This is a genomic window from Cyanobium sp. Aljojuca 7D2 (assembly GCF_024346415.1).
In the GTDB taxonomy this organism is placed as follows: Bacteria; Cyanobacteriota; Cyanobacteriia; order PCC-6307; family Cyanobiaceae; genus Cyanobium_A.
The window spans coordinates 331,506-381,546 of the sequence record NZ_JAGQCX010000002.1; the positions used below are offsets into that span (position 1 = coordinate 331,506).

Annotated in this window: 53 protein-coding genes (1 of these 53 running past the window's edge); 29 read left to right on the forward strand and 24 right to left on the reverse strand. The window is 62.5% G+C overall.

From position 1 onward, the window contains the following. Positions 1 to 396, reverse strand: partial view of a trigger factor gene (gene tig, locus KBY57_RS03955; RefSeq protein WP_254994562.1) — the 5' end (the start) only. The gene continues 1,023 nt to the left of window position 1, outside the view; only the first 396 of its 1,419 coding nucleotides appear in the window; its start codon is at positions 394 to 396; its stop codon lies off the left edge, out of view. Between the two features lie 216 nt (positions 397 to 612). On the opposite strand from tig, the gene KBY57_RS03960 reads away from it, so the two are divergent. The 3 genes from KBY57_RS03960 (at position 613) to KBY57_RS03970 (ending at position 4,663) form a co-directional block, all read left to right on the forward strand. Next, positions 613 to 1,692, forward strand: coding sequence for an aspartate-semialdehyde dehydrogenase (locus tag KBY57_RS03960; RefSeq protein ID WP_254994563.1), 1,080 nt, complete (start codon positions 613 to 615; stop codon positions 1,690 to 1,692). Next, on the forward strand, positions 1,689 to 2,594 hold the full coding sequence (dapA, locus tag KBY57_RS03965; protein ID WP_254994564.1) for a 4-hydroxy-tetrahydrodipicolinate synthase: 906 nt from the start codon (positions 1,689 to 1,691) through the stop codon (positions 2,592 to 2,594). The genes KBY57_RS03960 and dapA overlap by 4 nt, the downstream gene beginning before the upstream one ends. 62 nt (positions 2,595 to 2,656) lie before the next feature. Continuing rightward, the gene (locus KBY57_RS03970) at positions 2,657 to 4,663 is read left to right on the forward strand and encodes a ribonuclease J (protein ID WP_254994565.1); all 2,007 of its coding nucleotides are present in this window, start codon (positions 2,657 to 2,659) and stop codon (positions 4,661 to 4,663) included. A 19-nt stretch (positions 4,664 to 4,682) separates the two neighbouring features. On the opposite strand, the gene KBY57_RS03975 is transcribed toward KBY57_RS03970, so the two are convergent. Further along, positions 4,683 to 5,303, reverse strand: a complete 621-nt coding sequence (locus tag KBY57_RS03975) for a hypothetical protein (protein WP_254994566.1) — start codon at positions 5,301 to 5,303, stop codon at positions 4,683 to 4,685. Further along, positions 5,300 to 6,352 carry a tRNA lysidine(34) synthetase TilS gene (gene tilS / locus KBY57_RS03980; protein WP_254994567.1) on the reverse strand — a complete coding sequence of 351 codons (1,053 nt, stop codon included), beginning with the start codon at positions 6,350 to 6,352 and terminating at the stop codon, positions 5,300 to 5,302. Before tilS ends, KBY57_RS03975 begins: the two co-directional genes overlap by 4 nt. Positions 6,353 to 6,377: 25 nt before the next feature. Between tilS and KBY57_RS03985 the strand changes: the two genes are divergently transcribed. The 3 genes from KBY57_RS03985 (at position 6,378) to uvrB (ending at position 9,701) form a co-directional block, all read left to right on the forward strand. Beyond that, positions 6,378 to 7,181, forward strand: a complete 804-nt coding sequence (locus KBY57_RS03985) for a DUF561 domain-containing protein (protein WP_254994568.1) — start codon at positions 6,378 to 6,380, stop codon at positions 7,179 to 7,181. Between the two features lie 68 nt (positions 7,182 to 7,249). After that, positions 7,250 to 7,678 (forward strand): phage holin family protein, encoded by a 429-nt coding sequence (locus tag KBY57_RS03990; protein ID WP_254994569.1) that lies wholly within the window; start codon positions 7,250 to 7,252, stop codon positions 7,676 to 7,678. A gap of 16 nt (positions 7,679 to 7,694) precedes the next feature. Next, positions 7,695 to 9,701: an excinuclease ABC subunit UvrB gene (uvrB, locus tag KBY57_RS03995; RefSeq protein WP_254994570.1), complete on the forward strand. Its 2,007-nt coding sequence runs from the start codon at positions 7,695 to 7,697 to the stop codon at positions 9,699 to 9,701. A gap of 21 nt (positions 9,702 to 9,722) precedes the next feature. Here the strand turns inward: uvrB and KBY57_RS04000 are convergent, their stop codons facing one another. The 3 genes from KBY57_RS04000 to KBY57_RS04010 form a co-directional block, all read right to left on the reverse strand. Further along, positions 9,723 to 11,552: an aspartate kinase gene (locus tag KBY57_RS04000; RefSeq protein ID WP_254994571.1), complete on the reverse strand. Its 1,830-nt coding sequence runs from the start codon at positions 11,550 to 11,552 to the stop codon at positions 9,723 to 9,725. A 74-nt stretch (positions 11,553 to 11,626) separates the two neighbouring features. Beyond that, positions 11,627 to 12,607 (reverse strand): DNA polymerase III subunit delta, encoded by a 981-nt coding sequence (holA, locus tag KBY57_RS04005; RefSeq protein WP_254994572.1) that lies wholly within the window; start codon positions 12,605 to 12,607, stop codon positions 11,627 to 11,629. An 11-nt stretch (positions 12,608 to 12,618) separates the two neighbouring features. Next, the gene (locus tag KBY57_RS04010; protein ID WP_254994573.1) at positions 12,619 to 13,380 is read right to left on the reverse strand and encodes a PIN domain-containing protein; all 762 of its coding nucleotides are present in this window, start codon (positions 13,378 to 13,380) and stop codon (positions 12,619 to 12,621) included. A 115-nt stretch (positions 13,381 to 13,495) separates the two neighbouring features. On the opposite strand from KBY57_RS04010, the gene KBY57_RS04015 reads away from it, so the two are divergent. Beyond that, complete coding sequence (locus tag KBY57_RS04015) at positions 13,496 to 14,173, forward strand: precorrin-8X methylmutase (RefSeq protein WP_254994574.1); 678 nt, start codon at positions 13,496 to 13,498, stop codon at positions 14,171 to 14,173. Here KBY57_RS04015 and mutS read toward each other — a convergent pair. Next, a complete protein-coding gene (gene mutS / locus KBY57_RS04020; protein ID WP_254994575.1) occupies positions 14,131 to 16,905 on the reverse strand; it encodes a DNA mismatch repair protein MutS in 2,775 nt (924 codons plus the stop codon). The genes KBY57_RS04015 and mutS overlap by 43 nt on opposite strands. A gap of 169 nt (positions 16,906 to 17,074) precedes the next feature. On the opposite strand from mutS, the gene psbZ reads away from it, so the two are divergent. Beyond that, on the forward strand, positions 17,075 to 17,263 hold the full coding sequence (gene psbZ, locus KBY57_RS04025) for a photosystem II reaction center protein PsbZ (RefSeq protein WP_254994576.1): 189 nt from the start codon (positions 17,075 to 17,077) through the stop codon (positions 17,261 to 17,263). Positions 17,264 to 17,312: 49 nt separating this feature from the next. Continuing rightward, positions 17,313 to 17,792 carry a 6,7-dimethyl-8-ribityllumazine synthase gene (ribH, locus tag KBY57_RS04030; protein ID WP_254994577.1) on the forward strand — a complete coding sequence of 160 codons (480 nt, stop codon included), beginning with the start codon at positions 17,313 to 17,315 and terminating at the stop codon, positions 17,790 to 17,792. 126 nt (positions 17,793 to 17,918) lie between these two features. Here ribH and KBY57_RS04035 read toward each other — a convergent pair whose 3' ends face one another. The 3 genes from KBY57_RS04035 to KBY57_RS04045 are packed head-to-tail and all read right to left on the reverse strand — an operon-like array spanning position 17,919 to position 19,089. Further along, positions 17,919 to 18,410 (reverse strand): GNAT family N-acetyltransferase, encoded by a 492-nt coding sequence (locus tag KBY57_RS04035; protein WP_254994578.1) that lies wholly within the window; start codon positions 18,408 to 18,410, stop codon positions 17,919 to 17,921. 17 nt (positions 18,411 to 18,427) lie between these two features. Continuing rightward, positions 18,428 to 18,820 carry a type II toxin-antitoxin system VapC family toxin gene (locus KBY57_RS04040; RefSeq protein WP_094559016.1) on the reverse strand — a complete coding sequence of 131 codons (393 nt, stop codon included), beginning with the start codon at positions 18,818 to 18,820 and terminating at the stop codon, positions 18,428 to 18,430. Continuing rightward, entirely contained in the window at positions 18,820 to 19,089 is a 270-nt protein-coding gene (locus KBY57_RS04045; protein ID WP_094559017.1) for a type II toxin-antitoxin system VapB family antitoxin, read from the reverse strand. Before KBY57_RS04045 ends, KBY57_RS04040 begins: the two co-directional genes overlap by 1 nt. A gap of 87 nt (positions 19,090 to 19,176) precedes the next feature. Here KBY57_RS04045 and rfbA point away from each other — a divergent pair, with 87 nt between their 5' ends. Continuing rightward, positions 19,177 to 20,061, forward strand: a complete 885-nt coding sequence (gene rfbA / locus KBY57_RS04050) for a glucose-1-phosphate thymidylyltransferase RfbA (RefSeq protein ID WP_254994579.1) — start codon at positions 19,177 to 19,179, stop codon at positions 20,059 to 20,061. Beyond that, positions 20,051 to 20,650 (forward strand): dTDP-4-dehydrorhamnose 3,5-epimerase, encoded by a 600-nt coding sequence (gene rfbC / locus KBY57_RS04055; protein WP_254994580.1) that lies wholly within the window; start codon positions 20,051 to 20,053, stop codon positions 20,648 to 20,650. Before rfbA ends, rfbC begins: the two co-directional genes overlap by 11 nt. 2 nt (positions 20,651 to 20,652) lie before the next feature. Here rfbC and KBY57_RS04060 read toward each other — a convergent pair whose 3' ends face one another. Further along, positions 20,653 to 21,093 carry a TA system VapC family ribonuclease toxin gene (locus KBY57_RS04060; RefSeq protein ID WP_254994581.1) on the reverse strand — a complete coding sequence of 147 codons (441 nt, stop codon included), beginning with the start codon at positions 21,091 to 21,093 and terminating at the stop codon, positions 20,653 to 20,655. Next, a complete protein-coding gene (locus KBY57_RS04065; protein ID WP_254994582.1) occupies positions 21,090 to 21,329 on the reverse strand; it encodes a hypothetical protein in 240 nt (79 codons plus the stop codon). The genes KBY57_RS04060 and KBY57_RS04065 overlap by 4 nt, the downstream gene beginning before the upstream one ends. Before the next feature lie 130 nt (positions 21,330 to 21,459). Between KBY57_RS04065 and KBY57_RS04070 the strand changes: the two genes are divergently transcribed. After that, positions 21,460 to 22,653: a Fic family protein gene (locus KBY57_RS04070; RefSeq protein ID WP_254994583.1), complete on the forward strand. Its 1,194-nt coding sequence runs from the start codon at positions 21,460 to 21,462 to the stop codon at positions 22,651 to 22,653. A gap of 173 nt (positions 22,654 to 22,826) precedes the next feature. Here the strand turns inward: KBY57_RS04070 and KBY57_RS04075 are convergent, their stop codons facing one another. Together KBY57_RS04075 and KBY57_RS04080 are read right to left on the reverse strand one after the other, a co-directional pair. Then, a complete protein-coding gene (locus KBY57_RS04075) occupies positions 22,827 to 23,216 on the reverse strand; it encodes a PIN domain-containing protein (RefSeq protein ID WP_254994584.1) in 390 nt (129 codons plus the stop codon). Continuing rightward, positions 23,216 to 23,449, reverse strand: a complete 234-nt coding sequence (locus KBY57_RS04080; protein ID WP_254994585.1) for an AbrB/MazE/SpoVT family DNA-binding domain-containing protein — start codon at positions 23,447 to 23,449, stop codon at positions 23,216 to 23,218. The genes KBY57_RS04075 and KBY57_RS04080 overlap by 1 nt, the downstream gene beginning before the upstream one ends. A 104-nt stretch (positions 23,450 to 23,553) precedes the next feature. Here KBY57_RS04080 and rfbD point away from each other — a divergent pair, with 104 nt between their 5' ends. The 6 genes from rfbD (at position 23,554) to KBY57_RS04110 (ending at position 31,435) form a co-directional block, all read left to right on the forward strand. Continuing rightward, positions 23,554 to 24,483: a dTDP-4-dehydrorhamnose reductase gene (rfbD, locus tag KBY57_RS04085; protein WP_254994586.1), complete on the forward strand. Its 930-nt coding sequence runs from the start codon at positions 23,554 to 23,556 to the stop codon at positions 24,481 to 24,483. 37 nt (positions 24,484 to 24,520) lie between these two features. Further along, entirely contained in the window at positions 24,521 to 25,840 is a 1,320-nt protein-coding gene (locus KBY57_RS04090; RefSeq protein WP_254994587.1) for a sugar transferase, read from the forward strand. Between the two features lie 62 nt (positions 25,841 to 25,902). Beyond that, positions 25,903 to 27,033, forward strand: a complete 1,131-nt coding sequence (gene rfbB / locus KBY57_RS04095; RefSeq protein ID WP_254994588.1) for a dTDP-glucose 4,6-dehydratase — start codon at positions 25,903 to 25,905, stop codon at positions 27,031 to 27,033. Next, positions 27,033 to 28,286, forward strand: a complete 1,254-nt coding sequence (locus tag KBY57_RS04100) for a glycosyltransferase family 2 protein (protein WP_254994589.1) — start codon at positions 27,033 to 27,035, stop codon at positions 28,284 to 28,286. The genes rfbB and KBY57_RS04100 overlap by 1 nt, the downstream gene beginning before the upstream one ends. 17 nt (positions 28,287 to 28,303) lie before the next feature. Next, the gene (locus KBY57_RS04105) at positions 28,304 to 29,251 is read left to right on the forward strand and encodes a glycosyltransferase family 2 protein (protein ID WP_254994590.1); all 948 of its coding nucleotides are present in this window, start codon (positions 28,304 to 28,306) and stop codon (positions 29,249 to 29,251) included. 96 nt (positions 29,252 to 29,347) lie between these two features. Continuing rightward, on the forward strand, positions 29,348 to 31,435 hold the full coding sequence (locus KBY57_RS04110; protein ID WP_254994591.1) for a glycoside hydrolase family 99-like domain-containing protein: 2,088 nt from the start codon (positions 29,348 to 29,350) through the stop codon (positions 31,433 to 31,435). Here KBY57_RS04110 and KBY57_RS04115 read toward each other — a convergent pair. After that, positions 31,390 to 34,341 (reverse strand): glycosyltransferase, encoded by a 2,952-nt coding sequence (locus tag KBY57_RS04115; RefSeq protein WP_254994592.1) that lies wholly within the window; start codon positions 34,339 to 34,341, stop codon positions 31,390 to 31,392. The two genes, KBY57_RS04110 and KBY57_RS04115, sit on opposite strands and share 46 nt — an antisense overlap. A 117-nt stretch (positions 34,342 to 34,458) precedes the next feature. Between KBY57_RS04115 and KBY57_RS04120 the strand changes: the two genes are divergently transcribed. Further along, positions 34,459 to 35,460 (forward strand): SIS domain-containing protein, encoded by a 1,002-nt coding sequence (locus tag KBY57_RS04120; protein ID WP_254994593.1) that lies wholly within the window; start codon positions 34,459 to 34,461, stop codon positions 35,458 to 35,460. A 31-nt stretch (positions 35,461 to 35,491) separates the two neighbouring features. Here the strand turns inward: KBY57_RS04120 and KBY57_RS04125 are convergent, their stop codons facing one another. The 3 genes from KBY57_RS04125 to KBY57_RS04135 are packed head-to-tail and all read right to left on the reverse strand — an operon-like array spanning position 35,492 to position 37,868. Then, entirely contained in the window at positions 35,492 to 36,391 is a 900-nt protein-coding gene (locus KBY57_RS04125) for a hypothetical protein (protein WP_254994594.1), read from the reverse strand. Continuing rightward, positions 36,388 to 37,170, reverse strand: coding sequence for a 3-deoxy-manno-octulosonate cytidylyltransferase (gene kdsB / locus KBY57_RS04130; protein WP_254994595.1), 783 nt, complete (start codon positions 37,168 to 37,170; stop codon positions 36,388 to 36,390). The genes KBY57_RS04125 and kdsB overlap by 4 nt, the downstream gene beginning before the upstream one ends. Next, positions 37,170 to 37,868: a hypothetical protein gene (locus tag KBY57_RS04135; protein WP_254994596.1), complete on the reverse strand. Its 699-nt coding sequence runs from the start codon at positions 37,866 to 37,868 to the stop codon at positions 37,170 to 37,172. The genes kdsB and KBY57_RS04135 overlap by 1 nt, the downstream gene beginning before the upstream one ends. Positions 37,869 to 38,006: 138 nt before the next feature. Between KBY57_RS04135 and KBY57_RS04140 the strand changes: the two genes are divergently transcribed. Together KBY57_RS04140 and KBY57_RS04145 are read left to right on the forward strand one after the other, a co-directional pair. Further along, the gene (locus tag KBY57_RS04140; RefSeq protein ID WP_254994597.1) at positions 38,007 to 38,300 is read left to right on the forward strand and encodes a hypothetical protein; all 294 of its coding nucleotides are present in this window, start codon (positions 38,007 to 38,009) and stop codon (positions 38,298 to 38,300) included. After that, the gene (locus tag KBY57_RS04145; protein WP_254994598.1) at positions 38,301 to 38,720 is read left to right on the forward strand and encodes a type II toxin-antitoxin system VapC family toxin; all 420 of its coding nucleotides are present in this window, start codon (positions 38,301 to 38,303) and stop codon (positions 38,718 to 38,720) included. Between the two features lie 27 nt (positions 38,721 to 38,747). Here KBY57_RS04145 and KBY57_RS04150 read toward each other — a convergent pair whose 3' ends face one another. Both KBY57_RS04150 and KBY57_RS04155 read right to left on the reverse strand, forming a co-directional pair. Beyond that, positions 38,748 to 39,173: a putative toxin-antitoxin system toxin component, PIN family gene (locus tag KBY57_RS04150; RefSeq protein WP_254994599.1), complete on the reverse strand. Its 426-nt coding sequence runs from the start codon at positions 39,171 to 39,173 to the stop codon at positions 38,748 to 38,750. Further along, positions 39,170 to 39,451 carry an AbrB/MazE/SpoVT family DNA-binding domain-containing protein gene (locus KBY57_RS04155; protein ID WP_254994600.1) on the reverse strand — a complete coding sequence of 94 codons (282 nt, stop codon included), beginning with the start codon at positions 39,449 to 39,451 and terminating at the stop codon, positions 39,170 to 39,172. Before KBY57_RS04155 ends, KBY57_RS04150 begins: the two co-directional genes overlap by 4 nt. 49 nt (positions 39,452 to 39,500) lie before the next feature. Between KBY57_RS04155 and kdsA the strand changes: the two genes are divergently transcribed. Continuing rightward, positions 39,501 to 40,322, forward strand: coding sequence for a 3-deoxy-8-phosphooctulonate synthase (gene kdsA, locus KBY57_RS04160; RefSeq protein WP_254994601.1), 822 nt, complete (start codon positions 39,501 to 39,503; stop codon positions 40,320 to 40,322). Between the two features lie 14 nt (positions 40,323 to 40,336). Here the strand turns inward: kdsA and KBY57_RS04165 are convergent, their stop codons facing one another. Next, positions 40,337 to 40,732, reverse strand: a complete 396-nt coding sequence (locus KBY57_RS04165; protein WP_254994602.1) for a DUF3368 domain-containing protein — start codon at positions 40,730 to 40,732, stop codon at positions 40,337 to 40,339. A gap of 59 nt (positions 40,733 to 40,791) precedes the next feature. Then, entirely contained in the window at positions 40,792 to 41,154 is a 363-nt protein-coding gene (locus KBY57_RS04170; RefSeq protein WP_254994603.1) for a UPF0175 family protein, read from the reverse strand. Positions 41,155 to 41,257: 103 nt separating this feature from the next. Here KBY57_RS04170 and KBY57_RS04175 point away from each other — a divergent pair, with 103 nt between their 5' ends. Next, positions 41,258 to 42,478 carry an HlyD family efflux transporter periplasmic adaptor subunit gene (locus tag KBY57_RS04175; protein WP_254994604.1) on the forward strand — a complete coding sequence of 407 codons (1,221 nt, stop codon included), beginning with the start codon at positions 41,258 to 41,260 and terminating at the stop codon, positions 42,476 to 42,478. Positions 42,479 to 42,498: 20 nt separating this feature from the next. Here KBY57_RS04175 and KBY57_RS04180 read toward each other — a convergent pair whose 3' ends face one another. Continuing rightward, positions 42,499 to 43,203, reverse strand: a complete 705-nt coding sequence (locus KBY57_RS04180) for a class I SAM-dependent methyltransferase (protein WP_254994605.1) — start codon at positions 43,201 to 43,203, stop codon at positions 42,499 to 42,501. A gap of 211 nt (positions 43,204 to 43,414) precedes the next feature. Between KBY57_RS04180 and KBY57_RS04185 the strand changes: the two genes are divergently transcribed. Genes KBY57_RS04185 through rffA form a run of 6 tightly spaced genes read left to right on the forward strand, consistent with a single transcriptional unit; the run spans position 43,415 to position 48,990 of the window. Continuing rightward, positions 43,415 to 44,869, forward strand: coding sequence for a hypothetical protein (locus tag KBY57_RS04185; protein WP_254994606.1), 1,455 nt, complete (start codon positions 43,415 to 43,417; stop codon positions 44,867 to 44,869). Then, complete coding sequence (locus KBY57_RS04190; protein WP_254994607.1) at positions 44,866 to 45,552, forward strand: WbqC family protein; 687 nt, start codon at positions 44,866 to 44,868, stop codon at positions 45,550 to 45,552. The genes KBY57_RS04185 and KBY57_RS04190 overlap by 4 nt, the downstream gene beginning before the upstream one ends. Next, positions 45,539 to 46,387: a class I SAM-dependent methyltransferase gene (locus KBY57_RS04195; RefSeq protein ID WP_254994608.1), complete on the forward strand. Its 849-nt coding sequence runs from the start codon at positions 45,539 to 45,541 to the stop codon at positions 46,385 to 46,387. The genes KBY57_RS04190 and KBY57_RS04195 overlap by 14 nt, the downstream gene beginning before the upstream one ends. Continuing rightward, positions 46,388 to 47,158, forward strand: coding sequence for a phytanoyl-CoA dioxygenase family protein (locus KBY57_RS14355; protein ID WP_409996397.1), 771 nt, complete (start codon positions 46,388 to 46,390; stop codon positions 47,156 to 47,158). It begins immediately after the preceding gene. A 15-nt stretch (positions 47,159 to 47,173) separates the two neighbouring features. Next, complete coding sequence (locus tag KBY57_RS04200; protein WP_254994609.1) at positions 47,174 to 47,851, forward strand: hypothetical protein; 678 nt, start codon at positions 47,174 to 47,176, stop codon at positions 47,849 to 47,851. An 11-nt stretch (positions 47,852 to 47,862) separates the two neighbouring features. Further along, entirely contained in the window at positions 47,863 to 48,990 is a 1,128-nt protein-coding gene (gene rffA, locus KBY57_RS04205; protein WP_254994610.1) for a dTDP-4-amino-4,6-dideoxygalactose transaminase, read from the forward strand. 13 nt (positions 48,991 to 49,003) lie between these two features. Here the strand turns inward: rffA and KBY57_RS04210 are convergent, their stop codons facing one another. Continuing rightward, positions 49,004 to 49,897, reverse strand: coding sequence for a class I SAM-dependent methyltransferase (locus KBY57_RS04210; RefSeq protein WP_254994611.1), 894 nt, complete (start codon positions 49,895 to 49,897; stop codon positions 49,004 to 49,006). Between the last annotated feature and the right edge of the window lie 144 nt (positions 49,898 to 50,041).

Consider the following 50,041-nt stretch of genomic DNA (forward strand, 5'->3'; position numbering starts at 1 on the left):
GCTGGGGGTGGGCTCGACGTCGAGCTCCAGGGTGATCGTGAGCGCGCTGCCGGGTTCGAAGCGCTCCAGCACGGCCTCAAAGCCCTCGCTCAGCTCCGGCCGGCCGATGGCCGCCACCGGCTCCTGCTCTAGGGCGTCGCGGAAGGCGGCATCCACCAGGTCTTCCAGGGCGGTGGCCCGGATGCGCAGGGGGCCGATCTGCTGCAGCAACACCGGGCGGGGCACCTTGCCCTTGCGGAAGCCGGGCAGCTTGATGCTGCGGCTCAGCTTCTCCACGGCCGCGTCGTAGCTGGCCTGGCTGCGGCCGGCGGGGATGGCCACCTCCAGGGCCACGCGGCTGCCCGGGCGGGGGGTGGCCTTGACGGTCAGCGTGGCGGTGGCGGCGGCAGAGCTCATGGAAAACAGTTGCAGCCATTCATCTTAGAAACTGACCGTTCCGAGCTCTGAACGCGTATTGTTCACTCGGCGCACGACGAAGGCGATAGCTTCCCAATCAGCAAAGCTGCGGTCTGGATGCAGACCCGTTCTTTGCGGCAGCTTCTTGCACCCGGCACGGGTCCGTTTCAGCCCGTTCCGCTTCCGCCACCAGCTTTTGATTCCATTCCCGCTCCCTTGACCGCCGCCCAGACCGCCCCTTCCCCCACCCCCATTTCCCTTCCCAACCGACCCCTGCGGGTGGCGGTATTAGGCGCCACTGGCGCGGTGGGCCAGGAGTTGTTGGAGTTGCTCGACGAGCGGCAGTTCCCCGTGGCGGAGCTGATCCCCTTGGCGTCGCCCCGCTCCGCGGGCCAGAGCCTGCACTGGCGCGACCAGGCGCTCACGATTCAGCCCGTGGAGGCCTCGGCCTTTGACGGGGTGGATGTGGTGCTGGCCTCCGCCGGTGGCTCGGTGTCCAAGCAGTGGGCCCCGGTGGCGGCGAGCGCCGGCGCCGTGGTGATCGACAACTCCAGTGCCTTCCGCATGGACCCTGAGGTGCCGCTAGTGGTGCCCGAGGTGAATCCGGAGGCTGCCTTCGGCCATCGCGGCATCATCGCCAACCCCAACTGCACCACGATCCTGCTCACCCTGGCCCTGGCTCCCCTGGCGGCCAAGCGGGCGATCCGTCGCGTGGTGGTGAGCACTTACCAGAGCGCCAGCGGGGCCGGGGCCCGCGCCATGGAGGAGCTGCGCAACCTCAGCCGCACGGTGCTCGACGGGGGCGAACCGGTGAGTGAGGTGCTGCCCCACTCGCTGGCCTTCAACCTGTTTCTGCACAACTCGCCGCTGCAGCCCAACGGCTACTGCGAGGAGGAGCTCAAGATGGTCAACGAGACCCGCAAGATCATGGGCACGCCCGAGCTGCGGCTCTCGGCCACCTGTGTGCGGGTGCCGGTGCTGCGGGCCCACTCGGAAGCCGTCAACATCGAGTTTCACGAGCCCTTCACGGTGGACGAGGCCCGCGCCCTGCTGGCGGTGGCGCCCGGCGTGGAGCTGCTGGAAAACTTCGAAGCCAACCGCTTCCCCATGCCCACCGACGTGACCGGCCGGGATCCTGTGGCCGTGGGTCGCATCCGCCAGGACCTCAGCGAGCCCAACGCCCTGGAGTTGTGGCTCTGCGGCGATCAGATCCGCAAGGGTGCGGCCCTCAACGCCATCCAGATCGCCGAACTGCTGATCCAGGGCCCGACAGAAGTGCCAGGAGGTGCCGCTTGAGCCTCGCCCAGGGGTCGTCCGCGCCATTTGGGCGCGTGCTGACGGCGATGGTGACGCCGTTTGCCGCCGATGGTTCGGTGGATCTGGCGCTCACGGCCCGGTTGGCCGAGCACCTGGTGAGCCAGGGGTCCGATGGCTTGGTGGTGTGCGGCACCACCGGCGAGTCGCCCACCCTCAGCTGGGCTGAGCAGCATGCCTTGTTTGCGGCGGTGAAGGGTGCCGTGGGCGGCCGCGCCAAGCTGATTGCCGGTAGTGGCAGCAACTGCACCGCCGAGGCGGTGGAAGCCACCCGGGAGGCGGCGGCCCTCGGTGCCGACGGCGCCCTGGTGGTGGTTCCTTACTACAACAAGCCCCCCCAGGACGGCCTGGAAGCCCATTTCCGCGCCGTGGCTGCGGCGGCTCCTGAGCTGCCGCTGATGCTTTACAACATCCCGGGCCGCACCGGCACAAGCCTGGAGCCGGCCACCGTGGCCCGGCTGCTCGACTGCCCCAACGTGGTGAGCTTCAAGGCCGCCAGCGGCACCACCGAAGAGGTGAGTGCCCTGCGGGCCCTCTGCGGCGACCGCCTTGCCATCTACAGCGGCGACGACGCCCTCACCCTGCCGATGCTGGCGGTGGGGGCGGCGGGCGTGGTGAGTGTGGCCAGCCATCTGGCTGGGCCCGAGATCAGCGCCATGATCCGCGCCTTCCTTGCCGGCGATTTCGCCGAGGCCCTAGCCCTGCATGAGCAGCTGTTGCCCCTCTGCAAGGCGCTGTTCTGCACCACCAATCCCATCCCCGTCAAAGCCGCCCTGGAGCTCTGCGGCTGGCCGGTGGGTGCCCCCCGTCTTCCATTGCTTTCTGCCACCGCCGACGTGCGACAACGCCTCTCTGAAACCCTGGCCGCCCTGCGTCCTACCTGACGCCAAGGCTTGAGACCAGTTCCGTTCCGATTGTTTCCATTCCCTAAATCGTTTTTGTTTGTATGACCCATTCCAACGGTGCCAAGCCATCCACTATCAAGAAGCCAGCCCTGCGGGTGATCCCCCTCGGCGGTTTGCATGAGATCGGCAAGAACACCTGCGTGTTCGAGTACGGCGACGACATCATGCTGGTGGATGCCGGCCTGGCCTTCCCCAGCGATGGCATGCACGGCGTCAACGTGGTGATGCCGGACACCAGCTATCTGAAGGAAAACCAGAAGCGCATCCGCGGCATGATCGTGACCCACGGTCACGAAGATCACATCGGTGGCATTGCCCACCACCTCAAGAACTTCAACATCCCCGTGATTCATGGCCCGCGTCTGGCGCTGGCCATGCTCACCGGCAAGATGGAGGAGGCCGGTGTGATGGATCGCACCATCCTGCAAACCGTCGCCCCCCGCGATGTGGTGAAGGTGGGCCAGCACTTCTCGGTGGAGTTCATCCGCAACACCCACTCGATGGCTGACAGCTTCTCGCTGGCGATCACAAGCCCGGTGGGCACGGTGATTTTCACCGGCGACTTCAAGTTTGACCACACCCCGGTGGATGGCGAAACCTTCGACATGGCCCGCCTAGCCCACTACGGCGACCAGGGCGTGCTGTGCCTGTTCAGCGACTCCACCAACGCGGAGGTGCCGGGCTTCTGCCCCCCCGAGCGCTCGGTGTTCCCCTGCCTGGATCGCCACATCTCCCAGGCGGAAGGCCGGGTGATCATCACCACCTTCGCCAGCTCGATTCACCGGGTGTCGATGATCCTGGAGCTGGCCCTCAAGAACGGCCGCAAGGTGGGTCTGCTGGGCCGCTCCATGCTCAACGTGATCGCCAAGGCGCGCGAGTTGGGCTACATGCGCGCCCCCGACGATCTGTTCGTGCCGATCAAGCAGATCCGTGATCTGCCCGACCGCGAAACCCTGTTGCTGATGACCGGCAGCCAGGGTGAGCCCCTCGCCGCCCTGAGCCGCATTTCCCGCGGTGAGCATCCCCAGGTGCAGGTGAAGAGCTCCGACACGATCATCTTCTCGGCCAGCCCGATTCCGGGCAACACCATCTCGGTGGTGAACACCATCGACCGGCTGATGATGCTCGGCGCCAAGGTGGTTTACGGCAAGGGCGAGGGCATCCACGTGTCTGGCCACGGCTTCCAGGAAGACCAGAAGCTGATGCTGGCCCTCACCAAGCCCAAATACTTCGTGCCGGTGCACGGGGAGCACCGCATGTTGGTGGCCCACAGCAAAACCGCCCAATCGATGGGCGTGCCGGCCGACAACATCCTGATCATCGACAACGGTGACGTGGTGCAGCTCAGCCCCGATTCGATCAGCAAGGGCGATCCGGTGAAGGCCGGCATCGAGCTGCTCGACGCCTCCCGCAACGGCATCGTCGATGCGCGGGTGCTCAAGGAGCGCCAGCAGTTGGCGGAAGACGGCGTGATCACTCTGCTGGCTGTGATCAGCACCGACGGTGTGATGGCCGCGCCGCCGCGGGTGAATATCCGTGGTGTGGTGACCACGGCCGATGCCCGCAAGCTCTCGATGTGGGCCGAGCGGGAAATCGGCTGGGTGCTGGAGAACCGCTGGAACCAGCTCTGCCGCAACACCGGGGGCAAGGCTCCCGACGTGGATTGGGTGGGCGTGCAGCGCGAGGTGGAGGTAGGCCTGCAGCGCCGCCTGCGCCGCGAGCTGCAGGTGGAGCCCCTGATCATCTGCCTGGTGCAGCCTGCCCCTGCCGGCACGCCGGCTTACAAAGGCCGCGCCGATGCCGAGCCCGATAGCCGCCCGGCTCCCCGGGGTCGGGGTGGTCGCGATGGTGGCCGTGATGGAGGCGGCCGTGGCCGCGACGGGGCAGCTCCGGCACCCCAGCGTCAGCTTGCTGCCGTTGGCGCTCCCGCTGCAGCTGCCCCCGCGGCGGCCACGGCTGTGGCTGTGAAAACATCGGCGCCAGCCGAGCTTGAGCCCGAACCCGCCGGCCGCACCCGCCGTCGCCGCTCCGCCGCAGCCGTGGGCTGAGGCCCCGGTTCAGGCGGTCTCAGCGGATCACCACCCGCAACAGCCCCTTGGAGAGCTCGGCCATCTCCTCGGGGCTGAGCCCCTTGATGGGCTCAGCGGTAGGGGCAGGGCTCTCGGCGCGAATGGCGACGTCCAGCTCCTCTGCACTCGCAGGATTGGCTTGCGCCACCGCGATCAGTTCGGGTTCTTCGATCACCTCCACCGCCACCTCCGGCACCGTTGCTTGGGCTGCAGGATCGATCCCACCCAGTTGCTCCATCCAGGGCATGGCGGGCATGGCGACGGACGTTGCCTCTGCTGGGGCCGGTTCGGGTGTCGGCGGGGTGGCCGTTTGGCTGGTGCACTGCTGCAGGCCCAGGGCGGCAATGTCCAGCAGCACCGGCTCCTGGGTGGCGGCGTGCACCCGGCTGTAGAAGCCGGATGCCGTGGCGGCGTCCTGGTAGCCATACAGATACGTGTGACCGAGCAGCAGCTGCAGGCGCTGGCGCAGGGGATGGCCGGCGTCGTCGGGTAGCTCCAGCAGCAGTTCTTCGCTCCGCCGGGCCACGTCGTCCCACCGCCGTTCGCTGTACACCCGCTCAATCGCCTCGTAACGCTGTTGCAGAGGGTCTGGTGTGGCGGCCATGGAGGCGGCGGTCATGGCGGCGGCGGTGGGGCAGGAGGGTCGAGCCACAGTGTGGAGCGATCCCAGCGCAGCTGCCAACCCGCGCCCAGATGGGCGCTGCCGGGAGCCTGGCCGGATTGCAGCCGCTGCCGCACGTCTTCCAGGGGGCGGGCCGCCAGCACCTGCTTGGTGTGGCGCTCGAGCCAGCGGTGCAGCAGCTGGCGCTGGTTGGCGGGCGCCAGGCCCACCAGCAACTGGCGTTGCAGGGCTGGCGTGGCTTGCGAGGCGCTGGTGCTGCCGAGGGCTTGCAGGGCCAGGTCCACCAGTTCGCCACCCCAGTTCACCTCGTCCACCAGCCGCTCGGCCTGGGTGCTGATGCGCACTGCGGCGCCGGGATGCAGGGCTTCCAGCACGGGCAGCACCTCGGCTCGGACGCGGTTGCGGCTGTAGCGGCGGTCGTTGTTGCACGGGTCGTGCAACAAGGGCAGATCCAGTTGCGCACAGAGGCGGCCCGTGTCGGCGCGGGAGAAGGTCAGCAGGGGCCGCGCCAGCAGCAGCGGGCTCGAGCCGGCGGCGAGGGGGCGCAGGCTGCGCAGGCTGGCCAGACCGCGGCGGTGGCTGCCGCGGGCCAGGTGCAGCAGCAGGGTTTCGGCCCGGTCGCTGGCGGTGTGGGCCGTCACCACGTGGCTGGCCCCCAGCTCCCGGGCTCGGGCCTCCAGCTGGCCGTAGCGCCAGGCGCGGGCGCCGGCTTCACTGTGCTGATCAGTGGTGTTGGGCGCTGCGGGCGGTTGCTCCCAGCGATCGATGTGGAGTGTCAGCCCCTGGGCGGCGGTCCAGGCGGCCAGCTCGGCAGCCTGGCGGCCGGATTCGGGGCGCCAGCGGTGATCGCCGTGCCAGAGCTGTAAGTGCCACTGGTGCAGCCGCTGCAGGTCGAGCAGGAGGGCCAGCATCGCCATGGAATCCTGGCCGCCGGATACCGCCAGCAGCAGGGTGGCCCCTTCCGGCAGCAGCTCCGGGTGGCGCCTCAGGTGGCGGTGCAGGCGCAGGTGGTCGGGGCTCCAGCGTGGCCCGGATGGGAGAATCACCCCACTATCCAAACGGTTGCATCCCATGGTTGCGAAGTCGCGTCTCGATCAGCTGCCCAGCGCGCTGCAGGCCGCGGTGGCCGAGCGTCGCCTGCTCAAGGTGATCGCCGGCCTCACCAACTTCGATGCTGCCGCCGTGGAGCGCATCAGCCAGGCGGCCGGCCAGGGCGGCGCCGACCTGATTGATGTGGCCTGTGATCCGGCGCTGGTGCGGCGCGCGGCCGAAGCCAGCCACCTGCCGATCTGCGTCAGCGCCGTGGAGCCTGAGCTGTTCCCCGCCGCCGTGGCCGCCGGCGCCGCCATGGTGGAGATCGGCAACTACGACGCCTTTTATCCCCAGGGCCGGATCTTCGACGCCGCCGAGGTGCTCGAGCTCACCCGCCGCACCCGCGCCCTGCTGCCCCAGGTGGTGCTGAGCGTCACCGTGCCCCACGTGCTGCCCCTCGACCAGCAGGAGCAGCTGGCGGTGGATCTGGTGGCTGCCGGCGCCGACATCATCCAGACCGAGGGCGGTACCAGCGCCAAGCCCTTCAGCGCCGGCACCCTCGGCTTGATCGAGAAGGCGGCCCCCACCCTGGCGGCGGCCCATGCGATCAGCCGTGCCCTTCTCGCGGCCGGTTGTGAGGCTCCCGTGCTGTGCGCCTCTGGCTTGTCGGCCGTCACCCTGCCGCTGGCGATTGCCGCCGGCGCCGCCGGGGTGGGCGTGGGCTCGGCCGTCAACCGGTTGGCGGACCCGCTGGCGATGGTGGCGGTGGTGCGCGGCCTGCGGGAGGCGCTGGGCAGCGGTCTGGCCGTGGGTGTGGCGGCTGGCGCAACAGTTGCCGGTTGACGCCAGGCTCTGTGGTGCCCTGCTGAACCCATGACTACCTTGCGGGAGTTGATCCCTGCCTGGTTGTCATGGGTTCGTTGATGTGGCTGTTGCAGTGGCCGATCCGCGCGATCGTGCTGTTGATCGTGGCCTGGCTGCCCCTCGGCGTGGAGGTGAGCAGCTTCCCGATCGCCCTGCTCGCCGCCGTGGTGATCGGCCTGCTCGGCACCCTGTTGATCTGGCCGTTGAAGCTGGTGTTTGGTCCGATCTGGGCGGTTACCAGCCTGGGCGGGCTGATCAGCCCGGTGAGCCTGCTGTTCAACTGGATCATCACCGTGATCCTGTTCGGCCTGGCGGCCTGGCTGATCAAGGGGTTCCGCCTCAAGAACGGTCTGGTGAGCGCGATCCTCGGCGGCGTGGTGTATGCTGTGCTGTCGGCGATCATCCTGCGCCTGCTGGGCCTCGACGTGGACTTCACCCGGGCGGCGGCGCTGATCACCGCAGCTCCAGTGGCCTGACCCCGACAATGGGGGGATGGTTCCGTTCCAACTCCACGCCCCCTACCAGCCCAAGGGTGACCAGCCCACCGCCATCGCTGGGCTCGTGCAGGGCGTCGATGGCGGCGAGCGCTACCAGACCCTGCTAGGGGCCACCGGCACCGGCAAGACGTTCACGATCGCCAATGTGATCGCCCAAACCGGGCGTCCCGCCCTGGTGTTGGCCCACAACAAGACCTTGGCGGCCCAGCTCTGCAATGAGCTGCGGGAGTTCTTCCCGAACAACGCCGTTGAGTACTTCATCAGCTACTACGACTACTACCAGCCGGAGGCGTATGTGCCCGTCTCCGACACCTACATCGCCAAAACAGCGTCGATCAACGAAGAGATCGACATGCTGCGCCACTCGGCGACGCGCTCGTTGTTTGAGCGCAAGGATGTGATCGTGGTGGCCTCGATCAGCTGCATCTACGGCCTGGGGATTCCCAGTGAATACCTCAAGGCGGCCGTGAAATTCCAGGTGGGCGAAACGCTCAATCTGCGCGGATCGCTGCGGGAGCTGGTGAACAACCAGTATTCCCGCAACGACCTGGAGATCTCGCGCGGCCGTTTCCGGGTGCGGGGCGATGTGCTGGAGATCGGCCCGGCCTACGAAGACCGCCTGGTGAGGGTTGAGCTGTTTGGCGATGAGGTGGAGGCGATCCGCTACGTGGATCCCACCACCGGCGAGATCCTGCAGAGCCTGGAGAGCATCAACATCTACCCGGCCAAGCACTTCGTGACCCCCAAGGAGCGGCTGGCCGAGGCGATCCAGGCGATTCGCACCGAAATGCGGGAGCGGCTGGACGTGCTCAACGGCCAGGGCCGGCTGCTGGAGGCCCAGCGGTTGGAGCAGCGCACCACCTACGACCTGGAGATGCTCGAGCAGGTGGGCTACTGCAATGGCGTCGAGAACTACGCCCGCCACCTGGCTCGGCGGGAAGCGGGCACGCCGCCGGAGTGCCTGATCGACTACTTCCCCGACGACTGGTTGCTGGTGGTCGATGAGAGCCACGTCACCTGCTCCCAGCTGCAGGCCATGTACAACGGCGACCAAGCGCGCAAGCAGGTGCTGATCGAGCACGGCTTCCGCCTCCCCAGCGCCGCCGACAACCGGCCGCTCAAGGGCTCTGAGTTTTGGGAGAAGGCGAAGCAGACCATCTTTGTGAGCGCCACCCCCGGCAATTGGGAGTTGGAGCAGAGCCATGGCCAGGTGGTGGAGCAGGTGATCCGCCCCACCGGTGTGCTCGATCCGATCGTGGAGGTGCGCCCCACCGAGGGGCAAGTGGACGACCTGCTGGGCGAGATCCGGGTGCGGGCCGACAAGCGGGAGCGGGTGCTGGTGACCACCCTCACCAAGCGCATGGCCGAAGACCTCACCGACTACCTGGCCGAAAACGGCGTGCGGGTGCGCTATCTGCACTCGGAGATCCACTCGCTCGAGCGGATCGAGATCATTCAGGACCTGCGCAATGGCGAATACGACGTGCTGGTGGGGGTGAACCTGCTGCGCGAAGGCCTGGATCTGCCGGAGGTGTCGCTGGTGGCGATCCTCGATGCTGATAAGGAAGGCTTCCTGCGGGCCGAGCGCTCCCTGATCCAGACCATCGGCCGCGCCGCGCGCCACATCGAGGGGGTGGCCTTGCTCTATGCCGACAACCTCACCGATTCGATGGCCAAGGCCATCTCGGAAACGGAGCGCCGCCGTGCCATCCAGCACGCCTACAACGAGAAGCACGGCATTACGCCCACCCCCGCCGGCAAGCGGGCCGGCAATTCGATCCTGGCCTTCCTGGAGGTGTCGCGCCGGCTCAACGACGACCAACTGGAGCAGGCCACCGAGCAGGCCGAGCACAACGAGGTGCCCCTCGATGCCCTGCCGGAGCTGATTCAGCAGCTCGAAGACAAGATGAAGGCGGCGGCCAAGGCCCTCGACTTCGAAGAAGCCGCCAACCTGCGCGACAAGATCAAGACCCTGCGCCAGAAGCTGGTGGGCCAGCGCTGAGGCTTCCTCCAGGCTTGTGTTTCAGACGGGGGCTTCTGTGCCTTCGGCGCGGTGGCTGATGGCCCCACCCAGGTTAAAGGCGGCGTGGACAGCCTGCAGCGCCCGCACGCCGTCGGCTTCGGCCACCACGCAGCTGGTGCGGATTTCACTGGTGGCGATCAGCTCGATGTTGATGCCGGCATCGGCCAGGCAGCGGAACATGCGGGCGGCGGTGCCGGGCGTGCAGGGCATGCCGGCGCCGACGGCGCTGATGCGAGCGATGGCGGGCCCTTGCTCGAAGTGGGCGCCGGGCCACTGGCGCAGCAGGGGGGCCAGGGTCTGCTCGGCCCGGGCCAGATCGTCGCGCTTGAGCACGAAACTCATGTCGCGGCTCAGGCCAGCTGTGCTGTCGCCATGGGTGCGCTCCGATTGCACGATCGCGTCGAGGCTGATGCCGGCATCGGCCAGGGTGCGGCAGACGGCCGCGGCGGTGCCGGGGCGGTCGGGCAGGCGCTGCACGGCCACCTGGGCCTGGTCGCGGTCGAGGGCGACGCCGCGCACGGCTGGATCGCCCAGATGGCAGGGCCCTGGATCGCGGCGCAGGTGCTGATCGGGCAGCTCGAAGGCCTCGGCGGCAGCCCGCAGGGCCTTGGCGGCCTGGTGCCCGGCCACCAGAACGCTCACCTTCACCTCGCTGGTGGCGATCAGGCGCAGGTTGATGCCGGCACGGGCCAGGGTGTCGAACAGGCGAGCGGCGACGCCCGGCCGGCCCATGATGCCGGCGCCGGAAATGCTCAGCTTGGCCAGGCCCGCTTCGGCGCTGAGCTGGGCGCCGCCATCCCCCAGCGCTGCCCCCATCCCGGCCAGCACCTCACGGCACACCAGCTGGGCCCGGTCGCTTTCGGCGGCCGCCAGGGTGAAGGCGATGTCGTTGGAAGCCCCTTCGTGGGTGGCCTGCACGATCAGGTCGACGTTGAGGCCGGCCGCGCCCAGGGCTTCGAACAGCTGGGCAGCCACCCCGGGCCGGTCGGGCACGTGGGAGAGGGCCAGCACGGCTTGGTCGGTATTGAGCTCGGCGCCATCGACTGGCTTGCCCAGCTCCAGCCCCTCGTGGCCAATCGGCCGGGCCACACCGCTGGTGAGCAGGGTGCCCGGCTCCTCGCTCCAGCTGGAGCGCACCACCAGGGGCACGCCGTAGTTGCGGGCGATCTCTACCGCCCGCGGATGCAGCACGGCGGCGCCGAGGCTGGCCAGCTCGAGCATCTCGTCGCAGGTGACGGTGGCCATCAGCTGCGCATCGGCCACCTTGCGGGGGTCGGTGGTGAGCACGCCGGGCACATCGGTGTAGATCTCGCAGGCGTCGGCCCCGAGCGCTGCGGCCAGGGCCACCGCCGAGGTGTCGGAGCCGCCGCGGCCCAGGGTGGTGATCTCCGGGGTGCCGCCGGCGCCGCTGCTGGTGCCCTGGAAGCCCGCCACCACCACCACCTGGCCCTCGGCCAGCAGGCGCTGCAGCCGCTCGGTGCGGATCTCGAGGATGCGGGCACGGCCGTGGGCCGACTCGGTGACGATCCCGGCCTGGGTGCCGGTCATCGAGACAGCTGGCACGCCCTCGGCATGGAGCGCCATCGAGAGCAGGGCGATCGACACCTGCTCGCCGGTGGCCAGCAGCATGTCCATCTCCCGCTGGGGCGGGTTGGCGCTGATGGCTCGGGCCAGGCCGGTGAGCTGGTCGGTGGTGTGGCCCATCGCCGACACCACGATCACCAGTTCATGGCCGTCCTCGCGGCAGCGGGCGATGCGGCGGGCCACCGCCTGAATCCGCTCCACATCGGCCACCGAAGTGCCACCAAATTTCTGAACCAGCAGGGCCATGGCGGGGGCGGCGGCGGTGGGGGTCTGGGAGAGAAGGGTTGATTATCCGTCCTGGTCTGTGGTGGGGGTTGGGCTTAGGAGCTGAGCAGGAAACCGTCGCGGAAGGCGTCGCCGGCTTCTGTGCCGCGTTTGAGGGCGGCTTCGACATCGAGCAGCTGGCTGAGCAGGCGCAGGAAGACGGCGGGCTGGCGGCCGCGGATCTGTTTGCGCATCACGTAGATGCGTTTGGGGTTGCCGATGCCGGCGGCCTTGGCGATCACGGCCACGTCCTGCTCGCCGGCGCGCTCCAGCAGCGTCACCCAGAGCCAGCCGCGGATCTGGCTGGTAAGGGCGGCCACGATGCGCAGAGCCGGTTCATTGGCTTCCAGCAGGGCATCCAGCCGGGCGATGGCCTCGGCCGGCTGACCCGCTAGCAGCGCATCGCCCACCGCCAGGGCGCTGGTGCTCTGGCCGCCCACCAGGGCTTGCACGGCGTCCAGGGTGATCGGCGTGTCGGGGTCGGCGTAGAGGCTCAGTTTTTCGAGCTCGCTGGCTAGGCGGGCGCTGTCGCTGCCCACGGCGTCGGCCAGGGCTTCGGCGGCGGCCGGCTCCAGCTTCAGCTCCAGTTCCCGGGCGGTGCGGCTCACCAGCTCCACCTGGCCGGCGCCGTCCCAGATGGCCGGTAGGGCAAAGCTCTGCTCGCTGGCCTCGCCGGCCTTCACCAGCTTCTGCAGGGCCTTGGTGGTGCGCAGGCGGGCGTCGGGTTTGCCGGGGCTGACCAGCACCAGGTGGCAGCCGTCGGCCACCTGGGCCAGGGCCGCCTCAAAGCCTTCTGCGAGCTCGGCCGGGCACTGGCTGCAGAACGGGCTGCGCTGCAGCACCACCACCCGGGCGCCGGCGCCGAAGGGGGGCGTGCGGGCCTCTTCCAGGGCCTGGGCCGCCTGGGCGCTGTCGTTGCCATCGAGGCGGCTGAGGTTGAGGCTGGCCCAGCTGGGATCGAGCTGCTCCTGCACCAGTGCCTCCACGGCACGGTTGCGGGCCGCCTCGTCATCGCCCCAGAACAGGTGAATGGGCATGGGGTGGGGGCTCAGAGGCGCAGGGCGCTGAGCACGGGGTGCTGGCCAGTTTGGGCCAGGGCGGGATGGTCGGTGACCAGCACCGCGGCGCCGGCCTGGATGGCGGTGGCCAGCTCGATGGCCGCGTTGTCATCGAGCTGGGGCTCCTGGCGGCGCAGGCGCACGGCCGCTGCCGCAATGGCCGTATCGGCGGGCACCAGCTGCCAGTGCTGGGGGTTGTCGAACGCCTTGGCGTAGCGCTGGGCCAGGGCCTCGTCGCCTTGGGCCAGGGGCCCCTCGAGCACCCGGATCAGGCTCACGGCGCTCACGACCCCGATCCAGTAGCCCGCGGCGATGCCCTGCATCAGGGGTTGGAGATGCTTGCCGGCGTTCTTGGCATCTGCCAGGAACGCCACCAGGGCCGTGCCATCGAGGGCGATTCGCGAGCCCTGGGCTAGCAGCCGCGGATTGAAGGTGCGTTGCCCTGGAGCCTGGGGGCCGAGGTTTTGAACCGGCTGCACGAAGGCCGGTGGCGGCGGTGCCGGCCGCGCCGGGTGGCGCTGGTTGGGGTCCCAGCAGCCGCGGCCGCTGCCCTGCAGAGCCATCAGGCTCTGCACCTGTTGCTGGCGCCTGCGGGGATCGGTGGGTGCTCGCCCCGCCAGCGGCACCAGGGCGGCCATCGGGGTGCGATGCCGCTGGATGACGAAGTGCTCGCCTGCAGCGGCCCGCTCCAGCAGTTCCGGGAGCCGGCGGCGGGCCTCCTCCACGCCCAGGGTTGTGTCGGGGTTGGTCACGGCGCTGCGGTGGGGTCGTCGTCGGGTGTGTGCCTAATTCTGTACAGGCTGTACAGAATTTAGGAGCACTTGCGTCGACAGGGCACAACCTGGGCTGAGTTTGCTGCCGTTGTTCATGCCTTCAGAAGGCGAGCAGGCGTTTGAGCAGGCCTTTGATCACCCGATCTTTCGCGAGAGCCTGCGGCTGATTCGGGAGCTGCCGGGGGTGGCGGCGGCACTGGCTCCGCTGACGCCCTTGCAGCAGGACGTGCTGTTGCGGCTGATTCACAGCAGCGGCGATCCGAGCCTGGCGGCCCAGCTGCGTTGGTCGCCGGGGGCCTGTGAGGCAGGACTGGCCGCCCTGGCGGCCGGGGCGCCGATCCTCACCGACACGGCGATGGCGGCGGCGGCGGTGGCGCCAATGGCGCGGCGCACCTTCGGCAACCCGGTGCGCAGCGTGCTGGATTGGGCGCCGGATCAGGCGCCAGCGGGCTCCACGCGCACAGCTGCGGGCATGGCCGCGGCCCTGGCGGAGCTGCAGCAGCCTGCGGTGGTGCTGATCGGCAGCGCGCCCACAGCCCTGGAGGTGTTGCTGGCACAAGGTGCAAAGCCGGCCCTGGTGATCGGCATGCCGGTGGGGTTTGTGGGGGTGGCGGAGAGCAAGCGTCACCTGGCTGCGAGTGGCCTGGCCCACATCCGGCTCGAGGGCTCCAAGGGCGGAGCCGGACTGGTGGCCGCCGCCTGCAACGCCCTGCTGCGGGCTGCCTGGCTTCAGGCGGCGAGCGCGCCGTCTGCCCCGCCGGCTTCCTCCTGATCCACGCGCACGACGCTGTTGGCTTCGATGCGGCCCAGCACCTGGCGGGCGCGCAGCACCACCGCCGCCGGCACGCCGGCGAGGCGGGCGGCTTCGATGCCGTAGCTGCGGCTGGCGCCGCCCGGGGCCACCTGGTGCAGGAACACCAGGGCGTCGCCGGTTTCCTGCACCAGCACCTGGGCGTTGGCGACGTTGGGCAGCAGCTCGGCCAGGGCGTTGAGCTCGTGGTAGTGGGTGGCGAAGATGCTGCGGGCGCCGAGGCCGCCGCGCTCGGGCGGGGTGGCCAGGTGTTCGGCCACGGCCCAGGCGATTGAGAGGCCGTCGAAGGTGGCGGTGCCGCGGCCGATCTCGTCGAGCAGCACCAGGGAGCGCGGCGTGGCGTGGTGAAGGATGTTGGCGGTTTCGGCCATCTCCACCATGAAGGTGGACTGGCCGGCCGCCAGGTCGTCGCCGGCGCCGACGCGGGTGAAGATGCGGTCGGCGATGCCGAGGCGGGCCGATTTGGCGGGGATCCAGCTGCCCATCTGGGCCATCAGCTGCAGCAGGCCGGTTTGGCGCAGGTAGCAGCTTTTGCCGCTGGCGTTGGGGCCGGTGAGGATGATGAGATCGGGGCCGGCGCCATCGTCAGGGCCATGGTCAGCGCCGCCCAGGCTCACGCTGTTGGCGGTGAAGGGCTCCTCCACCAGCAGCTGCTCCACCACCGGGTGGCGGCCGGCTTCGATAGTTAGTAGGCGGGCTTCGGGGCCGGATGGGTCGGTGATTTCGGGGCAGCAGTAGCCGCTGGTGGCGGCCACCTCGGCCAGCGAGGCGATCACATCGAGCTCGGCCACCAGGCGGGCGGCGTGGCGAATGGCGGCGGCCTGCTCGCCCACCTGGGCCCGCAGGGCGCAGAACAGCTCGTATTCGCGCTGGGCGGCGCGGGCCTTGAGCTGCTGGATGGCGCCTTCGCGGTGGCGTAGGGCAGGGGTGACAAAGCGCTCCTCGTTGGCCAGGGTCTGGCGGCGGATCCAGTGCTCGGGCACGGCTGCGGCCTTGGCCTTGGACACCGCCAGGAAGTAGCCGAAGGTGCGGTGGTATTGCAGCTTGAGGGTGCTGATGCCGCTGAGCCGGCGCTCCTCGGTTTCCTGCTGGGCGAGCCAGGCGTCCTGGTCGTCGAGCTGGTTGCGCAGCTCATCAAGGGTGGGGTCGACGCTGTCGTGGATCAGGCCGCCCTCGGTGAGCGACAGGGGCGGGGTGTCGAGCAGGGTGTGGCGCAGCGCTGCGGCCAGGGTGTGGAGCTCGGGCCAGGGGCGGGCCAGGGCCTGCAGCGGGGCGCTGGTGGCCTGGGCGAGCTGCGCGGCCAGCTGGGGCAGCCGTTCGAGACCATCGGCCAAGGCCACCAGATCCCGGGCCGAGGCGCTGCCGGCGCCGGCGCGGCCGGCCAGGCGCTCCAGGTCGCCCATGGGCCGCAGCAGCCGGCGGATCGCCAGCCGCAGGGAGCGCTGGGCCACCAGCTCGCTGACGCCGCCCTGACGCTCCAGAATTGCAACGCGCTCCACCAGTGGCGCCTGTAGCCAGCGGCGCAGGCAGCGGCCGCCCATGGCGGTGTGGGTGCGATCCAGGGCCCAGAGCAGGGAGCCCTGCAGCTGGCCGCCCAGCTGGGTTTTGGTGAGCTCCAGGTTGCGGCGGGTGGCGGCATCGAGCACCAGCTGGTCGCCGGCGTGCCAGGTGGTGGGGGGATCCAGCGGCACCTGCTGCTCCTGCAGGGTGCTGTCGAGGTAGGCCACCAGGCCGCCGGCCGCCCGCAGCGCCAGGGGCAGCTCGCCCAGCCCCAGGCCCGCGAGGCTGGCGAGGCTGAAGCGTTGCTTGAGGGTGGTGCTGGCTTCCAGCGCTTCAAAGGGGGTGCGGGGCAGGGGCGTCAGTCGCAGGGCGTCGGGGCACCAGGCGGGGCTGGTGGCGTCTGAGCTGGCGGCAGCGGGCCAGAGCACCTCGGCGGCTTCCACCTGCAGCAGCTCCTGGTGCAGGGCGTCGCTGCCTTCGCGCTCGGTGACCCGGAATTCGCCCGTGCTGACATCGGCCACCGCCAGACCCCAGCGGGCGGCTGAGCTGCCGGCGCCCTCCAGCACCACGGCGCAGAGCCAGTTGTTGCGGCGGGCGGCCAGCAGGCCTTCCTCGAGCACCGTGCCGGGGGTGAGCACCCGGGTGATGCCGCGCTTGAGCAGCTCGCCCTTGGCGGGTGTGGTTTCGAGTTGGTCGCAGAGGGCCACGCAGAGGCCGCGGCGCACCAGTTCGCCGCAGTAGCGCTCGGCGGCATGGTGGGGAATGCCCGCCATCGGCACCCGGCCGATGCCCTTGCCGCCTTCCTTGCCGGTGAGGGTGAGCTCCAGCAGGCGCGAGAGGGTGATGGCGTCTTCGAAGAAGCACTCGAAGAAGTCGCCGAGTCGGTAGAGCAGCACCCGGTCGGGGTGGGCGCGCTTGAGCTCCACGTAGTGCCGCAGCATCGGTGTGAGCTGCTCCGGTTCCACCAGGCCGTGGTGGTGCCAGGCGGGCAGGTCGGTGTCGCTCTCTGGGGGGGCTGCCGGCGCAGCTTCTGGGGCAGGCTGGCGCTGGCGGGTGCGGGGCCGCGCTGAGCCTGTGGGGAGCGGTTCGGGCTCGGTGGGGGCTGCGGCCGGGTGCACGGGCTCCTCGGGCAGGCCCAGGGCGGCGGCGAGCGAAAGCTGCTGGTCGGCTTCCGCGGCCACGGCGAGGGGCATGCACAGGAGGGCGTCGATCGTAGGCGCGTCGGCCTGGTGGCTCACCCCACAACTTGTGAAGGATCGCCAGGGGCGCTCGGCACGGGGCCGGCCCGTCGTGTGAGAATCCGCCCACTGACTTGATCAGGCTCAGTTCTGATCTGGCTCCGCGCCACTCGCCGCATTCGCCATGCAGATCCTCAACACCCTCACCGTTCTGGCCCTGGTGGTGCTGTCGTTCGCCTTGATCGTGGCGGTGCCGGTGCTGTACGCCAGCAGTGAAGATTCCGGCCGCTCCAATCGCCTGATCCTGCTCGGCGGCATCGCCTGGGTGGCCCTGGTGCTGCTCAACTGGGGCATGAGCATCTTTGTGGTCTGAGGGCTTTCAGTCCCGCTGCGTAGCCTGAGGGCATTCGCACACCAACTCCGTGGCCAGCTTCGAAGGAACCTTCACCGGCGCCAGCGGCCTCCGAATCGCCATCGTGGTGGCGCGATTCAATGATTTGGTCACCGGCAAGCTGCTGAGCGGCTGCCTGGATTGTTTGGGCCGGCACGGGATTGATACCGGTGCCACCAGTGCCCAGCTCGACATCGCCTGGGTGCCCGGCAGCTTCGAAATTCCCCTGGTGGCCCAGCGCTTGGCGGCCAGCGGTCGCTACCAGGTGGTGATCACCCTGGGGGCCGTGATTCGCGGGGACACCCCCCACTTCGACGTGGTGGTGGCCGAGGTGAGCAAGGGCGTGGCCGCCGTGGGCCGCTCCACTGGCGTGCCGGTGATCTTCGGCGTGCTCACCACCGACACCCTGCAGCAGGCGCTGGAGCGGGCTGGCATCAAGAGCAACCTGGGCTGGAATTACGGCCTGCAGGCGCTGGAAATGGGCAGCTTGATGGCGGCTCTGCCTGGCTGAGTGGGCTGCTGAGGTGACGGCGGCGCGGTGGGTGCTGCGTTTGCGCGTGCTCCGGAATTCTGTACAGGCTGTACAGCTTTTGGCACAGTGCGCGGCGTTGCTCTCCTCGTCGTTGCCCTGCTCGGCTCAGGCGGAAGAGCCGCCATCGCGCTGGGGCCGGCTCGCTGCTTGTTTTACCAGCAGCACCTGGGGCTCCGCAGCGCGGAAGCCCAGCTGCTCGTAGAAGCCGGCGCTGTTGGTGGTCATCAGGTAGATGCGCTCGACGCCGAGCAGGGCCGGAGTGGCCAGCAGGGCTTCCACCACCCGGCGGCCGAGGCCCTGGCCGTGCAGGTCGCCGGCCACCACCACATCCCAGAGCACGGCGCGGTAGATGCCATCGCTGCTGGCCCGGCCGAAGCCCACCAGGCGCTTGCCCTGCCATAGGCTCACCACCACGGTGCTGCCGGCCAGCAGCCTGCGCAGCTGCGCCATGGTGCGCCCCTGGGCCCAGAAGGCGTGCTTGTTGAACAGTCGCTGCAGCTTCCACAGGCCCCGGGTGGGTCGCAGGCCCGGGCCGAGGCCAAACCAGCGCAAGCCTGGGGCCCCCGGGGCGTGGATCAGGAGCCGCAGTGCTGCCATCGCACCATCCTCAAGCTTCAAGCGATCACCGCTTGGATATCCGTGAGGCCAAAGTCGTTGCCCTTGAACAGCAGTGGTGCGGCGCAAAACTGTGCCAGGGCGTAGGAATAGCAATCACCCAGGTTCAAGCCTGCAGGGTGGCGGCCTTTGCCGAAGCGGCGGAAGGCCGAACGGGCGATCTGTGCCTGATCGGCGTTGAACGGCACAATTGCCACGTTCGCCGTGGCCAGGAACAGGTCGAGGTCACTTTGGCCGTCGATGCCGAAGCGGGCCTCCACCACGATCGAGAGTTCGACCAGGGAGGCGGCGGACAGGCGCCGTTGATCGGCTGCAGCGATGGCGGCGTTGAAGGCAGCCCGCTCCGGCTCGTTTTGAAGGATCGCCAGCACGGCGGAAGGGTCGATCACCATCAGCCGGAAACGCCGATGGCGTTGTAGCCGAGGATCTCTTCAGGGCTGCGGCTGTCGATCACGGGACGGCTAGCCGCACGCAGGGCAATCTCATTGAGGCGATCGGCGAGGCATTCACGCCCCTTGGACGCCTGTTGCCGTTGCTGTTTCAGGCGATCGAGCCGTTCGTGCAGCGACTGGATCACAGCAGCTGTTTTGGTTTCACCGGCGAGAGCCGCAACTTCGCCAGCCAGGCGATCGGCTTCGCTGTTGCGGATGTTCAGCGCCATGGCGGGCGGTGTGTAGCAACACTCCTCTGAGTGTAGACAGCCCTGACTGAGCTGCCATGGCACCATTCTCCCAGCGGAGTGCGCCCTATGGCTCGCAAGGGCATCATCCTGGCCGGCGGCAGTGGCACCCGGCTTCATCCGATCACCCAGGCGGTGAGCAAGCAGCTGCTGCCGGTGTTTGACAAGCCGATGATTTATTACCCGCTCAGCACACTGATGCTGGCGGGAATCCGGGAGGTGCTGATCATCACCACGCCCCAGGATCGGCCCTCTTTTGAGCGGCTGCTCGGCGATGGCACCCGCTGGGGCATGACGATCGACTACGCCGTGCAGCCCAGCCCCGACGGGCTGGCCCAGGCGTTTCTGATCGGTGCCGACTTCCTGGCTGGTGCGCCGGCGGCCCTGGTGCTGGGCGACAACCTGTTCCACGGCCACGACCTCAGCCCGCAATTGCAGGGCTGCAACGGCGATCGAGCCGGGGCCACGGTGTTTGCCTATCCCGTGCGGGATCCCCAGCGCTACGGCGTGGTGGGTTTCGATGGCGAGGGGCGGGTGACCAGCCTGGAGGAGAAGCCCGCCAAGCCGCGCTCCTGTTATGCCGTGACTGGCCTTTATTTCTACGACGACACCGTGGTGGAGCGGGCCCGGCGGGTGCAGCCCTCGGCCCGGGGGGAGCTTGAGATCACTGACCTCAACCGGATGTATCTCGAGGAGGGCCTGCTCAAGGTGGAGCTGATGGGCCGGGGCATGGCCTGGTTGGATACGGGCACCTGTGAGTCGCTGCATGAGGCCGGCAGCTACATCCGCACCCTGGAGCACCGCCAGGGCCTCAAGGTGGGCTGCCCCGAAGAGGTGGCCTGGCGGCTGGGCTGGATCAGTGGCGAGCAGCTCGCCGCTTTGGCTGCCCCGCTGCGCAAGAGCGGCTACGGCGACTACCTCCTGCAACTTCTGGAGACCCCCGATGCAAGCTGACACCCTCACCACGGCGGCGGGCGTGTCCGTTGCGGGCCCGTTGTTGCTGACGCCGCGGGTGTTTGGCGATGGGCGCGGCTTTTTCTTCGAGAGCTGGAACCAGCAGCGCTTTGCCGAGCTGCTGGCGGCCGATGGCCAGCCCGTGCTCGGCTTCGTGCAAGACAACCACTCGCGCTCCAGCCGGGGGGTGCTGCGGGGTTTGCACTACCAGCTGCCGCCCCATCCCCAGGGAAAGCTGGTGCGCTGCGTGCTGGGGGAGATTTTTGATGTGGCGGTGGACATCCGCCGCAGTTCGCCCACGTTTGGCCAGTGGGTGGGTGTGGTGCTCAGCGCCGAAAACCATCAGCAGCTGTGGGTGCCGCCGGGGTTTGCCCACGGCTTCCTCACCCTGAGTGAGCAGGCCGAGGTGCTCTACAAAACCACCGACTTCTGGAGCCGCGATTGCGAGCGCGCCATCCGCTGGGACGATCCCGCGCTGGCGATCGCCTGGCCGCGCGAGGGCCTGGCGGGCGCAGAGCCCCAGCTGTCGGAGAAGGATGCCGTGGCTCCGCTGCTGGCGGAGCTGCCAGCTACTGATCTGTTCAGCTGACGTCAGAGTGGCAGCCAGTTCAGGCCTTTGAAGCGTTCGAAATCGCGGTCGAAGCTCACCAGTCGCCAGCCATTGGCGATCGCTAGGGCGGCGAGATAAGCATCGGTGTGGAGCCGGGCCGGCAGCTCGGCGCTGGAGAGCAGGCTGTGAAAGAGCTCCCAGCCGTTGTGCTCGGGTGCTGCCATGGCTACACCAGGTTGGCGGCAGAACCCTTGCAGGAGCGCCGAGGCTTCCGCTGAAGCCAGCACCGCCGTGCCCATCAGTTTCGGTTGACTCACCAATCGGATTAGCCCCAGCGCTGTGACGGTGCAGAACAGCACCTCAGCGGAAGCCTGTTTCTCCCAGTAGTGCAGTGCTTGCTTGTGGTGTGGGTGATCCGTTGCGGCCAGAGCCAGCCACACATTCAGATCGGGGAGATCCGCTGGATCGGCGTGGGAGTTCAAGCTTCGAGCATTTCAAACAGCCAGGCGTTGCTCAGGTTGTGGCTGGGGATGCTGAGGGAGCTGTGCAGTTGGGGCAGGCTTTCTGCCGTGCGCTGCGTTGCTGCAGAGGGGGGAGTTGCGCTGAGGCCCTGTTCCACATAGCTGCGCAGCAGCTGTTTGAGCGTCACGTGCTCATGGGCTGCTCGGGCCTTCAGGCGGGCAAACAGGGGGTCGGGCAGCTCCAGGGTGGTACGCATGGCCGAGGTTGCAGGTGTGCGCATTTTAGTGCGCATCAAACGTGGGTGGCTTGCCAGCTCTCCTGCTTCAGCCATGAAGCGAATCGAGCCCGCTAATCGCTTCGCTCAATGAAGCGATTAGGTTGATCCGATGGAGCCTCGATGGATCTGGCAGCAGCCCGACTGGCCCAGCTTTCGTTGGGATGGAGTCGCACTTCGGCCAGCGCTGCTGCAGGCAGCAGCTGAGCGTCAGCGGTTGGCTGAGCAGCTGGATGGGTTGGATGCCGGCCTGGACCGTGAGGCCCTAACGGCGCTTGTGAGCCGCGAGAGCGTCAGTACGGCAGCCATTGAGGGGGAGCGGCTGGATCCAGCCGAGGTGCGTTCCTCGGTGGCTCGGCGTTTTCAGTTGCCTCCAGATCCACCGGGGTCGTCTACGCCGCATGCCAGCGCCCAGGTGGAAGGAGTCGTGCAGCTGTTGCTGGTGGCTACGGCTGAGCTGGGCGTGCCACTGACGCTTTCAGCCTTGCATCAGTGGCATGCGGATCTGTTTGCTGCGGGGCCCGATGGGTTGCGGGCCATTGCCATTGGCGATCTGCGCGGATCGCTGCCGATGCAGGTGGTGTCGGGTGCGATTGGTCGGGAACGGTTGTATTTCGAAGCTCCTCCACGGGACGGTTTGGATCGCCAGCTGACGCTGCTGTTGGATTGGTTCAACGGCCCGTCTCTGCAGCTGGATGGCTTGGTGCGGGCAGGGCTGGCCCATCTGTGGTTGGTCACCCTGCATCCCTATGACGATGGCAACGGTCGACTGGCCCGGGCCCTCACCGATCGAGCCCTGGCCCAGATCCCGAGGCCAGAGACCCAAGCGAAGCGAACCGATCCACTAATGGCTCGTGCCTTGGGGCTCTCGGCCCGGATCCAGCAGCAACGGCAGGACTACTACCAGGAGCTCGAGCGCTGCCAACGGGGCGATTTGGAGGTGACGCGCTGGCTGCAGTGGTTTCTGGAGCAGGTGGCGGCGGCGGCTCTCAGCAACCAGGCGGTGGTGGCCGCAGTGCAGGCCAAGGCGCTTTTTTGGTGGCGGCATCGCCATAGCGGCTTCAATGCGCGGCAGCAGAAGCTGCTCAACCGTCTGCTGGATGCCGAACCCCAAGGATTTGAAGGGGGGATGACCCTGCGCAAAGCCATCGGACTCACCAAGGCAAGCCGGGCCACGGCCTGGCGCGATCTCAGCGAGCTGGTGGAACTTCAGGCCCTCACGCCGATCGGCGCCGGCCGCAGCCGGGCCTACCGCCTTGGCTTTCCGTTTGAGCTGGACCAGAAGGATCAACCCAGCCATTCCTGAGCGCGCCGAGGAATCCCCGATGGATCCGGCAGCAGCGGAGCGTCAGCGATCGGCTTACCCCAATTGGCAGGAAACCTTTTGCTTTCAGGCTTCTACGGGATGTTGTACAGGCTGTACAGATTTCCCAACGCAACGCGGAACATCACAGCACGCATCACCGCAGCCCAGGAGGCTCAGCCGAGCCATTCCTGGGAGAGCTCGGTAACAGCGCGGAATTCAGGGTCTTTGTGCAGCAGCGTGGCGCCGATCTGCTGGGCGGCGGCAGCGATCCAGGCATCTGCGAGCGACAGGGAATGGCAGGCCTTGATGCCGGCGGCTCGCTCCAGCAGGGGCTCTGAGGCCTCAACCCACTGCAAGGGCAAAGCCTTGAGCTGCTCATAGGCCAGGCGGCCAGCGCGCTCATTTTCGTCCTTCCAAACGCGGTAGAGCACCTCCATGCGGCTCAGAAAACAGGCGTAGCAGTGCTGCGGTTGCTCGAAGGCTTGTTCCACCCGGTCGGCGCCGGGCTCGTCGTCGCGCAAGGTGAGCAATGCAGAGGTGTCCAGCAGAATCAGCGTTGCCATCAGCAACCAGCGGTGCGCTCGGCCTCACGCTCAGCGAGCATGCGTTGGGTGGAGCCGCCGCGCTTGCCCGTGCCGCGAAAGGCCTTCACCGGTGATGGGTCAACGGGAAGCACCCGGATGGAGCCATCGGCCTCCACAATCCATTCCAGGCGTTTGGAAGGGCCCAGAGAAAAGCGATCACGGATGGCAGCCGGGATCACGGTTTGGCCGCGGCTGGTGATGGTGCTGCGCACGGCCGCCCCCAGGTGAATTACTAATTCTTAGATTAGGTCATTCACCCGGGGCCCATCCCAGCCCGGCTGTCCACAATGGCGACGATGTTGACCCTCTCCCGGCCATGAAGGTGCTGCTCACCGGCGCCGCCGGCCAGCTGGGCCAGGCGCTGATCGCTTCCAAGCCGCCCGAGGTGGAGCTGATCGTCACCAGCCGCGGTGGCGGAAACCAGGCGCTGGCTGTGGATCTGTCCCAGCCGGAGGCTTGCCGCGCGGCGGTGCTGGAGCATCGGCCGGATTGGGTGCTCAATGCCGGCGCCTACACCGCGGTAGACCAGGCGGAACGCGAGCCGGAATTGGCCCAGGCGGTGAACGCTGGCGCCCCGGCGGCCTTTGCCGAGGCCCTGGCGGCGCTGGATCGGCGCAACGGCGCCGGTAGCGGCCGGCTGTTGCAGGTGAGCACCGATTTTGTGTTCAACGGCGAGCAGGGCAGCCCCTACCGGCCAGAGCAGCCGGTGGCTCCCTTGGGCGTGTATGGCGCCTCCAAAGCGGCCGGCGAAGCGGCCGCGCTGGCGCTGCCGGGGGCTCGGGTGCTGCGCACCGGCTGGGTTTATGGGCCAGTTGGGCGCAATTTCTGCTGCACCATGCTGCGTCTGCATCGCGAGCGGGCGGCATCCGGCCAGCCCCTCGGCGTGGTGGCCGACCAGGTGGGCTGCCCCACCAGCACCCTCACCTTGGCCGCGGCCTGCTGGCGCGCGATTGGCCCCTACGCGGATGGCCCGCGGATCCTGCATTGGAGCGACGCGGGTGCGGCCAGTTGGTACGACTTCGCAGTGGCCATCGGCGAGTTGGGGGTGGCTGCAGGTCTGCTGGAGGGCGCGGCTGCGGTGGCGCCGATCACCACCGCCGACTACCCCACGCCCGCGCGGCGGCCCAGCTATTCGCTGCTGGATTGCACTGCCAGCCGCCAGGCGCTGAACCTCGAGCCGCTGCACTGGCGCGCGGCGTTGGGGGGGGTGATTGCCCGGTTGGACCCCGAGGTGAGAACTGCTTAGGTGCCGCTTAAGTTCAATCCAGCCCGCAGTTGGCCGTTTGTCCTGGCGTAATCCCCGCCGCAACCTGTTTCTTTGTGCGGCTCTGGATCTAGCGGGGCTGCTGGGCTTGCTGGCGCTTTTTGCTATCTACCAGTCGCGGCCCCTCGCCCCGCAGATGGGCTGGGTGGCGTTTACGGCCTTGGCTTATCTGGGCCTGGGCTGGCTGTTTGGCAGCTACACGGTGCTGCGCTGGCGGCGTCTGCCCTTGCGGGCCGTGATCCAGCGGGTGTTGATCACGGGCCTGGCCATGGTTGTGGCGGTGGCGGTGGCTCGCCTGCTGGTCAATCCGCCTGAGTTGATTTGGTTGGTGCATCGCAGCACCCAGGCGCAGTGGTTGCTGCCGTTGCTGTTGTGGTCGCTGCTGGTGCGCGGGTTGTTGCGGCGTGGCGTGTTGTTGCCGGAGCAGGCCCAGTGCCTGTTGGTGGGAGCAGACGCTGATGTGCAGCCGGTGCTGGAGGCCTGGAGGCGCACCCCCCCCCGCCAGCCGCTGCGGCGGCTGGCGTTGGAGCAGGCTCTCGAGGCCAGCCCCCCCCTGGTGCTGGCCGTGGCGCCTTCGCTGCGTCAAGATCCCCGCCATCGCCAGCTCTTGGAGCAACTGGAGAGTCGCGATCCGCGCGAGGTCAACCTCACCACGCCGCTCACCTTGTTGGAGCGCCAACTGGAGCGCCTGCCTCCCGAGCTGGTGCCCGACCCCTGGCTCAACTACGACGATTTGCCGTGGAACAACCTGTTCAGCCTGCAGCGTCAGCTCAAGCGCGTGGCTGATGTGCTGGTGGCCGCGGTGCTGCTCGTGCTCAGCAGCCCGTTGATGCTGCTGGCGGCAGTGCTGATCTGGCTGGAAGACCGCGGGCCGGTGGTTTACATGCAGCAACGCAGTGGTTGGCTGGGGCGCCGCTTTGTGGTGTTTAAGTTGCGCACCATGGGCGTGGCCCCGGCCAACGCACCTGCGTGTTGGACCGTGCCGGGTGATGAACGCATCACCCGGGTGGGGCTTTGGTTGCGCCGATTGCGGCTGGATGAGCTGCCGCAGCTGCTGCAGGTGCTCAGTGGTGACATGAGCCTGATCGGGCCGCGGCCTGAGCGGCCTGAGCTGGAGGAAGAGCTGGAGGCACGCATTCCCCACTACCGCAAACGCCACTGGATGCGGCCGGGCCTGAGTGGTTGGGCCCAGGTGTGCGCACCCTATGCGTCCAGCGTGGAGGACGTGGAGCTCAAGCTCTCCTACGACCTCTACTACCTCAAGCACTTCAGCACGTGGTTGGATTTGGTGATCCTGTTCCGCACGATCAAAACCGTGCTCAAGGGCGGGGGGCTTTGACAGGCTCCGAAGACGTCATCTGGGCCGCCGACTAGGTTTGATTGCAGCAATTCACCCTGCTGATGACCGACTGGCTAGTTCCAGGGACGCGGGTGCTGGTGACCGGCGGTGCGGGTTTCATTGGAGGTGCGGTGGTGCGGCGCCTGCTGCGTGAGAGCACAGCTGTTGTGTTCAATCTCGACAAGCTCGGCTATGCCAGCGATCTCACCAGCATTGAGCAAACCCTCTCCCAGCTGGACTCGGCTGCTGAGGGGCGTCACCAGTTGCTGCAGGTTGATCTGGTGGATGCGCAGACCACAGCGGCAGCGGTGCGCCAGGCCGATCCGGATCTGGTGCTGCACCTGGCGGCGGAGAGCCATGTAGACCGCTCGATCGATGGACCCGGTGCCTTTCTGGAAAGCAATGTGACGGGTACCTTCAACCTGCTGCAGGCGGTGCGGTCTCACTGGGAGCAGCTGCCCCCTGCGCGGCAGGAGGGGTTTCGCTTCCACCACATCAGCACCGATGAGGTGTTTGGTTCGTTGGGGCCGCAGGGGCGCTTCAGCGAAACCACTCCCTACGACCCCCGCAGCCCCTACTCGGCGAGCAAGGCCGCCAGCGACCATCTGGTGCGGGCCTGGCACCACACCTATGGCCTGCCGGTGGTGCTCACCAACTGCTCCAACAACTACGGCACCTGGCAGTTTCCGGAAAAACTGATTCCGGTGGTGATTCTCAAGGCGGCGGCCGGCGAGCCGATCCCGCTCTATGGGGATGGCGGCAACGTGCGCGACTGGCTCTACGTGGAAGACCACGTGGAGGCCCTGTTGCTGGCGGCCACCCGCGGCCGGCTGGGCGAGAGCTACTGCGTGGGTGGCGCGGGCGATCACGGCTGCGCCAGCGAGCGCACCAACAAGCAGGTGGTGGAGTCGATCTGTGCGCTGATGGATCACTTGCGGCCTGCCGCGGCGCCCCACGCCCGCTTGATCAAGGCGGTGGCGGATCGCCCTGGCCACGACCGCCGCTACGCCATCGATGCCACCAAGATCAGCACGGAGCTGGGCTGGCGACCCCAGCACAGCTTTGAGCAGGGGCTGGAAGCCACGGTGCGTTGGACGCTCGCCAATCTCGACTGGTGCCGGCAGGTGCGCCTGCGCGCGGGTTATCAAGGTGAGCGGATTGGTACCCGCTCGGTATCGATCATGGCGTCTTGATGCCTGATAGCTACCACCGAGTAGCAGGGCTGCTGGAGCGATCGATGCCGCTGCTGGCCCTGAATGTGGGCCTTGATCTTCTCGGTGTCGCCCTGGCGTGGCGGATCCTGACGATGCAGGTGACGCCCATCAATGTTGTTCTTTTTCTTGCGGCTTTTTTTGCTGTTTCCTGGTTAGTCGGCGGTTATTTCTATTTGCGCTGGCCGTTGATGCCCGCTCGCCGGGTGCTGCTCAGACTTCTGGTGTGCGTTCTGCTGGCACTGGGAATCACCTTCATGTGCATGATCTGGGTTTTGGCCGATCGGGATTGGCTGCCTTTGCTCTCATTGGCCACTGTTTTTGGCGGCTGGGCTTGTCTGCAGCGCCTCTGGTTGCGCCCGTTGGTGCGTGCAGGGATCCCACGGCTGATGGCTCAGAGACGTGCGGATCAGGTTTTGGCTGGAGATGCCCCATATCCTATGGCCCGCGAGCTGCTTTTGCTTCTCGTGGCTTATCACCCGGGTGTGGAGGAAGTGGACCAGTTGCAGCGCTGCCTAGCCCGGCTTCCGGCCCAGATTGGCTATGCCGTGGTGGTGAATGACCATCGCATCGGGGAGCCGGTGGATCGGCTCGCCGAGGGCGCTGATTGTTTTCTGGTCAATCGCAACAATCCAGGATATGGCCGCTCTGTGAATCAGCTGTTTCGCTTTCTGCTGAATCGCCCTGGTGGCGCACCTCCCTACATCGGCATTCTGAACACCGACCTCTCCTGGGCGGATGGTACATTTTTCCAGTTGCTGTTCTGGTTGCAGGCGCACCCGCAGGTCAACCTGGCTGTCCCGCAGATTGTGAATCCAAGTGGCGAGGTGCAGCGCCTTTGCAAGCGCAATCCAACGTTGCTGGGTCTATTCAGCCGTCGGTTCCTGCCCGAGTGGTGCAAGCCCCGTTGGCTAACGCGCTACGACCAGTGGTATGTGATGGCGGAACAGGATTATCAGCAGGTTTTCCCGGCCACCTATCTCAGCGGCTGTTGCATGTTGGTGCGCACCGCGGCCTTTGAGCGCGTGGGTGGCTTTGATGAGCGTTACTTCCTGTATCTGGAAGATGCTGACCTAACGCGCTTGCTTTCTCTCCACGGTTGTTGTGTCCACCTGCCGGTTGCCTCGTTGGTGCACAACTGGGGCAAAGGAAACTATCGGAATGCCTACTTGACGTTGGTGAATCTCATCAGTGCCTGGCACTATTTCAGGAAGTGGGGCTGGGCATTGTGGTGAGTCGAGCACTCATTGAGGTGATCTTGCCCACTTACAACGGTGCGCCTTACTTGGAGGCTCAGCTGGCGTCCATTCATGCGCAGACGTTGCGGCCGCTTCGTGTGCTGCTGCGCGATGACGGCTCCAGTGATGGAACCGCCTTTTTGATTCTTGCACTGCAAGACTATTATGGCGCATGGCTTCAGGTGTTGCCAGCCGACGGCAACGTTGGTTGTAGCGCCAATGTGAATCGTCTGCTGCAGGCCACCACGGCTCCCTACGTGGCCCTGGCTGATCAAGATGATCTCTGGTTGCCCCAGAAGCTGGAGCAGTCGATGGCTTTGATGCAACGGCTGGAGCTATGTCATGGGTCGGCCACTCCGCTGTTGCTGCACAGCGACCTGGAGCTTGTGGATGCCCAGTCTCGGCCGCTGGGCTGCCTTTATCTGCGGCGTCAATGCCTTAATCCGCAGCGCATCGCTCCAGTTGATCTGGCTTTCACCAATGTCGTGACTGGTTGTACGGCACTGCTGAATCGCGCCTTGTTGCAAAAAGCTCTGCCAATCCCAGCAGAGTCGCTGATGCACGATTGGTGGCTGGCCTTGGTGGCCAGTGTTTTCGGGGAGATTGCCCTTGTGAAGGCCCCCGGGGTGCTTTACCGCCAGCATGGTGGCAATGTGCTCGGAGCAGAGGGGCTTGGGCTCAGCTATTGGTGTCAACGCCTCCAATGCCTGCTGCAGAATCCGGCTGCTGGTGGTCGTTTGCGCGAGGTCTTGCGCCAAGCAGAGTTGTTTCAGGAGCGCTACGGGAAGCCGCTTTCGGCCCTGCCACCGTTGTTGCAGCTGCCACGCAGGCGCCGTTGGCTGGCGTTGTTGCTGCTGCCTGCCGAGCAGCGGCCCCAGAAGCATGGGCCTTTGCGTACGATTGGGCTTTATTGGCTGCTGGCATGCATGCCACGAGAAGCATCCGCCATCAACGCGAATTGACTCGGGGGTGGCAGGTGTTCTCGGTTGTAATATATACAGTCACTCGCGGTCAGCTGACTGGGTGCGAACAAGGCATTAAAATGCTGTGAATTCTCGATGAACTTTGTACCCAGGTTTCGTCGCAGCCAGATTTTGAATGATATCAAGAGGGTATTTGCCCGCGTCCGCAGTCTGCCTGCTCGATCTGTAGCGTGGAGCCTTCGGTTGGTGGGTCGTTCCCGAGTTGCTTTGCCTGCAACCGATCCATGGTCGGAAATTAGAGATCAATACTTTGAAGATCCGCTGCCCATCGATTTGCAAGGTAGATCGCCTGGCAATGTGCAAATCATTGCCTTTTTTCTGCCTCAGTTTCATCGCGATGAGGTGAATGAAAATGCCTGGGGACGAGGCTTTACGGAGTGGCGCAATGTTACTAAGGCTCTTCCATTATTCCGAGATCATCGGCAGCCAAAGCTTCCTGCTGATCTTGGTTTTTATGATCTTACGATGGTAGAAGCCTGGATCGAACAGGCACGGCTTACCTCCCAATACGGGATTCAGGGATTTGCTCTATACCATTACTGGTTCCCCGGCGCACGGCCTCTGGAGGCATCCATCAAGACCCTTCTTGACCACCCAGACATTCCTTTGTCTTTTTGCCTTTGCTGGGCCAATGAAAGTTGGACAAGGCGTTGGGATGGTGGCAATGAAGAGGTCATTCTCAGGCAGGACTACGAAGGTAGCTCTCCTGAAGATCTTGCTGGCTACCTGCTGCCTTTTATGTTGGACAAACGCTATATCTGTGAAGACGGAAAACCCATTTACTTAATTTATCGCGCTGATGAGTTGCCTTCTCCAGCTGATTTTCTTGGTCGGTTGCGGGATCGGCTTCGTTCTCATGGCATTGAGCTGTGCTTAGGCCGCGTGCTGAGTTTTCGCGCAAATCCCCAGGATAGTTTGTCGCCTCTCTTTGATTTTGCCGTTCAGTTTCCTGTTCATGGCACCCATGGCCAGCACGAGTCGTGCCTGGCAATGTTGCCACCTCGAGAGATCAGTGATCCTTTAGGGCTTGCCAGCACCCATGTGCTTGATTATCAGAGATGGTCGCTGGTGCAAGCACGTTGTTATCAAGGTCTGCTCGCCGATTCTCAGGACGGAATTCCTGTTTTTCCGGCCGTGATGCCAGATTTTGATAATACAGCGCGTCGCGGTAATCGTGGTGGCTCTCTTTTCCTTCATGCTTCCGGCATGCACTTCCATAAGTGGGTGGTTGATGTGCTCCACATGGTTCGCCGCATCAATTTTGTTGGGCAGCGCCAGTATATACGCCGCCCATATTTATTTATTACCAGCTGGAATGAGTGGGCCGAGGGCAGCTTTATGGAGCCTAGCCTCCATCGCGGCTACCATTATTTAAACTCGCTCTACCGTGCATGTGTGGCCGCAGATCCCGAGCGCGAGGAGATGATTAGAGCGTCGAGATTGGGATTTAAACAAAAGCATCTGGATGCTCTTATTTATCATCTCTATTATCCTGAGGCGACACCCGAAGTGGCCGTGAGTTTAAAAAAGCTCTCCAATTCCTATGATGTATTTATTAGCGTTTCGCCGCTAATTTCGTCTATTCATTTGCGCCAGATTGCCTCAGCCTGCTCAGGTGGTGGGGCTCTGGTTATTTCACAATTTGAGAATTGCGGCTATGACATCTATCCATTTTTTGCATATATTTGTGATTCAAGTCTTGATTTACTTCATCGCTACCGTTGGATTTTGAAGTTGCACGCAAAGCGATCCAGCCATCGTGCTGATGGCAGCCAATGGTCGCATGCCCTGCATTGTGAGCTCTCAAGCATCAATCCTGGGCAGCTCGCTGCCGATGTTGGCTTGGTCGCTTCAGAAATGTCGATGTTGCGGGTGGCGGACTACATAGGTAGCAATGCCCCGGAGCTTCAAGTTTTGCTTGACATTCTGTCTCTATCCTCTGGCGATCTGAATCTCAGTTATTTTCCGGCTGGTTCAATGTATTTAATACGTGCAGACTGCCTTGCTTATTTTGAAAAAGAACTGCCGCGTGTTCTTGGGCTGTTAAAAGATAAGGCTGGTTACCAAATTGACGGATCTTATGCCCACGCGATTGAACGTTGTATTCAGATGATGGTTTATCGGTCTGGATTCTTCATGTGCTCGTCCGGATCTTTGCTCTGAGCACGCGCAGCTTCCGCCTCCATCGCCCCCGGCAGCTCGAGCCAGGGATGGCGTTGCTGAAGCAAGCGGCTGAGAGGCCGTTGGCTTCGAGCCGTTGCATTGGCTGTCATGGATGCATCATGCACGGTGTATACCGCTAGAGGTTGCGGGCAGAGCACGCCGTGCATGCCGGCGTCCATCAGCTTGCACCAAAAGTCGTAATCTTCCCAGCCGCCAGGGATATGGGTGTAGCCACCCACCTCTTGCCAGGCAGCTCGCCGTATCAGGGCCATGGCATCCACATAGTTTCCGGCGCGAAAACACTGCTGCTGCCAGCTGTAGGTGCTGAGCAACGCTTCGGGGAGGCTCACACTCTCTTGACTGGATTGGGGCTTGTTAGCGGTTGCCAGCGGATCGCTGGCTAGGTGGATCAGTGGATGGACAACGGCTGTGCTTGTTGGTGCCGCCTCGGCGATGGCAAGGCAGCGCTCGACAGCGTTGGGCAACAGCTGGTTGTCGGCATCGAGCACGAAGCACCAAGGAGCCATTGCGGCGCGAAAGGCGGTGTTGCGGGCCGCGGCGAGTCCGCCGTTGTGGGCGTGCTGCAGCAGCTGGACGCGAGCAAAGCGTTGGCCGTGCTGTTTCAGCCAGGCCACTACCACCGCAGCGCCCTCGTCCTCGGAGGCATCGTCGACAACGATCAGCTCCAGGGCGCGCAGGGTTTGGCGTCGAGCGCTCTCCAGGGCGGCGGTGATGCGGCTGGCGTAGTTGTGCAAGCTCACGCAAACGGAAGCCGCTGGTGTGCCGTGTTGGTGCTGCCATAGGCAGACATGCTCCGGATCTGGCGTGATGCATGCTGAAGCCGGGGGACAGCCTTGCCGGCGCCAGGTGAGCTCGGCTTGCAGCTCGGCAGGTGTGATTTCGAAATGAAAACGCTGGACAGGCAGCCAGCCCGGAGGCTTCGGATTAGGACTAGCCAGTGCGGCAAAGCCATCGAAGGCCGGTGTGTTGTTTGGTGGGCCTAGCTCAACCAATTGGATCCCCTCCAGTTGGCAGCTTTGGAGCCAGGCCGCCAGCGCTCGGGCCTGGCCTACTGAGGGTGTTTGGAGCGCGTGGAAGCTGGGCAAACACCAGCAAGTTTCATCTAGCAGGCGCTCCCAGAGGGGGCCGGCGCTTCCCAGGCAAAGGACCGCTGGTTGTGTTGCCAAGGCTTTGGGGGCCGGGAGTCCGAGGCTGGTGCTTGCCCGGGTAGCAGCGTTCTCATCAAGGGGCCTCTGGATGGGATCTGCGGTGCTGATGAGATGAGCGTTCACCCCGAGACGGCGGAGCAGTAGCACCCGCTTGGTATCTGGGTCGACTACGTAGGCCTGGGTCAAGTTGAGCAGCAGACCCTCCAGGTTGGTCTGCTCCACGGGTTGGAGGTGCAACACCACGGTGGCTGATTGGTGTTGGCTTGCTGTTGCCGGGGTGGGTAGACCTTCGAACCACTGGATGGGTTCACTGGTGAGTACTAAGGGAAGGTGCTGCAGCAGAGCGTGGCTCTGCCAGTGGTGCCAACTGCCGCCCAGGATGGCCGCGGACCACGGGGATGCCCCCTCCTGTACCGCTTGGGGATGGTCGCTAGCCAGGGCGCCGGTCGGAAGTGCGGCGATGGCGCGGAGGTCGTTGCTGCTGATCTGGCCACGGGATACCCAGCTGCCGAGCAGGGCAATGGCTGCTTCTGGCTGGCTTTGGTGGGCGCTCAAGGTCAGGGCTTCTGCTGCGGGCCCCCAGGGGTGCACATGGGTGGGGGGATCGCCACTCAGGGCCGAGGCTGCCTGCTCGCAAGCCTGGCGGAAGTAATTCGGATCAAACAGAGGGTGGGGTGGGGTGCTGGCTCGCCAGCCCGCCTGCTTGTAGTGGTGCAGTAGGGCTGCGCGGCTGCAAGCGGCCAGGCCCGGCCATTGGCCGCGATAAAAGTCCTCGTCAAACCAGGCACCTGGATCCCAGGAGCTGCTGGAGGCTTGTTGGGCACGTAGGTGCCAGAGCAAAGCCCGTATTCGCGCTTTGAGCCCATGAATTGTTTGCGTTAACACGGGCTGAATTGCTTTCGGTGGCTTGCTGGCCAACCGCTTGGCCCGGCGCAGATCCCCACGGCTCAAGGCCTGATGCAGTTTCAGGGTGCGGGGGGCCAGGCATTGGGCTGGAGCGTGGGTGTCGCTACGGCGGTGCTGGGGTTTGATTTGGCTCAGGCATCGCTCCAGCACGGCGGGATCGGCGGCGGCTACCTTTAAGTCGCAGAACTGCAAAAGCTGGCGCAGTTGGTCGGACGGTCCAGATCCAGGGCTGAACCAGCGGCTGTAGCTCACCACCTGCAGCGGGAGGCCGGCGGCCCCCACCAGCACGGTTTGGTTGTGATGCCACCAGAGCAGTTCCGCCCGCTCGGCAGTCATGCCAGCGGCTTCGGCATCGCGCGCACAAAGGGAACTCACCACTTCGGCCGGATCCCGTACCGCCAGCACCAGGCGCAGCGGGATGGCGAGCGCCTGGCACGCCTGCTGCCAGAGGGGCAGGAGCAGCGAGCTGCGTGGATCCTTGATCGACCATGGCCCTGACTGTTGTTGACTCTCGGCAGCCAGCAGCCGACGCAATTGCGCAGCGGTCGTCTGCGTTTCGGGTCGTTGCAACCAGTCGTTTGGAAGGGGCAGCATGCCCTTTGCACCGGGCCACCAGCGATCCAGATCAATCAGCAGCTGTTCCTGCAGATCGGTGATGTCGGCCCGCTCGAAATAGCCTTCAGGGTTGTGCTGATCGCCAGCGATCAGGGGGCCCGGTAGGGCGACGCCGGCCGCGTGCAGCAGGTTGCCCAGCAGTGATGTGCCGCTGCGGTGCATGCCCACCAGTAGAAGCAAAGGAGGTTTAGGAGTATTTCCGGTTGTGGCGTTCACGGCCTAACAGTGCCTTCACGCCGAGCTTGACAGGGCTGAGCTGGGGTGCGCGCTATGCCCATCCATACCCACATCATTGATGCCGATACAGTTACTTTTTAGCTGTCTCGCCACGAAATGTCGGCCCTGACGCGTTGTTTGCAAGAGGAAGCCGCGGCGATTGCGGCAGCGGCCGGGCGGCTGCCGGCGGATCAGGTGGAGGCGGCGCTGGAGCAATTGGAGGCCTGTGCTGCCCGGCGGGCCAAGCTGGTGATCAGCGGGGTGGGCAAAAGCGGGATTGTGGCCCGCAAGATCGCTGCCACCTTCTCTTCGATCGGCCTGATGGCGATCTACCTCAATCCGCTCGACGCCCTGCACGGCGATCTGGGGGTGGTGGCTGCCGACGACCTGGTGCTGTTGCTCTCCAACAGCGGTGAAACCGAGGAGCTGCTGGCGATCCTGCCCCATCTCATACGCCGAGGTACCCCCTGCATGGCCTTGGTGGGCCGCACCGCTTCCAGCCTGGCCCGCGGCTGCGCTGTGGTGCTCGATGGCTCGGTGGATCGGGAGGTGTGCCCGCTCAACCTGGCCCCCACCGCCAGCACGGCGGTGGCGATGGCGATCGGTGATGCCCTGGCGGCGGTGTGGATGGAGCGGCGCGGCATCTCCCCGGAAGATTTCGCCCTCAACCACCCGGCTGGTTCGCTGGGCAAGCAGCTCACCCTCACGGCCGCTGATCTGATGGTGCCGGTGAGCCGGTTGGCGCCGTTGCCGCCCCAGGCCACCTTGCCGGAGGTGATCGCCCACCTCACCACCGATGGAGTGGGGGCCAGCTGGGTGGCCAGCCACGTCGCTGGCGAGGAGGCCCAGTTGGCCGGCTTGATCACCGACGGCGACCTGCGCCGTGCTCTGCAGGCCCACGGACCGGAACAGTGGAGCCAGCTGCGGGCGGCCGATCTGATGACGCGCGACCCGATCACGGTGCTGGGCTCCACCCTGGCGATCGAGGCGCTGGAGCAGATGGAGCGCAACCGGCGCAAGGCAATCGGCGTGCTGCCGGTGCTTGATGCCAGCGGCGCGGTGGCGGGCCTGCTGCGTCTGCACGATCTGGTGCAGGCAGGACTTGCTCCAAGCGGCTAGGTGGTTTTGTGTTTGGGTTACAAAACTTGTGTCATGAACGTTGCGTGGCCTTAATGCTGTCCCACTGCTGCTGGGCGGCCAGCAGGTTTTGGCGGCCATCCCGCTGCCAGAGCTCCAGGGTGAGCTCCCTGCTGGGCCGGTGATAGGCCTCCACGTGCTCGGGGTGGAGGCTGGAATCGGTCGCTTCCAGGCACCAGTGGGGATAGGTGGCCACCTGGCAGCTGCCGGCTGGCAGGGCGCCGTAGAGCCATTTGTCGGCAACGGGCCGGATCTGCCAGGGGTGGTTGAGCGGGTGCCAGTCGGCTGCGTTCTTGGCGCAGAGCCGATCCAGGGGACCCACCAGATGGGGAATCGCTCGCCGGTGCAGCAGCACGGCGCCATTGCCATGGCTGCGCACCTGTTCTTTGGGCACGGCCAGGCAGCGGCCGCCGCTGCTGAGCCAGCGCTGGTGCAACTCTTTGCGCGCGCTGCTGCTGATCGGTGCCAGCTGAATGGCCAGGGTGTGGGGTGGGCAACTGGCGATCAGCTCGGGGAGGGAATGGGCCCAGCCAGCGGGGGCGGCCAGGCTGGCGCCGAGGTCGTCTTCCATCAGCAGCCACCAACCTGAGGCGCTTGGGGTGGCCGCGGCCCGCAGCACCAGCCGCTTCCAGCTGGCCAGGCAGGCCAGTTCCGCCCGGCTGGTGCGGCGCCAGGGCTTGTGTTCCTGCAGGCGTTTCAGGCCGGGCAGGGCTGTGCCGGCGCGCAGTGGGTTGGGCCAGGGCAGCAGCCGCTGGCGCTGATCCTGGCCATCCACGGCAGCCAGACGCTGGGCTTGCCAGCCCCCCTGCTGGATGGCCCAGGCCATGCGGGCGCGGCGCTGGGGGGCGCGATCGAGGTTGATCCACAGCAGCGGAATGCTCTGGGCGTCCGCGCTGCTCGCCTCGCCGATCACGGCGCCAGGCCAGCAGCGACGGCGCGGGCCTGCTCCAGCTGCTCGGCGGTGTCCACCGACAGCGACTCGCCGTCCACCGGGAAGCTGCCGATGCCAATGCCGGCCTCAATCAGGCGCAGCTGCTCCAGCTTCTCGGTGTGCTCCAGGGGCGAGTGGGGCAGGGCATGCCAGCGCTGCAGCACATCGGCGCGGTAGCCGTAGAGGCCCACGTGGCCCCAATAGGTGGTGTGGGCGGGCCAGTGCTCCGGGTCGACGCCGCGCACGTGGGGGAGGGCGGAGCGGGAGAAGTAGAGGGCGCGGCCATCGGCGGCCAGCAGGGTTTTCACCACGTTGGGGTTGTGCACCTTCTCGGCTCCCATCCGGTAGACGGGGGTGAGCACCTCCGGGGTGGGGCTGCGGCGGCTGAATTCGGCCGCCATCGCATCGATCACCGCCGGATCAATGAAGGGCTGATCGCCCTGCACGTTGATGATCAGGGTGCCCTCGGGGTCGCCGCCGCCGGCGCGGGTCACCAGCTGCTCGGCTACCGAGGCGATGCGCTCGCTGCCCGATTCACACGCCGGGCTGGTGAGTAGGGCCTCAACGCCCCATTGCCTGGCGAGCTCAACTAGCTCCTGGCTGTCGGTGCAGAGCACCACCGCAGCCGGGGCTGTAGCGGCGCTGCAGCCCTCCAGCACCCGCTGCAGCATCGGCTTGCCGCCGATGTCGGCGAGCACCTTGCCGGGCAGGCGGCTCGATTCCAGCCGTGCCGGCACGGCCACCACACAGGGCAGGCTCATCAATCCCAGAGGCGAAAGGCGTCGTCGCGGGCGGCGAACCACTCGGCCGCCAGGCCCTCGCCCATGGTGCGCTGCTCGCGAAACCAGGGGCCGCCCAGGGTCCAGTGCAGCAGCGAAGCGTCCTCGGCCTTGGCGTGGTCCTGCACCGCCACCAGGTGATTCCAGCCCTCCGGCAGGGCGCCGATTTCGTGATCGCCCTCGAGCCAGTGGAAGCGGTGCAGCTCCAGCCCCGAGGCCGTGTTCACAAACTCCGGGGTGAGGGCGGTGCAGCGGCTGCAGTTGAGCAGCATCAGCGAACTCCAGTTTTTCTTGGGGTAGGCGCTCTGCACCTCCCCGAGAAACTTCACCGTTTCGCTGGGCACGTGCTCGTGCTGCACGCACATCACCGCCATCTGCTCGTCGCGCAGGGCCCAGAGCGCGGCGATATCACCGCGGGCGAGCATGTCGCAGTCCATGAAGATGGCCCAGCCCTGGTAGCCCATCAGGTGGGGCACCAGGAAGCGGCTGAAGGAGAAGGCGGTGCTCTGCTTGGGGTCGCGGGCGCGCCAGTAGAGCCCCTGGGCTTCCAGCTGAGGCGTGACCAGCGGGGTGATCGCCAATGGGGCGCTGCTGTGCTGATAGAGGCTGTCGATCAGCACATTGGTGGCGGCCCGCTCACGCGGGTCGACGCCGATGAAAACGGTGATGGGCGCGCTCATGGCGGTGAGCGTAGATGTCCCCTTGGACCGGCTCCACCATGGAGGTGGATTCATTGCTGGGCAAGTAGCTGGGCTGGGCAAGCTAGCCGGCCGTATGGTTTTCAGTACTAAAGTCTGAGAAACGTTGGGCGTGTCGCCATGACAGACCCGAACCTCCTGGCCAATGTGCTCACCTCTGCCGAGCTCAAGCGTCGGGGCATCGTGGCGATCGAGCAGGCCCTTCAACGCGGTCCGGTGCACCTGTTGAAACGCAACCAGCCTGCTGCGGTGGTGTTGAGTGAGCAGCACTACCGGCAGCTGCAGCGTCTGGCTGAACAAACTGCCAGGCCCGAAACATCGGCGTTGGAGTGGTTGTTGATGCAACCTCAGGCGCCCCAGCCGCGCAGTCAAGCGACCATTGACGCTGAGCTGGCTGCCGAGCGCGACTGGTGAGTGGCAGCCGTGATTGCTTTTCTCGATGCCAGTGCCCTGATCTACCTGCTTGAGGGTGATGACCCTTGGGCCTCGGCGGTTAAGCATGAGCTAAGGGCCCTTGCCGGACAGCATCCCCAGCTTGAGATCGCCCTGAGCCGCCTCAGCGTTCTGGAATGCCGTGTGGGGCCGCTACGGCGTGGGGATCAGGACAGTTTGGAGCGCTTTGATGGGTTTTTTGCCCGCAGCGATGTGCTGTGGCAGGAGCTCAGCCCTGCGGTGGTGGAGCAGGCCACAACCTTGCGAGCCAACCATGGGCTCCGCACCCCTGATGCGTTGCAGGCGGCCTGTTGCCTGCAACTGGGCCAAAACGCTGTGATGCTCAGTGGCGATGCGGATTTTGAACGCATCGCCGGGCTGAAGCTGCGGCTGATCCGTTGAGCGCAAAGGCGATTGTGAGCCAACGGATCAGCCAAGGCTGTCGAGGAACTTGGCCACCGTTTGAATCAGCAGGCCGCCGCAGCGCTCGGGGGCATTCATCAGCGGGCCGAAATCCCGCAGATCTCCGGTGATCAGCCCATCGGCCTGGCAGGCTTGGGCGGCGCGGTAGATCGGCCAGTCTTTCTCCGGCAGCCCGGCCGGACAAGGCAGATCCAGGTCTGCATCAGGGGGGCGTTCGGCCACCAAGCCCAGCTGGCCCACCAGCGCCTCAAAGCGATCCAGGCAGGCCGGAAACTTACGGGCCAGGTTGCGCCGGGCTTCTTCGATGGCGTAGGCGCTGGAGAGCAGCTGCACCAGCTCGAGCTGTCCCAGCTGGAAAAGCAGCGCCGCCTTGCCCTCGGGGTTGTGGGCGGCTGTGAACAGCACATTGGCGTCGAGGAAGAGGCGCTTCACCTGTGCGGCAGGCGCTCCAGGATGCGCTGGCGCTCATCGGCCGAGAGTTGGTCGGCGCGATCCCAGGCGGCGATCTGGGCTTCGCCGTATACCTCCAGCTCAAACACGGCGGCCGGTTTGAGGCGCAGCTCGCCATCCACCGCCTCCACTATCACGGCGCCACCGGGGGTGATGCCGAGCTGCTTGCGCAGGGCTGAGGGCAGGGTGATCTGGCCGCGGCTCGACACGGTGAGCACGTCCCGTTGAGGGGTGGTTTCGGCTGGCACGGCTTTGTTCACCAGGCCTCTGCTGATAATCTGAATTTCAGCATAACCGCAGCCCCGCCCCATGAGCTTCCGCCTGATCGCCGGCCCCTGCGTGATCGAAAATCGCGATCTGGTGCTGCAGGTGGCCGAGCAGGTGAAAGCGATCACCGATCGCCTCGGCATCCGCTATGTGTTCAAGGCCAGCTTCGACAAGGCCAACCGCAGCTCCGGCAAATCGTTTCGTGGGCCCGGCCCCGAGGAGGGCCTGGCGATCCTGCAGGAGGTAGGGCAGACCTTCGGCCTGCCGGTGCTGACCGACATCCACGAAAGCCACCAGGCCGCCGCCGCCGCCCAGGCGGTGGACGTGCTGCAGATCCCGGCCTTCCTCTGCCGCCAGACCGACCTGCTGGAGGCCGCCGCCCAGGCCGTGGCCGGCACCAGCAAGGTGGTGAATGTGAAAAAGGGGCAATTCCTGGCGCCCTGGGACATGGCCCAGGTGGTGAACAAGCTCACCGAATGCGGGCTGGACCCCGCCAGCGGCCGGCTCTGGCTCACCGAGCGTGGCAGCAGCTTTGGCTACAACACGCTGGTGGTGGATTACCGCGGCATCCCCCAGATGCAGGCCCTGGGTTGCCCGGTGATCTTCGATGCCACCCACGCGGTGCAGCAGCCCGGCGGCCAGGGCACCACCTCGGGTGGCCAGCGGGAATTCGTGGCACCCCTCGCCAGAGCAGCGGTTGCGGTGGGCGTGGATGGCTTGTTCCTGGAGGTGCATCCCAACCCGGACAAAGCCCTCAGCGACGGACCCAACATGGTGCCGCTGCATCGCCTGGAGGCCCTGCTGAGCCAGCTGCTGGCCATCCGCGCAGCGGTGGCCGATGGCCTGGCGGTGAGCACGCTGTGAGCCCCTCTTCTTCGTTAGCCCTCACCGCACCGTGCCAGCACGGTCTGGATCACGGCTGGTGCAATGCGGAAATCGCTGGCATGGAGCTCTGCAAATACGGCCCGCGCCGATGGGATCAGCCCGCTCTTGCGGGCCATGCCGATCACGGCCGCCGTACCAGCAACCTCAACACCCAGCTCGCGCGCCACGCTGCGCCCGGCCCTTTCATCCATCAACACCAGTGATTTGGACGCGCAGATGAGCGCCAGGCGCAAGCTTGTGGCTTCGCCTTCATCGAGGTCGGGCAGAGCTGGCCCTTGGGCAGGGTTTTCAACCAGCTGCAGCCATCCAGCGCTGATCGCCCGCTGAATGGATGCTTCTGTGCTGGGGAACTGGCCAGTGAGCACTTCACCAGCCACAGCTTGGGTCACCAGCGCATGGCCGAATAGAGCTTGCAGCCAGATCAACCCATTCACACGTGCCAGCGCAATCAGTGGGCTGGCGTCGGCGATGACGATTCCAGCCATTGCTCCAGGGTGTCGAGGTCGGCTTCGGTTTCCTCCGCACTGAGGCGGATTGCGGGGATGCCCAGGCGGGACAGGTGGGTGATGAAGCTGGCCACATCCTGTTGGGCCACCCGTGCCGCCCGTACTAGGGACAGCTCGCCGTCACGGAACAGGGCTGTGGCCAGGGCCGCACGAACCCCAGGGGCCTGAAGAACCCCATCTTGATCGAGGCCCATCAAAACGGCATCGGGATGGTCGCGGTTGAGTACTACAACCAGACCCTGCTTGGAGTGGCGCAGGGCTTCAGCGGGGTTGTGCTTGAGGCCGCTAACGCTCACAGCGTGCATGGCCCATGTCTCCTGGGATGATTGGATAGGATTATCTTAGGGGTTGTTCGGCGGCGCGTGAATCTCAAAGGCCGGCGCCTCCAGCCCACGTAAGCTCTCTTCCATGCCCACCCCGCCTGCGCCTCAGCTCAAGCCAGCCGAGCCCAGTGCCAACGGCACCGGGGCGCCTGAGCCCAGTGCGCTGACGCTGAAGCAGAAGCTGGGGGATGCCACCAACAGCTGGCTGGCCAAGAACCGCTCGCTGGTGCTGCGGCAAACGCCGGTGTGGGCCCAGAGCATGGCGGCGATCGTGATCGCCCTGGGCACGATCACGGTGGTGGGTGGCTTTTTGTTCAAGATAGATGAGGTGGTCACGGTGCAGGGGCAGCTGCAGTCGATCGGCGGCAGCATGGAGCTCAAAAACCCGGTGGGCGGCAAGGTGGCCGAGGTGTTTTTCAAAGACGGCCAAACGGTGCGCAAGGGCGAGCTGCTGATCCGCTTTGACACACGCCAGGCGGCTGATGAACAGCGCACCCTCAAGCAGCTGATCGGCCTCGAGGAGCAGAGCCTGCAGTCGCGCCTGGGCACGATCGCCAGCCAGGTGGAAACGCTGGCGGCGCGGCGGCGGGTGCTGGAGCAGAAGCTGGCCACCAAAACCACGATCACCGGCGAGCTGGAGGGGCTGGTGAGCCAAGGGGGCTTCCAGCGGTTGCAGCTGCTGGAGCAGCAAGACCAGGCCTTTGAGCTGAAAAACCAGCTCACTGAGCTAACGGAGCAGCAAGGCCAGCTGCGCCTCCAGGCCGACCAGCTGAAGCTGGATGCCAGCAAGAGCATCAGCCAGATGCGCAACCGCCTGCATCAGGCGGAGCTGCAGCTGCAGTATCAAAACGTAGTGGCCCCCACCGATGGGGTGGTGTTTGATCCGAAGGTGCGCCCGGATGGGGTGGTGGGTGCCGGTGAAACGATGCTGAAGCTGGTGCCGCAGGGCGGGCTGTTTGCGGAGGTGTTTGTGCCCAACAAAGACATCGGCTTTGTAAAAACCGGCCAACAAGCCAAGGTGCGGGTGGATGCCTTCCCCTTCACTCGCTATGGCGAGCTCAAGGGCCGGGTGACCCAGATCGGCGCGGATGCTCTGGAGCCCAGCGAAGTGCAGAACTTTTATCGCTTCCCGGTGAAATTGGAGCTCGATCGCCCTTACCTAGAGAGCCAAGGCACCAGGATTACCCTGCGCAGTGGAATGGCGATCACCACCAATCTCAAGCTGCGGGAGAAGCGGGTGATCAGCTTGATCAGCGATTTGTTGGTGGATCAGACGGATAGTGTGAAGAGTTTGAGGCAGCAATAGGAAACTACGTTTCCTGGTTGCTATTGGCGGCTGAAGCTGATTGACTTTAGTGGTAGCAATAAGCCTGTTACAGAGCGGGTTTCCAAATTCCAGGCGCGGAACAGCTCGCTGGGGAATGGCTCCACAAACGCATGTTGCTGGATCAGACCGGCCCGACGCAGCAAGTCGAGGTTCATGTGGCCCTTCTCATCGCCTTCACAGTCGTCAAGGGCGATCAGCGTGTCGTCCTTGAGGAGCTGGGCCAAGAGCTTTAGGTCGTCTGTCATCAGACGCCCGTCGAGATGGAGCATGTCGAGCTTGGCCTGTTTCGACGCCAAGGCCTGGAACATCTGCGTACTGGACCCTTGCACCACCTGTGCGCCACTTCCCTGTGGGAGCTGAAGGCCAGCGAGGGGCTCCTGGGTACAGGGATGAAGATCACAGGTGACCAAATGGACGGGCTGGCCCGCCAGACCTGCTCCGCAAGCCATGGCTGCGGAGGAGTTGCCGATATAGGTACCTACTTCAGCGATCAGCCTGGGCGAGCGCTTGTGGGATACCAGAAACAGGGTAAGAGCGCTGCCCAGGCCAATGCTGCCCGAGTTGGCGCGCTGGAGGGAGCGGTCCAGCAGACGACCTGCAAACACGGGCAGCAGTTGCTCAAAGCTTGGCCTCAGGTGAGAAGCGTCAAGCAGTAGTTGTCGACCCAAAGCCGCACTGAGGGTGCAGGGGTTAAGGCGCAGCATTCCAGGGCTTAAAGTCTGAGCAGTCATTCGCAAGGAATTCAACAGTTAATTATCGCCAGGGAAAACCTACCATGGGCTGGAGATACCCTTGACATGCGGAAACCAAGGCCAAAACCAGCATTTAAAATCCTCTTCTTCAGAAGAACGACTCTCGATCCTTTCACGCCCCCGTCGCTTTTAAAGCCAATATATAGTAATGAATGAAATTCAGATGCCCAGCCTCGTCCAAAATCGCAGTTCATTCTTAAGCCTAGAAAATCTGAATAAATATGTTTGTGCATTAGAAGATGCTAAATTCCTGGATCAAAAAGAGATTTGCTTAAAACTAAAAGAGATATATATTGACTTTTCTTCTCATCCCTCGAACCTCCTTCAGCACGATCTTAAGGGGCTGATCAACTATTTTTCCGATATAGATCATCTATTTTATAGAAATGTCCTTTCTAAAACTATATCAGAGGAAGATCATTCAGTTTATATAAATTCCATTGGAAACTTTGGGCAGCTGCTTTCTTTGGCGTTACAACAAAATATGAATGGCCTCTGCTTTGATACTGGACATTGCAAAATAGAGAATATTCTATTTATTATTAAGGGGCCATTTGACCTGGCGCATATGTCTTTCCCTAAATCATTCTTTTATGGTTCATCTAAAGAAACACTTGGCTTAGTAAATGTTAAGTTTGCATTTCTTGACGCTAGAGTGCCTAATGAACTGGCACGAATAGCATTTGACCTTAGCTCGGTGACAACTTATGGTAAGTTAATATTACTAAAGAAGTTGATTGCAAAAGAAAGTATAGGAACAATTATATGGCCTTCTGTGGCTCAAAATGTCTCATTATTCCTTGGCAGCCGCTTTGCGAAGCAACAAGTCTTTTGGTCGGCTAGATATAGAAATAAGTTGTTTGATACAGTAGATAAATATTTCTTTGGCGCAAGGCCAAAAAAGCAATGCATTCAATATAATGGTGTATCCTGGAAATATGGCAGATTCTTTGTTGCTGAATGGAAAGGCATGGAAATCCAAAATAGTTCATCGAAGACTAGAGATAGTTTAGATCAGAACTGGATAGGCTTTATACGTAGGAAAAAGTCTCAGGGCTGGATCATTTGCGCTACAATAAGTAGCGAACGAAAAATGCAAGATCCACGATTTCATGAATGCATACTCAGGCTAATTAAATCTAATCCGCACATTTACTATTTTTACACCTCGCGAGAAAAGTCCTGTCCATTACAGTGTTTGCTTCTTTCGAATGGCTATGAAGCAAGGTTTAAGAAAATCAACTGGATGAACACCATGACACCTATCCTCGGCCTCTTTGATTTAATACTTGATAGTTTTCCTGTCGGCGCCAGTCATGCATTATGTTATGCACTCAATGCTGGAACACCTTTTATATCCTTATACTCATGTAATAACCTCCAATCATCTCTGCTTGAGTCGCTAAACCCATTAATTCGTGAGCGACGTATTAACCCTAAGTCAATCGGACTTGTGAGTGACGCCGAAGAATATCTTGATTATTCCAGTAAAATCTTAAAGAAAGACAGTCCTGAATTAATCGACAATCTTCTTAAGGCTCAATTAGAGACAATAGGAAAATGCCTTAATAATCCAACCGGAATGTATCATGACTTTGCAAGTCATATTCTAGCATGATTGTATTCATCTCTCAAAGCAATTACATCCCATGGAGAGGCTTCATTGATATCATTCGTCACGCCGATATATATGTAGTCTATGATTCCATGCAGTACACGAAAAATGATTGGAGAAATAGAAATCTTATAAGAAATAATGGCAAAGCCCACTGGCTGACTATACCGTGCGGCTCATCTATATCTAGACGCATAGATGAAGTATATCCTACGGCCCCAAGCTGGAATGCAAAACACTTTCTTACATTAAAACATTGCTATTCTCAAGCGCCTTACTGGCCTCGCTACGCCGACCAACTCAGTGAAATTTATAGCGGTTTTGAAAATATGTCTCTTTCAGAAATAAATACCAAGCTAATTCAATACATTCTAATGCTTTCAAATGCGCAAACAATTGTCATAAAAGATACGGACATTATTTCAATAGATGAACTTTTGGCACTGGAAAGGTCTGAACGACTAGCTTCTTTATGCAGGCACTTGTCTGCTGATACTTATTTGACAGCACCAGCCGCCAAATCCTATTTGAATGAAGATTGGTTCTTAGCATTTGGTATCAAAGTGGAGTTTTTTCAGTATCCCAGATATTCCCCCTATCTGACTAATGATCTACCATCTCTCCGTGAGTTATCATGGGTTGATCCACTAATGCATACAGGAAGGCTTTTTCATGGACACAATTGAGGCAAATCAAATCATTCATGGCCAGTTAGCGCGCATGGGTGAGTATGACAAGAGCCCTCACTTCTACCCTGAGAATATTGAATTTGTGAAAAGCCTATTCACAAACTTCTTTGATAAGTTACTGTTAGGTCCGCAATCAGTTTTATCAGATTGCCTTGATCTAGGCTGTGGTACAGGCTTTATGTATCATATCCTCCAGTGTCATGATCTTGATAATTATGTTGGTATAGACATAACAGAAGATATGCTAAGTGTATGTAGGCAAAAGTATCCGAAAATTAGCCTAGAGATTGCCAATGCAGAAGATCTGCCATTTTCGGAACATAGCTTCTCAATTGTTACAAGCTACTCTTTTCTGGATCATCTTGATAGTCCTGTTAAAGTAATTGAAGAAGCTTATCGTGTTCTTAAAGAAGGTGGAGTCTTTTACTCTGGCCTGATTCCAAATGCCGAATTTTCATTTAATTTATTAAGCGCTAGCAACTCTTCAGGGCAGTATCTTTGGAATTCTTATGAACATCAGCTGACCAGAGAGATTAAAGCTATGTATAATAATGGCGCAGTATATGCCGAAATGTATGGTTTCGACGCTAATATATTACAACAAGCAGAGCCCCAAAAGACTCAGCACCATGGGCTTATGATAGATGATACTATTAACCAGCTGAAGGAAGTCGGCTTTAAGCGTGTGTTAATCTGCCCCAATTGGTTTTTTGGCCAAGGTCTCTTAAAAACGAATCTCGAACAAATGAAAGTTGTCGATAACTTTCTTAAGAGCCTTGGCCCAGTAAGCCGGGCCCTTTTTAAATACTATGATTTCTTTGCAGTCAAGTAAATGATAGACGTTGCTGTCTTGAAAGAAATAGTCCTGCACAAAGGCTTCTGTGTTATTGAGAATCTCTTTCCGGAAGACGAAGTTTATACGCTGCGTAAATTGCTCGAAAGTGCTGTTGAGCAACATAATCAAAATTTGCGTTCTGACACCGATCGTGACATGGTACACAATTGCCATGAATACTCCCTAAAGTTCATTGAGCCTTATCAACATCCGCTAATCGATGATATGCTCAGCCAGCTACTTGGCTATTCTTATATTATTTATGCATTTCAGTCATCAAGCCTGCCCCCGAATGGATCTAACTATGCCCGCAGGATCCATTGTGACAGTTCTAGAGTAATTGAAAACTATGTCACTAACATAGGTGTAATTATTACTCTCGACGACTATACCAAAGAAAGTGGCCCGATCGAGTTCCTGCCTCAGTCCTTCAAATCTACTTCCAAGCCAACATCGGATATATTTGCCAGCAAATCAGAAAAGATTATTTGCAACGCCGGCTCCTGTATCATTTTTAATGCACGAACCTTCCACCGAGAGGGCATTAATCACTTATCCCGATACAGGCACTCTCTGACTTGTAACTTCTGTAGGTGCTATATGAAACAACGTTTTGATTATGTAAGGATGGCGGAAGCTTCGGGTTCTATATTAAGAATGACTTGTGAGCAGAGAAAACTAATAGGATATAACGTGAGGGTCCCTACGAGCTTGGATGAATTCTTCTTGCCGTCGAATAAGCGTATGTACCTTCCGAATCAAGAGTAACTCAACCCACTTCAGATGCAAATGACAATAAATAAAACACTCGTTATTCATGGCGCCTCAAGACTCGCTGCGATTGCCTATTCATTTATACAGGATCAATACGATCAAGTTTATAGATATATTGATCCGTCATTCCTCCCCGTGCATGAACCTACATCAATAGATGGCAATCAAATAATAATCCCCATAATATCTAGCTTATCTTCTGATTGCCCTGTTGACTATGTATCATCAATAGGCTATAAAAATATGACCGCGAGGAAAATTGCCTTCGAAAATATTGTCGCGAGTAAGCCTGTATCACCTATAAATATTGTGCATCCAAATGCTTTTGTTTCGCCCGATGCAATACTAGGACTGGGTAATATTATATTTCCTGGAGTCATAATAGAGAATGGTGCCTGTATAGGCGATAATAACATTATTTGGTCGAATTCATGCATCTGTCATGATGCAACACTAGGTAGTCATAATTTTATTGCGGCTTCTTCCATCATTGGCGGCTTTTCTCATATGGGTAATTGCGTCTTTTTGGGGTTTGGTAGCATAATAAACGATAAGATTAGTATCGCCAGCAATTCATTTCTTGCCTCGGGTGCCGTGGTCACAAAAAATATTGATACAGAGAAGACGCGAGTTTGCGGTGTTCCTGCGAAGATCATGACCTCCGGCCGTCAGCCGCGTGACTGTTGATCTATTTGATTATGAACATTCCTTTTAATAGTCCATACTGCTGTGGAACTGAGCTCGACTACATACGACAAGCATTTGATAATAAGCAGTTGTCTGGTGATGGTCTGTTTACCAAGGCAGCTTCAGGCATTCTTGAAGAGATATTCAATTCTAAAAGAGCACTGCTTACCCATTCATGTACAGCCGCTCTTGAAATGTGTGCGATCCTATTAGAGTTAAATGAAGGTGACGAGGTTATCATGCCGTCCTTCACATTTGTTTCCACGGCAAACGCATTCATTTCTAGAGGAGCCCTTCCAGTATTTGTTGATATCGATCCTCTAACGCAAAACATTGACATTTACCGTATTGAACAAGCTATTACCAGCCGCACTAAGGCTATTGTAGTCGTTCACTATGCAGGGGTATCTTGCAACCTTGAGCATTTACTCAGTTTGGCTCAAGCTTATCAACTGCCCATCGTTGAAGACGCTGCACAGGCTATCTACTCTAAATACAATAACAAGCCACTCGGCTCCTTTGGGGACCTGGCGACAGTAAGTTTTCACGAAACAAAGAACATCTCCTGCGGCGAAGGTGGCTGCTTATTGATAAATAACCCTAAGTATATTGAGCGGGCTGAAATTATCCGCGAGAAAGGTACCAACCGAAGCCTTTATTTTAGAGGCGAAGTCGATAAATATACTTGGGTTGATGTGGGCTCTTCCTACCTGCCTGGAGAGATAAGTGCTGCGTTTCTCTGTGCACAACTTGACCAGGGCATGCAGATTACTCAGTCAAGGCTCATCAACTGGAGTACTTATGATATGGCTTTTCGGGAGATGATCGGTATCGAAGAAATTCAATTAATGCACATCCCGGAACCCTCCGTGCATAATGCTCATATGTACTATTTTCTCTTTCCGGACATCTGCAAGCGGACTAACTTTATACAATATATGAAAGATCAGTCCATCGGCTGCGTCTTCCACTACGTACCACTCCACTCTTCTCCTGCAGGTGTTAAATATGGAAAGATTTCTGGATCAATGAATAATACAGATCGCGCGGGAAACTGTTTGGTGAGATTGCCAATGGGCCCCGATCTCGATGTTCAGAAAGTTGTGGATGCCGTGCAAAACTATTCTAATTGGCTTTAATGACTGCCAGAGCCTAGGCAGGTGTACCTATATTTTCTGTAATCACTTCGGCAAGAACAAATGCCGCCCGATCCGGATTGAGTCTAATCATATCTGTGATTAGAGACCTAACAATTTCTTGTTGAGAGAAAGTTGCACTAATGCTCTGGTAAGTCAATGATCTTATTTGAGCCGCTTTGAGTGCGATAATCTCCTGGGCTCGTGCTTGTGGGTAGCCCTTATATCTAGAAATAGCCTTTTGTATTAGACTGTGCTGATGTTCAAGTGCTGTTGACAAATAAAACTCCCAGTCGATCGCATTTGGCTCTGGTGAAACTACTCTGAAGAATATACTTGACGCCGCTATGCCTATCGGAACGATAATGCTACTTTCCTCAAGAAGCTCAAAATAAGCGATTAGTTCATTGCTGAACTGATAAGCGTAGTCTTGGAAGGCTATGATGCTATTTCTTGCCAGTCGTGGGAATGCACTTCTGAGTATTGGTAGCATTGTGCTCGCGTCTTTGGGGAGGTCTAAATGCAACAGGCCAATCTCGTGCGGGAGAACAGTTGCGTTAAAGCCATTGTCAACAATCCCTTCGTGAAAACTTATTCTTTCTTGTTGCTCTCGTGTTACGAGTTTGGTGATCTCAATCCAGGCTGTTTTGCCATGGGCATCCTGGAGCAGGTGTTTCTTGTTGCATCTCTCGGCAAATAATATTACATGCTTGTGGAACGCATCTTCATGGCCGACTTCAAAGGCATCGATGCACAATACTTTTTGCTTGCCAAGGGGATATTTCGCGGCCAAGCCTTCCGCTAGGGCAAGTGCAGATGCTCCAAAAAATGCACCGAACTCAACTATGGGAAGGCCATGACTGTTGTATGCCGACTTGAACAGCAGCCTTCTCTCACTCTCCTCTATCATCCCTGGAGCATTAAGTAGGGACTCCTGAAAAAGCCAGATCGCCTGCAGCGCAACTTGTTTCAGCGATCAATACCCGATAAACTGACCTCGATCAGGGCAATTGACGATTGCTACAACTGCTGAGCACTGCAGATGTACCGGAAA

What these genes read in the sequence shown, in the direction of transcription:
- KBY57_RS03970 (WP_254994565.1), top strand. Translation starts at nt 2,657, where the DNA reads ATGACCCATTCCAACGGTGCCAAGCCATCCACTATCAAGAAGCCAGCC.
- KBY57_RS03975 (WP_254994566.1), bottom strand. Translation starts at nt 5,303, where the DNA reads ATGACCGCCGCCTCCATGGCCGCCACACCAGACCCTCTGCAACAGCGT.
- KBY57_RS03985 (WP_254994568.1), top strand. Translation starts at nt 6,378, where the DNA reads ATGGTTGCGAAGTCGCGTCTCGATCAGCTGCCCAGCGCGCTGCAGGCC.
- KBY57_RS03990 (WP_254994569.1), top strand. Translation starts at nt 7,250, where the DNA reads ATGGGTTCGTTGATGTGGCTGTTGCAGTGGCCGATCCGCGCGATCGTG.
- uvrB (WP_254994570.1), top strand. Translation starts at nt 7,695, where the DNA reads ATGGTTCCGTTCCAACTCCACGCCCCCTACCAGCCCAAGGGTGACCAG.
- KBY57_RS04000 (WP_254994571.1), bottom strand. Translation starts at nt 11,552, where the DNA reads ATGGCCCTGCTGGTTCAGAAATTTGGTGGCACTTCGGTGGCCGATGTG.
- holA (WP_254994572.1), bottom strand. Translation starts at nt 12,607, where the DNA reads ATGCCCATTCACCTGTTCTGGGGCGATGACGAGGCGGCCCGCAACCGT.
- KBY57_RS04015 (WP_254994574.1), top strand. Translation starts at nt 13,496, where the DNA reads ATGCCTTCAGAAGGCGAGCAGGCGTTTGAGCAGGCCTTTGATCACCCG.
- mutS (WP_254994575.1), bottom strand. Translation starts at nt 16,905, where the DNA reads ATGCCCCTCGCCGTGGCCGCGGAAGCCGACCAGCAGCTTTCGCTCGCC.
- psbZ (WP_254994576.1), top strand. Translation starts at nt 17,075, where the DNA reads ATGCAGATCCTCAACACCCTCACCGTTCTGGCCCTGGTGGTGCTGTCG.
- KBY57_RS04035 (WP_254994578.1), bottom strand. Translation starts at nt 18,410, where the DNA reads ATGGCAGCACTGCGGCTCCTGATCCACGCCCCGGGGGCCCCAGGCTTG.
- KBY57_RS04040 (WP_094559016.1), bottom strand. Translation starts at nt 18,820, where the DNA reads ATGGTGATCGACCCTTCCGCCGTGCTGGCGATCCTTCAAAACGAGCCG.
- KBY57_RS04045 (WP_094559017.1), bottom strand. Translation starts at nt 19,089, where the DNA reads ATGGCGCTGAACATCCGCAACAGCGAAGCCGATCGCCTGGCTGGCGAA.
- rfbA (WP_254994579.1), top strand. Translation starts at nt 19,177, where the DNA reads ATGGCTCGCAAGGGCATCATCCTGGCCGGCGGCAGTGGCACCCGGCTT.
- rfbC (WP_254994580.1), top strand. Translation starts at nt 20,051, where the DNA reads ATGCAAGCTGACACCCTCACCACGGCGGCGGGCGTGTCCGTTGCGGGC.
- KBY57_RS04065 (WP_254994582.1), bottom strand. Translation starts at nt 21,329, where the DNA reads ATGCGTACCACCCTGGAGCTGCCCGACCCCCTGTTTGCCCGCCTGAAG.
- KBY57_RS04070 (WP_254994583.1), top strand. Translation starts at nt 21,460, where the DNA reads ATGGAGCCTCGATGGATCTGGCAGCAGCCCGACTGGCCCAGCTTTCGT.
- KBY57_RS04075 (WP_254994584.1), bottom strand. Translation starts at nt 23,216, where the DNA reads ATGGCAACGCTGATTCTGCTGGACACCTCTGCATTGCTCACCTTGCGC.
- rfbD (WP_254994586.1), top strand. Translation starts at nt 23,554, where the DNA reads ATGAAGGTGCTGCTCACCGGCGCCGCCGGCCAGCTGGGCCAGGCGCTG.
- rfbB (WP_254994588.1), top strand. Translation starts at nt 25,903, where the DNA reads ATGACCGACTGGCTAGTTCCAGGGACGCGGGTGCTGGTGACCGGCGGT.
- KBY57_RS04100 (WP_254994589.1), top strand. Translation starts at nt 27,033, where the DNA reads ATGCCTGATAGCTACCACCGAGTAGCAGGGCTGCTGGAGCGATCGATG.
- KBY57_RS04110 (WP_254994591.1), top strand. Translation starts at nt 29,348, where the DNA reads ATGAACTTTGTACCCAGGTTTCGTCGCAGCCAGATTTTGAATGATATC.
- KBY57_RS04120 (WP_254994593.1), top strand. Translation starts at nt 34,459, where the DNA reads ATGTCGGCCCTGACGCGTTGTTTGCAAGAGGAAGCCGCGGCGATTGCG.
- kdsB (WP_254994595.1), bottom strand. Translation starts at nt 37,170, where the DNA reads ATGAGCCTGCCCTGTGTGGTGGCCGTGCCGGCACGGCTGGAATCGAGC.
- KBY57_RS04135 (WP_254994596.1), bottom strand. Translation starts at nt 37,868, where the DNA reads ATGAGCGCGCCCATCACCGTTTTCATCGGCGTCGACCCGCGTGAGCGG.
- KBY57_RS04140 (WP_254994597.1), top strand. Translation starts at nt 38,007, where the DNA reads ATGACAGACCCGAACCTCCTGGCCAATGTGCTCACCTCTGCCGAGCTC.
- kdsA (WP_254994601.1), top strand. Translation starts at nt 39,501, where the DNA reads ATGAGCTTCCGCCTGATCGCCGGCCCCTGCGTGATCGAAAATCGCGAT.
- KBY57_RS04170 (WP_254994603.1), bottom strand. Translation starts at nt 41,154, where the DNA reads ATGCACGCTGTGAGCGTTAGCGGCCTCAAGCACAACCCCGCTGAAGCC.
- KBY57_RS04175 (WP_254994604.1), top strand. Translation starts at nt 41,258, where the DNA reads ATGCCCACCCCGCCTGCGCCTCAGCTCAAGCCAGCCGAGCCCAGTGCC.
- KBY57_RS04180 (WP_254994605.1), bottom strand. Translation starts at nt 43,203, where the DNA reads ATGCTGCGCCTTAACCCCTGCACCCTCAGTGCGGCTTTGGGTCGACAA.
- KBY57_RS04185 (WP_254994606.1), top strand. Translation starts at nt 43,415, where the DNA reads ATGCCCAGCCTCGTCCAAAATCGCAGTTCATTCTTAAGCCTAGAAAAT.
- KBY57_RS04190 (WP_254994607.1), top strand. Translation starts at nt 44,866, where the DNA reads ATGATTGTATTCATCTCTCAAAGCAATTACATCCCATGGAGAGGCTTC.
- KBY57_RS04195 (WP_254994608.1), top strand. Translation starts at nt 45,539, where the DNA reads ATGGACACAATTGAGGCAAATCAAATCATTCATGGCCAGTTAGCGCGC.
- KBY57_RS14355 (WP_409996397.1), top strand. Translation starts at nt 46,388, where the DNA reads ATGATAGACGTTGCTGTCTTGAAAGAAATAGTCCTGCACAAAGGCTTC.
- KBY57_RS04200 (WP_254994609.1), top strand. Translation starts at nt 47,174, where the DNA reads ATGCAAATGACAATAAATAAAACACTCGTTATTCATGGCGCCTCAAGA.
- rffA (WP_254994610.1), top strand. Translation starts at nt 47,863, where the DNA reads ATGAACATTCCTTTTAATAGTCCATACTGCTGTGGAACTGAGCTCGAC.
- KBY57_RS04210 (WP_254994611.1), bottom strand. Translation starts at nt 49,897, where the DNA reads ATGATAGAGGAGAGTGAGAGAAGGCTGCTGTTCAAGTCGGCATACAAC.